Below are 57,671 nucleotides of genomic sequence, written 5' to 3' on the forward strand. Positions count from 1 at the left end.
GATGTGTATAAGAGACAGGCGGCGGAACAGCGTGCCCTTGCCCACGCCGGCCGCCGTGGCGATGTCGTCGGTGGTGACCGAATCGGCACCGCGCTCGGCGATCAGGCGGCGAGCGGCATCGAGAAGTAGTGTCCGGTTGCGGGCGGCGTCGCCGCGTTCGTGTGGAGTTTCGTCGGTGACCGACAACTCGTTGATGGGGCGAGGCGCGGCCATGTCAGCAGTTTAGTTCAGGCGGAATTATTCGGACTGTAGTCCGGTTCTGCTGTGCGAGGATCTTCACCGACGACGAAGGGATGAGAACAACGATGTCGGACACCTCGAACGTCAACGTGCTGGTGCTGCTGGGCAGCCTCCGGGCGGCGTCGATCAACCGGCAGCTGGTCGAGCTCGCGCTCGAATCCGCACCGGACGGCGCGCATCTGGAGTTCTTCGACCGGCTGGGTGAGCTGCCGTTCTACAACGAGGACATCGACAACGAGGACGTCGCCGAACCGGTGGTGGCGTTGCGCCAGGCCGCGGCCGATGCGGATGCCGCGCTGGTCGTCACGCCCGAGTACAACGGCAGCATCCCGGGTGTGCTCAAGAACGCGATCGACTGGCTGTCGCGGCCCTACGGCAACAGCGCGCTCAAGGACAAGCCGTTTGCCGTCGTCGGCGCGGCGCTCGGGCGGTATGGCGGCCAGTGGGCGCATGACGACACGCGCAAGAGCTTCGGCATCGCGGGGCCGCGAGTCGTCGAGGACCTCACGTTGTCGGTGCCGAGCAAGACGTTCGACGGAAAGCACCCGCGGGAGAACGCCGAGGTCGCCGCGAACCTGCGCGATGTCATCGGCAAGTTGGCGGCCGAGGTCGGCTGAGGACTTCATATTCGCAGGCCGTCGGCTCGGTCGAACGACCCGCCGGCGGCTTTGCTGTCCGATCCGGGTGTCCCGGCCCGTTGTCGGTGCGGACTGCTATATCTAGTGCCCCTCGCGCGACACGACGCGAATGTGACGTGCGACACGCCGACGGGAGGCGCGGTGAAAAGCTTACGACCTGGGAATTCCAAAATTGTTATTCAGAACATCTGGTATTCCTTCGCAATGTCGGACACTAGGTGTAGTGTTTCGAACACCGACAGGCCCCACGGTTCCCAAGCCTTCCGAGGGCCGGCCGGAGCCCCCGATCCCGGTTGTCTGGGCGTCACAGACACACCGCCGGTGGCCCCGGACGGCAGGAATTTCCAGGGTCTCCGGGCTGCTGATATTCGATGAATCTCGGCGAGATGAAGTGTTCGACCAGTTGCCAGTCCCCTCGTTCGCATAGGAGCCGTACCCCGATGACTCAGCACTCGATCACCGTGTACACCAAGCCCGCTTGCGTGCAGTGCAACGCCACCTACAAGGCGTTGGACAAGCAGGGCCTCGCCTACGAGACCGTCGACATCAGCCTCGACAGCGAAGCCCGCGATTACGTGATGGCACTCGGTTACCTGCAGGCCCCGGTCGTCGTGGTCGGCAACGAGCACTGGTCGGGCTTCCGGCCCGACCGCATCAAGGCGCTCGGAGCCGGAGCGGTCGCGGCGACGGCTTAGGGGTACTCGGACGGGCAGAAAGGGGGTAGTCGTGAGCAACCTCGTCTACTTCTCCAGCGTCTCGGAGAACACCCATCGTTTCGTCCAGAAGCTGGGACTGCCCGCGATCCGGATTCCACTGCACGGGCGAATCGAGGTCGACGAGCCCTACGTGCTGGTGCTGCCCACCTACGGCGGTGGGCGGGCCACACCGGACATCAACGACGGTGGCTATGTGCCCAAGCAGGTCATCGCGTTTCTCAACAATGAACACAACCGGTCGTTGATCCGCGGCGTCATCGCCGCGGGCAACAACAACTTCGGCGCCGAGTTCGCCTACGCGGGCAATGTCGTGTCCCGCAAGTGCGGCGTTCCGTACCTGTATCGCTTCGAACTGATGGGAACCCCGGACGACGTCGACGCCGTCCGATCGGGTCTGGAAGAGTTTTGGAAGGACCAGACGTGTCACCAACCGTCACAGCTGCAGAGCCTGTAACGGCCGCGCCGGCCACGCTGCCGGGCGAGACGGATTACCACGCGCTCAACGCGATGCTGAATCTGTACGACGCCGACGGCAAGATTCAGTTCGACAAGGATGTGCTGGCCGCGCGCGAGTACTTCCTGCAGCACGTCAACCAGAACACGGTTTTCTTCCACAATCAGGACGAGAAGCTCGACTACCTGATCCAGAAGGAGTACTACGAGCGCGAGGTGCTCGACCAGTACTCGCGCAACTTCGTCAAGACGCTGCTGGATCGCGCGTACGCCAAGAAGTTCCGGTTTCCGACGTTCCTCGGCGCGTTCAAGTACTACACCTCCTACACGCTGAAGACGTTCGACGGTAAGCGGTACCTGGAGCGCTTCGAGGACCGCGTGGTGATGGTGGCCCTCACGCTCGCCGCCGGTGACACCACGCTGGCCGAGAAGCTGGTCGACGAGATCATCGACGGCCGGTTCCAGCCGGCCACCCCGACGTTCCTCAACTCGGGCAAGAAGCAGCGCGGCGAGCCGGTGTCCTGCTTCCTGCTGCGCATCGAGGACAACATGGAGTCGATCGGCCGCTCCATCAACTCCGCTCTGCAGCTGTCCAAGCGCGGCGGCGGAGTCGCCTTGCTGCTGAGCAACATTCGTGAGCACGGCGCCCCGATCAAGAACATCGAGAACCAGAGCTCGGGCGTAATTCCCATCATGAAACTGCTCGAGGACTCGTTCTCGTACGCCAACCAGCTCGGTGCCCGTCAAGGTGCCGGTGCGGTGTACCTGCACGCGCACCATCCCGACATCTACCGGTTCCTCGACACCAAGCGCGAGAACGCCGACGAGAAGATCCGGATCAAGACGCTGAGCCTGGGCGTGGTGATTCCGGACATCACGTTCGAGCTGGCCAAGAAGAACGAGGACATGTACCTGTTCTCGCCGTACGACGTCGAGCGCGTCTACGGCCTGCCGTTCGCCGACATGTCGGTGACCGAGAAGTACTACGAGATGGTCGACGACAGCCGGATCCGCAAGACGAAGATCAAGGCCCGCGAGTTCTTCCAGACGTTGGCCGAGTTGCAGTTCGAGTCGGGCTACCCGTACATCATGTTCGAGGACACGGTGAATCGGGCCAACCCGATCGACGGAAAGATCACCCACTCCAACCTGTGCTCGGAGATCCTCCAGGTCTCCACGCCGTCGGAGTTCAACGACGACCTGTCCTACAAGAAGGTCGGCAAGGACATCTCCTGCAACCTGGGTTCGCTCAACATCGCCAAGGCGATGGACTCGCCGGACTTCGCCCAGACGGTCGAGGTGGCCATCCGGGCGCTGACCGCGGTGAGCGATCAGACGAGCATCACCTCGGTGCCGTCGATCGAGCAGGGCAACAACGACTCTCACGCGATCGGCCTCGGGCAGATGAACCTGCACGGGTATCTGGCGCGTGAGCGGATCTTCTACGGGTCCGAAGAGGGCGTCGACTTCACCAACATCTACTTCTACACGGTGCTCTATCACGCGCTACGGGCATCGAATCGCATTGCGATCGAGCGGGGTACGGCGTTCAAGGGCTTCGAGAAGTCCAAGTACGCCACCGGCGAGTTCTTCGACAAGTACACCGAGCAGGTGTGGGAGCCCAAAACCGACAAGGTCCGTCAGCTCTTCGCCGATGCCGACATCCGGATCCCCGACCAGGAGGACTGGAAGCGGCTGAAGGAGTCGGTGCAGCAGCACGGCATCTACAACCAGAACCTGCAGGCGGTGCCGCCGACGGGCTCGATCAGCTACATCAACCACTCGACCAGCTCGATCCACCCGATCGCCAGCAAGGTCGAGATCCGCAAGGAAGGCAAGATCGGTCGCGTCTACTATCCGGCGCCCTACATGACTAACGACAACCTGGAGTACTTCCAGGACGCGTACGAGATCGGGTACGAGAAGGTCATCGACACCTACGCCGCGGCCACCCAGCACGTGGACCAGGGCCTGAGCCTGACGTTGTTCTTCAAGGACACGGCCACCACGCGCGATGTGAACAAGGCGCAGATCTACGCCTGGCGCAAGGGCATCAAGACGCTCTACTACATCCGGTTGCGCCAAATGGCTTTGGAGGGAACCGAAGTCGAGGGCTGCGTCAGCTGCATGCTGTAGCGCCGCCCCGCCGAGTGTCGGCTGAGCCGACACTCGGCGGGCGCCACTAGCCCGCCGCGAAGACGGGCAGGCGGTCCACCCGCGTCAGCACCGGGTGCTTCGGCGGAACGCCGGGGCCGGGTTGGGCCTCCTCTGGCTTCGCCTCGTGGTCGATCCAGCATTCGCCGGTTTTCTCGTCGTAGTCGCCGCCGTAGAAGACGCAGCAGACGCCAAGACCGTCGGTGTCCTGGTGGTCGGCTGCGCACTCCCAGAAGTCGTCGCTGACCGGGACGGCGCCGGCGGCCGCGGCCAGCCCGATCGCCACGCCGACCGTCGCCGCGGTGGTTGCCAGAAGTCGTGTGAGGTTCATGGCGTAGAGCGTGCTGCCGCGAAGTTCCTTGCGGAACGGGGCGCGCACCGCGACCCGACGCGTCCCGATGAGGGATGGCGCCGCGGCGGGGTTAGGGGTGTAGGGGGCCGATCGCCGAGCGGACAGTTCTGAACGCAAAACACCACGTCGAGGTGCAAACAACCGCGCGCTCGGCGCGAGGATGGCCGGGCGATAGCAGGTAAGGCTTGCCTCAGTTTTTATTGACGTCTACATTAACCGGAAACATTTCCTCTAAATAGGAGAGCGGTTGATGCTCAGGCGCCTGTGCTTTCTCGCGGCGACGATGGTCGCCGCCGCCTCGTTCGCTCCAGCGGCGCAAGCCCAGCCCGGCCCGGAGCACGAGTTGCCGGCTGCGGACCACGAGTTCGCGATCACCTCCGAGGTGCCGTCGCTGGAGGAACTCGACCAGCAGATCCGGTTGCTGGTCGCCACTCCCGCACCGGACGCGGTCAAGGCCGCGCAACTCGAGGGCGGCAGCCGCGCGGTCGTCGTGCCGAAGATGGTCTATCGGGTCGGCTTCTTCCGCCCGCCGCGCGGATCGAGCGTGGTGACCGGTCCCGAGACCCATGACGGTGATCGCCACACCGCGATCATCAACGCCACCAGGCAGGGGTCGCCGACCGTGCGCGTCGAGGCCGAATGGCGTCGGATCGACGGCCGCTGGAAGCTCGCGAGCAAGTCGCTGTGCAACGGCATCAAGACTCTCGGCCTGCCGATCCCGTGCAACTTCGAATGATGACCGCGTGATCGAAATCGTCAAATTGACCAAGTCGTTCGGTTCTCACCGCGCCGTCGACTCGGTCACCGTCACCTTTCCCGCCGGTTCCGTCACCGCACTCCTCGGGCTCAACGGTGCGGGCAAGACCACGCTGCTGCGGTTGCTCGCGGGGTTGACCCGTCCCGACAGCGGAACGATCGCGGTGTGTGGTCATCCTCCCGGTCACGACCCGGGCGTGCTCGGGTTTCATCTGGGTCCGGCGGCCATGAACCCCCGCCACACCGTGGACCGCCACTTGTCTTGGCTCGCAGCGCTTTCCGGGATCGACGAGGCGCGGCTCGACGCGGTACTGGTCGAGACCGACCTGCACGCGTTCCGCTCCAAGCGCATCGACCGGCTGTCGCTGGGCATGCGTCAGCGGGTCGCCATCGCGGGGGCACTGCTGGCCGACCCGCAGACGCTGCTGTTCGACGAACCGCTCAACGGGCTCGACGTTCCCGGCATCGTCTGGTTCCGCTCGCTGGTTCGTCGGCTCGCCGAACACGGTCGCACGGTCGTCGTCGCCACCCACCTGCTCGGCGAGGTGGCCCTGACGGCCGACCACGTCGCGCTGCTCAGTCAGGGCAAGATACAGGCAGCGGGTGAACTGGCGCAGTTGGCGCCCACCGGTGCCGACACCCGGGAGTGGCTCGAGGCGACGCTGCTGGAGTGCGCATGACCGCCGCGACGCTGCGCAGCGCGCGCGCCGAGATCGTCCGCACGGGCGGGCCCAGTCGGCTGTGGACCGTCGTGATCCCCGCGGCGGTGCTGGTTCCGGTGGCGATCACGTTCGGCATCGCATGGGTCGCCGAGTCCTTCGCGCGCATCCCCGGGCAGATTTCGGTTCTGCAGGTCACCACGTCGAATGCCGCCTACTGGGTCATCACGATCACCGTCGCACTGGTGGCCGTGGCAGGGGCCGACGGTCAGGCCGCCGAAACGCGTTACGGCGCCGGTGAATACGTGCGGCTGGCCATACCGCGTGGGTGGTCGGTGATGCTCGGCCGGTGGTTGTTCTACGGCGCGTTGGGCGCCCTGGTGGCCGTCGTCACGCTTGTCGTGGTGCTCGCGGGGTTGCCGCTCATCGCGCCGATGGTTTACGGACCGGTGTCGCTGACCGACGAAATCGGTGTGCGACTCCTGTGGACGGTGCCGCTGCTGGCGCTGTTCGCGGCGGGGGCGGGTGTGGGAGTCGGGGCCCTCACCCGCTCGCCGCTGGCGGCGGTGGGTGGGATCCTGCTGTGGGCGTTCGTGGCCGAGACCGCGGCGGGCTACCTGCCCAGCGGAGCGACGCTGCAGCGTTTCATGCCGTTGCTGAACGCGGTGTACGCCACCGGACAGGATGCCGTGCTCATCCCGCCGTGGGGCCAGAACGGCGCCCTGCTCTACGCATGCTCGGTTTTCACGGCGATCTTCGTGATCGCCGCTATGGGAAGGACAATTCGAAGATGACTGGTAGAGAATCACTTCCGCTCGCGCAGCGGTCCGACGCGGACTTGCCGGGCCACTGGCTGCTGGCCCGGCTGGGCAAGCGGGTGCTGCGGCCCGGCGGTCTCGAGCTGACCAGCCGGCTGCTGGCGGCCGCCGAGATCGGCGGCGCCGACGTCGTCGAACTCGGACCGGGCCTGGGCCGCACTGCGACCGACATCGTCGCCCAGCGGCCCCGTTCCTACGTCGGCGTCGACGACACCGACGCCACCAGCGAGACCGTGCGCGCGGTCGTCGCACCGGTCGACGGTCAGGTCGTGGTGGCCAATGCCGCCGACACCGGATTGCCCTCGGGCAGCGCCGATGTGGTGATCGGCGAGGCCATGCTGACGATGCAGGGCGACCGCGACAAGCGCGCGATCGTCGCCGAGGCGTTCCGCGTTCTGCGACCGGGCGGCCGCTATGCGATCCACGAACTCGGGCTGCAGCCCGACGATCTCGCGCAGGACACCAAGGACGAGATCCGCCGGGACATGGCGCGCGCGATCAAGGTCAACGCGCGCCCGCTGACGACCGCCGAATGGGTGGCGCTGCTGACCGAGTCCGGTTTCGAGGTCGTGACCGTCGATCACGCCAAGATGGCGCTGCTGAATCCGGCGCGGGTGTTGGCCGACGAGGGCTTCACCCGCGCCCTGCGGATCGTCGGCAATCTGATCGTGCGGCCCGCGGCCCGTAAGCGGGTCATCGGTATGCGCAAGACATTCCACCGGTATCGGCGCGCGCTGACCGCGGTTGCGGTCGTCGGCGTCGTGCCCACGTCGTGACAGACTCGAACCATGTCTGTGTCGCGCCACGATCTCGATGCACCGCCCGACCGGGCGGCGGGCCAACAGCGCCAGAAAGTGCTGGGCCTGCTGAAGAACGCGGCGGAGCCCGTCGACGCTCAGCAGGTCGCAGAGGCTCTGCAGATCCACATCACCACAGCGCGCTTCCATCTGACGACGCTGGAGGAGCAGGGCGTCATCCGACGGGGCAGCGCGACCAAGGCCGGTCGCGCCGGGCGGCCGCGATTCACCTACGAGTTGGCCCCCCGGTTCGACTACGCCGACATCGTGTCGTTGTTCGCCGAACACCTGGGCGGGACGGCGCAGGAACGCGAACAGCGGGCCCTGCGGATCGGCGCGGACCTGGCGCATCGGGTTCGGTTGGCCCGCGAGCGGCCCGAGGCCACGATCGCCGACGTGGTGGTCGCCACCCTCAACGAGCTTGGCTTTCAGGTTCGTTCGGTGCTGAATTCGTTCGGCGAGGTGACGGTTCAGATCTGCACCTGCCCGCTGGCCGAGGTTGCCTCGTCGGCCCCGGAGGTAGTGCGCGGCATCCAGCAGGGCCTCATTCAAGAGGTGGTCAACCACAACGCCGACGCCGTCGGCGCCCGCTATCAGGCGTCGGTGACGCCGGACCCGCACGGCGGTTCGTGCGAAGTCAGTTTGGTATTGCGCCCCGAACGTTGAGTGTCGGGACGAGAAGGGAAAACTCATGACCGCGTCAACCGCGTTGCCGTTGCAACGCCTCGCCGACGAGCAGATCGACGCCGCCAAGGCCGCTACGGCCGGCCGGTCGGGCCACACCGTGTACGGCGGCCGCGAGCACACGCTTCGCCAGACGGTGTTGGCGCTGGCTGCCGGCCACGGCCTGGATGACCACGAAAGCCCCGGCGAGGCAACGCTGTTGGTGTTGCGCGGACGGGTACAGCTCAACGGCGTGAGCACCTCGGTGGAAGGCAGGGAAGGGGACTACCTGCCGATACCCAACGAACGTCACAGCCTCGCCGCCCTCGAGGACTCGGCGGTGCTGCTGACGGTCGTTGCCAAGTAGCGCGCCGAACCCGCGGCGTTACTTGACGGTGTGCTGCGGGCCCTGGGCCTTCTTGTAGAGCGCCTTGAGCATCCGGTCACGGAACGCCGCGTTGTCGATGAGCTTCACCCCGGCGTTGGCCAGTTTCGGCTGTCCGATCAGCTTGTGCATGTAGCGGCCGCGTCGGTATTCCCGGCCCCACGCCGCCTCCATACGCTGCGCGTAGTTCGTGAAGTCGTCGGGCCCGCCGTTCAGCAGCGCCGCGATCGCGCATTCGCCTGCAGCCAAGCCGGATTCGAGCGCCTTGGAGATGCCGGCGCCCGACGCGGGCTTACCGGCACCCAGCGAGTCGCCGGCGAAGAGGACACCCGGCCGCCACGGCGGCCACGCGGTGAAGCCCATCGGCAGGCGCCAGGCACGGACGCTCTTGTTCTTCTTGAGTTCCTCGATCGGCGGCAGGTCCCACTCTCGAGGCAGCGTGCGCAGGAACTCGCCGAGGAACTGCGTCGCGTTGATCGACTGCCAGTTCTTGTAGCTGTTGACGTAGCCCAACCCGATGTTGAACACGCCGTTGCCCATCGGGAAGACCCAGCCGTAGCCCGGCAGCTGATCACCCTCGAAGACCAGCTTCAAGTAGATGTCGAGGCTGTCGGAGTCGGGGCGGTTGGCCGGCATCTCCGAGCGGATCGCGATCGCCGAGTAGCCGTTGTACTCCGAATCGATCTTCAGCGCGCGCTTGATGGGGGAGTAGGCGCCGTCGGCGGCGATGACCGCGTCGCCGTGCACCTTCTCACCGCTCTTGAGCGTCACGCCGATCACCCGGCCGTTCTCGATGATCGGCCCGGACACCTCCGCGCCCTGGCGAACCTCGGCGCCCGCGGATTCGGCGTGCTTGAGCAGAACGGTGTCCAGGTGCGTTCGGCTGACGGTGTGGCCGTGGTCGGGCATGCCGGGGCGGCGTGGGAACGACAGCTCCCACTGGCTGGGGCTGAACACCGTGACCCGGTTGACGCGGTGGAACGTGGCGACCTCGTCGGAGAGCCCCATCTTCTGCAGATAGCTCACCGCGCGGGCGGTCAGGCCGTCGCCGCACGGTTTGTCGCGCGGGAATTCGGCCTTGTCGAGGACGACCACCTTGGCGCCGGTCTGAGCTGCCTGCCATGCGGCGGCCGAGCCGGAGGGCCCACCACCTGCGATGACCAGGTCGTAATGCTGCGTCATGAAACTCGTCTCGTCGATCGGCTGTCGCAGCGATATTACCCGCGCCGCGACCGCCGCTCTTGTCGGACGGAGTTGCCCGCGCAGGCCGCCGGAAAACGCATGCGGCCTGGTCTGAGCTGGTCAGCAGGCCCGGAGCGGTAGAGTGACCGGGTGCGACGAGGGTCCAGGCCACGGCCGAGTGGCGAGCCGGGTGTCAAGGTCGACGCCCGCAGCGAGCGCTGGCGTGAGCACCGCAAGAAGGTGCGCGCCGAGATCGTCGACGCCGCCTTCCGCGCCATCGACCGGCTAGGCCCCAACGTCAGCGTCCGTGAGATCGCCGAAGAGGCCGGTACCGCCAAACCCAAGATCTACCGCCACTTCACCGACAAGTCCGACATGTTCGGTGAGATCGGTCAGCGGATGCGGGATATGTTGTGGGCCGCGATCATTCCGTCGATCGACGTGGAACACGACTCGGCACGCCGGATCGTCGGCCGCGGCGTCGCGCACTACGTCGACCTCGTCGAGCAGCACCCGAACGTGGTGCGGTTCCTGTTGCAGGGCCGATTCGCCGACAAGTCGGCCGCCGCGATGACGACCGTCAACCGGGGCAGCGAGATCACGCTGGCGGTGGCCGACATGTTCAGCGAGGAGCTCAAGGACCTGGCGCCGAATCCCGCCGCCTTCGAGCTGGCGGCGTACGCCATCTTCGGCACCGCGGCGTCGGCGACGGACTGGTGGTTGGGCGACGACGGGGACGGCGCGCGCCGCATGCCCGCCGACCAGTTCATCGCGCACATGACCACGATCATGGTGGGCGCGATCAACGGCACCGCCGAGCTGTTGGGCATCCAGATCGACCCTGACCAGCCGATTCACACCGCGGTTCGCAAACAGCAGCCCGTCGCTTGAAGGGGGCGTTGACACCTCCTCGCGTGGTCCGGAGACTTGCAAGTACCCGGTACCGGCGTTCCCAGGATGTGCTCCACGATGGAGGGGCCACGCGCCGGCCGAGGAGTAGGGGAGACCGATGACGGTTGCCGAGCAGACGGCCGATCACACCACCGATCAGCAACCGGTGCACACCAGGGCGCTGATCATCGGCACCGGGTTCTCCGGCCTCGGCATGGCCATCGCGCTGCAGCGCCAGAACGTCGAGTTCCTGATGCTGGAGAAGGCGGACGAGATCGGCGGCACGTGGCGGGACAACACTTATCCGGGTTGCGCGTGCGACATCCCGTCGCACATGTACTCGTTCTCGTTCGAGCCCAAGCCCGACTGGCGGCACATGTGGTCGTTCCAGCCCGAGATCTTCGACTACCTCAAGGGCGTCACCGACAAATACGGTCTGCGCCGCTATATCCGGTTCGGCGCGCACGTCGACCGCGCACATTGGGATGACAACGAGCACCGCTGGCACGTGTTCACCAAGGACGGCCGCGAATTCGTCGCGCAGTTCGTGATCTCCGGAGCGGGCGGCCTGCACATCCCGTTCATCCCGGAGTTCCCGGGCCTGGACGAATTCACCGGTGCCGCTTTCCATTCCGCGGAGTGGGACCACAGCGTCGACCTGACGGGTAAACGCGTCGCGGTCATCGGCACAGGAGCCAGTGCGATCCAGATCGTTCCCGAGATCGTCAAGGACGTCGGCGCCCTGCATCTGTACCAGCGCACACCGGCATGGGTGATGCCGCGGCCCAACAACCCGATTCCGCGCTGGATGCGCGATCTGTTCACCAACGTGCCGGGCACCCGGGAGTTGATGCGGGCGGGCATCTACTGGATCCACGAAGGTGTTGGATTCGCGATGACCCGTGAACCTCGGCTGCTGAAAATCGGTGAGCTGCTGGGCAAGTGGAACATCCGCAAGTCGATCAAGGATCGCGAACTGCGTCGCAAGCTGACGCCGAACTACCGCGCCGGGTGTAAGCGAATCCTCAACTCCGACACCTACTATCGCGGCATCGCCGATCCGAGGACCGAGGTTGTCACCGATGCGATCGCGCGGTTCACGCCGACCGGCATCGTCACCGCCGACGGCACCGAACGCGAGGTCGACGTGGTGGTGTTCGCCACCGGCTTCCACGTCACGGATTCGTACACCTATGTCCACATCAAGGGCCCGCGGGGCGAGGATCTGGTGGACCGGTGGAACCGCGAGGGCATCGCGGCGCTTCGCGGCATCACGGTCGCGGACATGCCGAACCTGTTCTTCCTGCTCGGCCCGAACACGGCGCTGGGGCACAACTCGGTGGTGTTCATGATCGAGTCGCAGATCCGCTACGCCGCGCAGGCCATTGCGGCGGTCGACCGGGCCGGCGCCGAGGCGCTGGCTCCCACCCGCGAGGCCCAGGACCGCTACAACGAGGAGTTGCAGGGCGAACTCGCCGGAACGGTGTGGAGCACCGGCGGGTGCCAGAGTTGGTATCTCGACGAGCACGGCGTGAACCGGACGCTGTGGAGCGGCATGACGTGGCAGTACTGGTTGGCGACCCGCAGGTTCGACAAGTCGGAGTACCGGTTCTTCGGCGGGCGGCGCGCGGACGTTGCGGCCTAGTGTGCGTCCAGATCGCGATTCCGTGCCCGTCGGCCGGAAAAGGCGATCAGAATGCACACTGGCGGCACCGGTAACTCGTTGGTGGGCGACACGCCAGACACACGATGTTGTGTTGCGGGTGGTTGTCGTCCCCCAGGGGTAGTGTCGGTGGCGGGCGGAAAAGCGCTTCGGGTGGACCAAAGACCAGGTGAAATGGGGTTCTCGTGAGTGATGGCATGAAGCTGATTGACCGTGTCTCGGCGATCAACTGGAACCGTCTCCAGGACGAGAAGGACGCCGAGGTGTGGGACCGGCTGACGGGCAACTTCTGGTTGCCGGAGAAGGTGCCGGTCTCGAACGACATCCCGTCGTGGAACACGCTCAACGACCACGAGAAGCAGCTGACGATGCGGGTGTTCACCGGCCTCACGCTGCTCGACACGATCCAGGGCACCGTCGGCGCGGTCAGCCTGATCCCGGACGCCCTGACGCCGCATGAGGAAGCGGTCTACACCAACATCGCGTTCATGGAGTCGGTGCACGCGCGCAGCTACAGCAACATCTTCTCGACGCTGTGCTCGACCGCCGAGATCGACGACGCCTTCCGCTGGTCGGAGGAGAACCCCAACCTCCAGCGCAAGGCCGAAATCGTCATGCAGTACTACAAGGGCGACGAGCCGCTCAAGCGCAAGGTGGCCTCGACGCTGCTGGAGAGCTTCCTGTTCTACTCCGGCTTCTATCTGCCGATGTACTGGAGCAGCCGGGCCAAGCTGACCAACACCGCCGACATGATCCGGCTGATCATCCGCGACGAGGCCGTGCACGGCTACTACATCGGCTACAAGTTCCAGCGCGGGTTGGCGCTCGAGGACGCGGCCAAGCAGGCCGAGCTCAAGGACTACACCTATGAGTTGCTCTTCGAGCTGTACGACAACGAGGTGGAGTACACCCAGGACCTGTACGACGGCGTCGGGTTGACCGAGGACGTCAAGAAGTTCCTGCGGTACAACGCCAACAAGGCGCTGATGAACCTCGGCTACGAGGCGCTTTTCCCGCGCGACGAGACCGACGTCAACCCGGCGATCCTGTCGGCGCTGTCGCCCAACGCCGACGAGAACCACGACTTCTTCTCCGGATCGGGGTCCAGCTACGTGATCGGCAAGGCCGTCGTGACCGAAGACGAGGACTGGGACTTCTAATTCCGGTTCCCAGGCCGAGGTCCTCGAAAGCCGCGAGCTCGGGTTGATATCGCACAGGCGCGCGCGAAACGCCATCACGAAATCCTCCATCACCAGGACGTGGCCGGGCATCCACACGCGCGGCCGGGTGTCCCAGGCGACGAGCGTGCGATGGTGTGGCTGGCGGGTTTCTACGCCGCACGCGGCATCCTCCGGGGCGTCCGAAGCGTGGATACGTGTACGTCAATCGAATAGGCACGGGCGGAGCCCAAGACGCGGCTTCGGTCACTAGGTGTGGCAGGCGGCCAGCGACACTGCCGCGAAGATCGCCGCGCCGTCTGTGCACATTCGGATTCGCAGTTGGTCGAGCGTCGCCCTGAGCAACCGTGAAACGTGGACTTGGGAGACGCCGAGCGACGCGGCAATGTCGCGCTGCTTGCGACACTCATAGAACCTCATTCGCAGAACGGCGCGCTCCCGATCCGGGAGTTCTCGCACCAGCTCGGCCAGAACGGTGAGGTCTTCGACACGAGCGAAGCCGGCATCCTCGACACCTCCGATCGAGCTGCGCAGTCGGGGTCCGCCGTCCTCGGTCCGCCTATCTTCGTCCAAAGAAAGCGGTCGATACGCCTGCCGGGCCTCCTCACTCTCCCTGATCTCCTCGGGAGTGACGTCGAGTTCGGATGCCAGTTCCTGCACTGTCGGCATCCGGCCGGTGCGCTGTGACAGGGCATCGACTGCAGCACGGATGGCCAGGGTCGACTCTTGATAGCGGCGCGGCACGTGCACCCCCCAGGTGTTGTCCCGGAAATGACGGCGGATCTCCCCGAGGACGGTCGGTACGACGAACGATACGAATCGGCCCTTGTCGCGGTCGTACCGGTGGACGGCCTTCACCAGCGCCAGGCGAGCGACCTGAAGCAGGTCCTCCCGGGATTCGCCGCGGTTGATGAACCGGTAGGCGATGTGATCGGCCAACGGCAGGGACTTCTCGACGATCCGTCGCCGCCAGTAGCGTCGGGCCTCCTCCGTCTTCGCTTCCTCCAAATGTGCGTACAACGCGTCGACGTCGATGTAGTCGTCGGTCTCATCCTCCGGAGCGGGAGAGGCGCCTGACGGAGATTCGATCGTGGTCATGAATCGGCCATCCTGCCGATCGGTGGTCACAGTGCTCTTCACTTCGTCCTCACGTCGCTCTAGTCGGGGCCAGGTCCGCCAGCTGAACAGACCGGTCTGTACCGGGATTAGCCGGGCGTGGGCGGTCCAAACTGAGAGATATCGAAGAACTTGCTAATGCTTTCCAGCCCAGACGCAACGCGCATCGCCAAGGCGGACGGATTAGACCTGTCGGCGGGGCTATCGGCTAACGCAGCCCGCCGCCAGCGCCTGCACGGTGTGGATGGCTTCGCGGCCCGACAAGTGGGCGATTTGCGTGCGGCAACTGAACCCGTCCGCCAGGACGAGGGTTTCCGCGCCGGCCGTCCGGACCGCGGGCATCAGCTTGTCCTCCGCGCAGGCGACCGATACGTCGTAGTGGCCCCTTTCGAACCCGAAGTTTCCCGCAAGGCCGCAACAGCCGGCGTCGAGCACCTGAGCCGAGACTCCGGCCGACTCCAACAGGTCCTTCTCGTCGGTGTAGTGCAGAACCGCGTGCTGGTGGCAATGTGGCTGCACGATGGCTTCTGCCGGACGCTGCGACGGGTGCCAGTCCGGAGCGAACTTGGCGAGGACCTCACCGATCGTGTACGTCTGGCCGGCCAGCCGGTGGGCATCCTCGTCGCCGTACAACAGGTTGGTCAGATCCGAGCGGAACACCGCGGCGCAACTGGGCTCCAGCACGACGACCGGAGTGCCGGATTGCAGCGCGGGCCGCAGAAGGCGCAGCGTCCGCCGCAGCACCTGCTTGGCGACGCCGAGTTGGCCCGTTGAAATCCACGTCAGGCCGCAGCACACCGCGCGCTCGGGCACCTCGACCTCGAATCCGGCAGCCTCCAGAACGGTGACCGCGTCACGGGCGATGTGCGTGTCGAAGTTGTTGGTGAACGTGTCGGGCCACAGCACGACCTTTCCGCGCGTCGGAGGCGTCGACTCCGGTCGTCGGCTGTGGAACCAGCGCGAGAAGCGCTGGGGGGCGAACTTCGGGATGTCGCGCTGCTCGGCGATCCCGCCCGCCTTCTTCAGCAGTGTGGACACCCCTGCGGCGTGGGCCGCGGCGTTGAGCGGACCCGGCATCACCGCGGCCATACGCGCCAACAACGGCAGCCAACCCATCGAATAGTGGGCCATCGGCCGCACGCGGCGGCGATAGTGATGGTGCAGGAACTCGGCTTTGTACGTGGCCATGTCCACGTTGACGGGACAGTCGCTCAGGCAACCCTTGCAGGCCAGGCACAGGTCCAGCGCGTCACGTACGTCCGTGGATCGCCAACCGTCGGTGATGACATCACCCTGCAGCATCTCGAACAACAGCCGGGATCGGCCGCGCGTGGAGTGTTCCTCTTCCTGGGTCGCCCGATAGCTCGGACACATCACACCGGACTCCTCGCCCCGGCACTTCCCGACGCCGACACAGCGATTGGCCGCCTCGCTGAAGCGATGATCCTCCTCGGGGTAAGAGAAGGCGGTCTTTGGCTCCAAGGGCAGGTATGACGTGCCCATCCGGAGGTTGTCCGTCATGCGGAACGGCTTGACCACCTTGCCCGGGTTCATCCGGTTCCGGGGGTCGAACAACGTCTTGGTTTCCTCGAAAGCAGAGACGACCCGTTCCCCGAACATCGTGGACAGGAGCTCTCCGCGGGCCTGGCCGTCCCCGTGCTCGCCCGACAGCGATCCGTTGTAGTCGGCGACCAGGTGTGCCGATTCCTCGACGAACGAACGGAAGCGATCGACACCCTCGGCGGTGCGCAATTCGAAAGGGATCCGGGTGTGCACGCAGCCTTGGCCGAAGTGTCCGTACAGGGCAGCCGACCCGTAGTCGTAGCGGTCGAGGAGCTTGCGGAAGTCGCGAAGGTAGTCGCCCAGCCGGTCGGGCGGGACGGCGGCATCTTCCCAGCCGGGATGTGTCTTGTCCCCCTGCGGTGGATAGGCCGTCGCGCCCAGCCCGGCCTCTCGCGCCGCCCAGACCTCTTCTTTTCGCGCCGGGTCGTCGTAGACGGCGGCACGAGCACCCGCGGCCTTGTCGAGCGCATCGGCCATCGCCTTGGACTTGTGGTCGGCCTCCTCTTGGGTGTCGCCGTTGAGCTGCACCATCAGCCAGGCACCGCCCTCGGGCAGATCGTGCAGCGCCCGTTCGGCCATCCGCCTGCTGTGTTCGAGCGAGACCAGCCGCCGGTCGATTCCCTCCAACGCCGCCGGGTGGTGCTCGAGCACCGAGGGAACCGCGTCCGCGGCGGCCACCACATCCTCGAAGCCAAGGATCGTCAGGGTGCTCGCCGCGGGCCGCTTGACCAGCTCGATCTCGGCGCGAAGCACCGTCACCAATGTGCTTTCGCTGCCGACCAGGGCCTTGGCGAGGTGAAAACCGTTCTCGGGCAACAGCGAATCCAGGTTGTAACCGGACACCCGCCGCGGGATTTGCGGATAACGCGCGCGGATGTCGTCGGCGTAACGACCGACGATGTCGCAAAGCCCTTGGTAGATGGCGGCTTCCCGGCCCGTTGCCGCGGCCGCGCGTGCACCCGGGTCTTCATCGGGACCGACCCACATGCGCAGGCCGTCATAGGTCAGGATCTCAAGGCGGCGAACGGAGTCCACCATCTTGCCGTATGCCTGTGCCGTCGCGCCGCAGGAGTTGTTGCCGATCATCCCGCCGATCGTGCAATCGAAGTGGGTGGACGGCTTGGGGCCCACCATCAGCCCGAACGGCTCGAGGTGACGGTTGAGCAGGTCGAGCTTGATGCCCGGCTCGACGATCGCGGTCGCGGCCTCGGGGTCGACCGACACCACGTTGGTGCAGTACTTGCTCCAGTCCAGAACGACGGCGGCATTGCAGCACTGGCCGGCAAGACTAGTTCCTCCGCCTCGGGACAGGACGGGAACGTCGTACCCGCGACACACCGCGACGGCTTCCTCGGCGCCTTCCGGTGTCGCGGGTACCACCACGCCGATCGGGATCTGGCGGTAGTTGGACGCATCGGTCGAATAGGTGGCGCGTGAACCGGCGTCGAATCGGACCTCTCCGCACACGCGCTTCGTCAGGTCGTTCGACAACGACTCGAACAACGTGGGCGTGCGGCCTTTGATCCGTTGCAGTGAAGTCACCTGACCTCCTCGGGTAGTCAGTGGGTTCGGAACCGCTCGATGTCGTCGGGACGAAGTTCGAGTCCGTGACCCGGGGCATGGGTGTCGGGCCGCAGCGCGCCGCCGACAGGGTCGCGCGCCCCGTCGAAACACATCTGTTCGATCCGGACATGGTCGTGAAACCACTCCAGGTGGCGGAAATTCGGCGTGGCGGCGGCGACGTGCAGATGCAGATACGGCGCGCAGTGGCCGGACACCTCGAGGCCGTGCGCCGCGGCGACGGCAGCGGCGCGGAGCCACTCGCTCAGTCCACCGCACCGGGTCGCGTCGATCTGCAGGCAGTCCACCGCGCGGGCCTGGCACATCCGCTGGAAGTAGTACAGGTCATAGCCGTACTCCCCGGCGGCCACGTCCGCATCGACGGCGTCGCGCACTGAGCGCAAACCGTCCAGGTCATCGGAGGAGACCGGTTCCTCGAACCAGCGCACGTCGAATGCCTTGGCCGCCTGCATCACCCGCACCGCCTGTTTGCGCTCGTAACCGCCGTTGGCGTCGACGTAGAGTTCGACATCGTCACCCACCGCCTCCCGGGTGAGCGACATGCGGGCCAGATCCCGGTCGACCCGCGTGCCCCACGACTCGCCGATTTTGATCTTCACCCGGGGGATGCAGAGACCCATCCAGTGCGCGAGTTGGCCGCGCAGTTCGCTGTCGTCGTAACTGGTGAAACCCCCGCTGCCGTAGACGGCTACGTCGTCGCGCACCGCACCCAACAGGCGGTGCAAAGGCATCTGCAGCAGCCGCGCCTTGAGATCCCACAAAGCGACATCGATCGCCGAGATGGCCTGTCCGGCAACGCCTCGCCGGCCGACGTTGCGGACTGCGGCGATCATCTCCTGGAGGCGGCCGGCGATGTCGAATGCCGGTGCGCCGACCACGATGTCGGCCAGCTTGCGGTTCACCAGGTCGGCCACCACGCTCGCGCCGTACGTCCACCCGGTGCCACATCGGTCACCGGCCCGGATCTGGACCAGGATCATCGTCGTGGAGTCCCAGCTCAACGTGCCGTCTGCCTCCGGTGCGTCGGTGGGAATCGCGTAGGCCGCAGCCGTCACCGACTCCACCACCACACCGTCAACCCCGCTCCGGGGCTTGGTCATCGGACTCGCTCTCAACTGTTCTTGTGCGGCATGAACTCCTGGGCCTTGGTCTTGAGACCCTCCACGATGAATCCCCAGCGGTTCTCGTCGCCCTTCAATACGGCCGCGGCGGCCGCCTTCGCCTGATCCCATTCGGCGTGCGGCGGGATCGGCGGCATGTCCGGATCGGTGAAGACATCCAACACGGTGGGACGATTGGCCGACAAAGCCTCACGCCACGCGTCGTGCAACTCGTCGGGATCCTTGATCACCATCGCGTTCAACCCCAGGCTGGCTGCGAATGCCGCATAGTCAACATCCGGAAGCGATTGGGATTCAACGAACTTCGGCGCTCCGGCCATGGCACGCATCTCCCACGTCACCTGATTCAGGTCGTTGTTGTGCAGGATCGCGATGATCAATCGAGGATCGCTCCACTGCTGCCAGAAGCGCTTGATCGTGATCAGTTCGGCCATCCCGTTCATCTGCATGGCGCCGTCGCCCTCGAAGACGATCACCGGCCGGTCGGGCGCGGCGAACTTGGCGCCGATGCCGTAGGGCACCCCCGGCCCCATCGTCGCCAGCGTGCCCGACAACGATCCCCGGATGTCGTCGCGGAACCGCAACAGCCGGGCATACCAGTTTGCGGCCGACCCGGAATCCGCCGCGACGATCGCGTTGCCGGGGAGCTGCGGCGACAACTCCGAGAAGAGCCGCAGCGGGTTGATCGGGTGGGCCCCGACCATCGCCTCCTTCTGCATGGTTTCCCACCAGCGGGCCACATTGGACTCGATGGTGTCGCGCCAGGACCGGTCCTGCTTGCGTTTCAGATGCGGAATAAGCGCTCGCAGCGCGACTTTCGCGTCCGCGACCACGTTGACCTCATAGGGGTAGCGCATGCCGATCATCTTCGGGTTGATGTCGATCTGCACGGCGCGGGCCTGGTCGAGTTCGGGCAGGAACTGCGTATAGGGGAAGCTCGAGCCGACGGTCAGCAGGGTGTCGCAGTCGCGCATCAGCTCATAGGACGGGCGAGTGCCCAACAGCCCGATCGAGCCGGTGACCCAGGGTAGTTCGTCGGAGAGCACATCCTTGCCGAGCAACGCCTTCGCCGCGCCGGCGCCCAGCAGTTCGGCGACCTCGGCGACCTCCTCATGTGCTCCGCGTGCCCCGGCGCCGACCAGTATCGCCACCTTCTCACCCGCGTTGAGCACCTCGGCGGCGCGCGCGATCGCGGCGTCGTCCGGCGCGGGGGTGGGCCAGTCGATGCCCAGGCTCGACGGCACCATCTTGAACGCGTGCTTGGGTGGCGAGTACTCGAGTTCCTGGACGTCGGACGGGATGATCACGGCGGTGGGCGCGTGCTCGCTCAGCGCGACGCGGATGGCCCGGTCGATGACGTTGGGCAACTGTTCGGGCACCGTCACCATCTGCACGTACTCGCTGGCGACATCCTTGTAGAGGCTGAGCAGGTCGACCTCCTGCTGATAAGAGCCCCCCATCGCGCTGCGATTGGTCTGCCCGACGATCGCCACCACCGGGACATGGTCGAGCTTGGCGTCGTACAACCCGTTGAGCAGGTGGATGGCGCCGGGACCCGACGTCGCCATGCACACGCCGACCTTGTCGCCGAACTTCGCGTACCCGACCGCTTCGAACGCGCTCATCTCCTCATGCCTGGATTGGATGAATTGCGGTTTGTTGTCGGCGCGTCCGAATGCGGCCAAGATTCCGTTGATCCCGTCGCCCGGGTACCCGAAGACATGCTCGACGTTCCATGCGCGCAGCCGTTCGAGCAGGAAATCGGCGACATTCTGGCTGGACATAACGTCTCCTTTCACGGTCCCGGCGTCTCGGCCAACCTCGTGCCCACGGCCACCTCGCGGACGGGGCTGCGGCGAACGAAGCGCGATGGGTCGGTCGGCTACGTGAGGCGTCATACCCCGCCGTTCGCCGTCCATACGCCCCGATTCCTGTGCATCGGATGAGAACGGCATCCACCGCTTTGTCGTCGATCTTGTTTGGGCGTCGGCGCAGGTGGAATGACTTGGTCGGTGAGCGATGATTCGAACGTCTCGGATGTTGCGGTGGTCGGCAGCGGCCCCAACGGGTTGGCGGCTGCCGTGCTCTTCGCCGCGGCGGGCTTGTCGGTGACGGTCGTCGAGGCTCAGTCCGAGCCCGGGGGTGGGGTGCGCACCGAAGAGCTCGATCTGGGAGTGCCGCTTCGGCACGATCTGTGCTCGGCCGTGCACCCGATGGCGGCGGCGTCGCCGTTCTTCCGCAGCTTCGGGCTGGCCGAACGCGGCGTCGAGTTCGGGTTTCCGGATGTGTCGTTCGCCCATCCACTCGACGGCACGCCCGCCGGGATCGCGTACCGCAGCCTCGACCGCACGATCGAAGAACTGGGCGGGAGCAACAGTAGCGATGGTCGGATCTGGCGGCGCGTGATGGGCCCGCTCGTCGAGGCCGTGGAGAGCGTACGCGACATCGGGCTGTCCGACATGCGGCATCCGCCGGCGTCGGCGCTGACTCCCAAGGGTCTGGTGGCGGCGCTCACGATGGCGGGCCGAGCGCTGGAGCTCGGCACCTCGGTGTGGGACCGGGTGACCGATGCGCACCGGTGCGGCGCCATGCTGACCGGCGTCGGTGCGCACGCCAACACCGCATTGCCGTCGCTTGCGGGAGCCGGAACGGCGCTGCTGCTCGGTTCGCTCGCGCATGCGCCGGGATGGCCGTTGCCGATCGGAGGAAGCCAGGTGATCACCGATGCGCTGGTCGCCGACCTGCGCGCCCGAGGAGCCACGGTCGTCTGCGATCGGCCGATCGAGTCGGCCGCGGCACTGCCACCGGCACGCGTCTACCTCTTCGACACCTCGGCGTGGACATTGGCCAAGGTGCTCGGCGACCTTCTCGCACCGCGGTACCGCCGGGCACTGCGGAGTTTTCGGCCCGGAAACGGGGTCGCCAAGGTCGACTTCGCGCTGTCCGAACCGGTTCCGTGGGCCGATCCGCGAATCTCGGCCGCCGGCACTGTCCACCTCTGCGGGGACCGGGCCCAGATGAAGCGGTCCGAGGCGGACACCACGGCGGGTAGACACAGCGAAAGGCCGATGGCACTGCTGAGCCAGCCGACCGTGGTGGATGCGACACGTATCGGCGCGGGCGGTGCGCTTCCGCTGTGGACCTATGCCCACGTGCCCAACGGGTCCACCCGCGACATGACCGCGACGATGACCGCACAGATCGAGCGCTTCGCTCCCGGCTTCCGGGACGTGATCATCGGGTCGCGGTGCATTCCTGCCGCCGACATGCACGATCACAATGCGAACTACCGCGGCGGTGACATCGCCGTCGGACAGGTGTCGTTGTTCCGGATGGCCGCTCGACCCGTTGCCAAATGGGATCCGTACCGGACGTCGCTGCCCAACGTCTACCTCTGTTCGGGCGCGACCCCGCCCGGTCCCGGTGTGCACGGAATGTCTGGGGTGCACGCCGCGACGCGCGTGCTTCGGCAGCACTTCGGGATTCACTCGATGCCGGACATCGGACCACACCGTCCCGAATCGCCAACCGACCGCAATTGTCTGCCGGGGGTTTGAGCGGGCGGCGCCGGGGTAACGCCCGGTGGTCTCGGCGCAGCCCCGACATCTATCGGCCTGCGCACCGAAGCGGACGAAGGGGCTGCGATGGGCGTGCGTCAGTGGATCACAGACTGGCCGGTTTATCGGCAGTTGACCGGCTCGGATCCGCTCGGGAAAGCCGCTGCGGTGCAGTCGGTTCACAGTCGGTCGCTGCAACCCCGGACGTCGACCGCCGACAAGGTGGTGACGTCGGTGTGCCCGTACTGCGGCGTCGGCTGCTCGCAGAAGGTCTACGTCAAGGACGACAAGGTCGTCCAGATCGAGGGCAATCCCGACTCGCCGGTGAGCCGGGGCCGGCTGTGCCCCAAGGGGGCGGCCAGCCTCCAGCTGACCACCGGATCGGCGCGGATGCACCAGGTGCTCTACCGGCCGCCGCGCGGCACCGACTGGCAACCCATCTCCCTCGAGCAGGCGATGCACATGGTCGCAGACCGGGTCATCGAGACGCGTGCGAACACGTGGCAGCAAGACGTTGAAGGGAAGCTCGCCGCACGCACCATGGGGATCGCCAGCCTGGGCGGCGCGACGCTGGACAACGAAGAGAACTACCTGATCAAGAAGCTGTTCACCGCGATGGGCGTGGTGCAGATCGAGAACCAGGCTCGGGTGTGTCACAGCTCCACGGTCGTGGGCCTCGGCACCTCGTTCGGACGCGGCGGCGCCACCACCTTCATGCAGGACCTGCAACACGCCGACTGCATCGTCATCCAGGGATCCAACTTCGCCGAATGTCATCCGGTCGGGTTCCAGTGGGTGATGGAGGGGAAAGCTCGTGGCGCGGTGGTGATCCACGTCGACCCCAGGTTCACGCGCACGAGCGCGCTGGCCGACCTGCACGTGCCCATCCGCGCCGGCACCGACGTCGCGTTTCTCGGCGGCATCGTCAATCATGTGCTCTCCGAAGAGAAGTACTTCCGGGAGTTCGTCCTGAACTACACCAATGCCGCGATGATCGTCGACGACGAATTCGAAGATGCCGAGGACCTCGACGGGCTGTTCTCCGGTTTCGAACCCGAGGCGCGCGACTACAAGACCGCCGAGTGGCAGTACGAGGGCATGGAGGTTGCGTCGGCGTCGGGCAAGCGCGGCCGCGGTTCGGGGGAAGCGCTCAAGGAAGACGACGTGCGGGCGGCCGGTCGTGGTGAGCAACACGGCATGGGCGGTGCGGCTATGGAGGGCAAGCTCGACCGGGACGAGACGCTTCAGCACCCGAGGTCCGTGTTCCAGATCCTCAAACGCCACTACGCCCGCTACACGCCGGAGATGGTGCACCGCATCTGCGGTATCCCGCCGGAGACCTTCGCGGAGGTCTGCCGTCACCTGACCGACAATTCCGGCCCCGATCGCACGAGCGAATTCGTCTACGCCGTGGGATGGACCCAGCACAGCATCGGCAGCCAGTTCATCAGGGCCGCTTGCGTTCTGCAGCTGCTGCTGGGCAACATGGGCCGTCCCGGTGGCGGGATCCAGGCGTTACGGGGACACGCCAGCATCCAGGGTTCCAGCGACATCCCGACCCTGTCCAACCTGCTACCCGGCTACATCCCGATGCCGTACGCGATGCCCGAGCAGAGCCGGGTCGGCTTCGTCGAGTCGCATGCGGCGCGCATAGGGTTTTGGGCGAACATGGACGACTACCTGGTCAGCCTGCTCAAAGCGTGGTGGGGCGATGCCGCGACCGCCGACAACGACTACTGCTTCGATTACCTACCCCGGCTGACCGGCTCACACAGCACCTACGACACCGTCTTCGAGCAACTCGAGGGCCGATGCAAGGGCTACTTCCTGCTGGGCGAGAATCCGGCTGTCGGATCCGCCAACGCCAAACTCCAGCGGGTCGGCATGGCCAACCTGGATTGGCTTGTGGTGCGCGACTTCTCGCTGATCGAAAGCGCCACCTGGTGGAAGGACGGGCCGGAAGTGCAGACCGGGGAGATCCGCCCGGAAGAGAACGACACCGAGGTGTTCTTCTTTCCCGCCGCCGCCCACACGGAGAAGTCCGGCAGTTTCACCAACACCAACCGGCTGCTACAGTGGCATGACCAGGCGGTGGAGCCGGGGGGCGATGCGCGCAGCGATCTGTGGTTCATGTACCACCTGGGTCGAATCATCCGTGAGAAGCTCTCGCACTCAACGGATCCCAAGGACCGACCGATCCTCGACCTGACATGGGAGTATCCGACGCTCGGGCGGACCGCGGAGCCGGACGCCGACGCGGTGCTCGCCGAGATCAACGGATACGACGGCCAGGGCAAACCGCTGTCGTCGTACACGGAGCTACGCAACGACGGGTCGACCACATGCGGCTGCTGGATCTACTGCGGCGTGCGCAAGGACGGCGTCAACCAGGCGGCGCGCCGCAAACCGCAGACCGAACAGGACTGGGTGGCGCTGGAGTGGGCCTGGGCGTGGCCGGACAACCGACGCATCCTCTACAACCGGTGTTCGGCCAGGCCCGATGGCTCGCCGTGGAGCGAGCGCAAGAAGCTGGTCTGGTGGGACGCCGAGCAAGAGCGGTGGACGGGCCTGGACGTGCCCGACTTTCAGGCCACGAAGTCGCCCGACTATCGGCCGGGCGACGACGCCGCCGGGGTGGACGCGTTGTCGGGCATCGACCCGTTCATCATGCAAGCCGACGGCAAAGGCTGGCTGTATGTGCCGTCCGGGCTGGCCGACGGTCCGCTGCCGACACACTACGAACCGCAGGACTCGCCGGTGCGCAACGCGCTCTACGGACAGCAGCGCAATCCGGCCCGAATGGTGTTCTCCGAACCGCACAACCGCTACGCGCCCGAGCCCGGCGATGCGGGCTCGCGGGTGTATCCCTATGTGGCAACCACGTATCGGCTCACCGAGCAGTTCACCGCCGGCGGCATGTCCCGCTGGACGCCCTACCTGTCGGAGTTGCAACCCGAGATGTTCTGTGAAGTGTCTCCCGAACTGGCCGAGGAGCGCGGGCTGACCAACGGCGAGTGGGCGACCATCGTGAGCCCCCGCGCGGTGATCGAGGCGCGGGTTCTGGTCACCGACAGGATGACTCCGCTGAGGGTGGCCGACCGCATGGTGCACCACGTGGGCCTGCCGTACCACTGGGGACCCAACGGGTTGAGCACCGGCGACGCGGCCAACGAGTTGTCATCGGTTGTGCTGGACCCGAATTCGCACATCCAGGAGGTCAAGGCGTTCACCGTCGACATTCGGGCGGGGCGGCGGCCGCGCGGCGCCGCGGCCAACGCCATGGTGGCCGAGTATCAGCAGCGGGCGGGGATAGGCGACAAGACCGGCACGGAGGTATGAGGATGGACATCGAATTTGGTTTGGGAGCCGACGACCCCCCGCACGGCGGCGGCTACCCCGACCGACAACCGCGGATGGGGTTCTTCACCGACACCACGGTCTGCATCGGGTGCAAGGCGTGCGAGGTGGCCTGTAAGGAATGGAACCACGTCCCCGACGACGGGTTGAACTTCACCGGGATGTCCTACGACAACACCGGTGGACTCGGCGCCGACACCTGGCGCCACGTCGCCTTCGTCGAACAGCGCAAACCCCTTGCGGCGCAGGCGGGTACCGCAGAGGTGGTGGACATCGGCATGCCGTCGACCGCCAAGCCCGGCGACGGCGACGGCCAGCGCAGAGAGTTCCGCTGGTTGATGTCGTCGGACGTGTGCAAACACTGCACCCACGCGGCTTGCCTGGATGTGTGCCCGACCGGCGCACTGTTTCGAACCGAGTTCGGCACCGTCGTGGTGCAGGAGGGCATCTGCAACGGCTGCGGATACTGCGTTCCCGCCTGCCCGTACGGGGTGATCGACCAGCGCAAGGACGACGGTCGGGTGTGGAAGTGCACGCTGTGCTACGACCGTCTCGGCGACGGTTTGGAGCCGGCGTGCGCCAAGGCCTGCCCGACCGACTCGATCCAATTCGGGGAACTGTCGCAGTTGCGCGACCGCGCCGAGCAGCGCGTCGAACAACTCCATGACGCGGGCATCACCGATGCCCGCCTGTACGGCGACGATCCCGATGACGGTGTCGGCGGCGCCGGCGCGTTCTTTCTGCTGCTGGACAAACCGGAGGTGTACGGCCTGCCGCCGGATCCGGTGGTGACCACCAGGGATCTGCCGCAGATGTGGCGCAATGTCGGCGTCGCCGCGGCCGGGATGCTGGCCGGGATGGCCGCCGTGTTCCTGGGGGGACGGCGATGACCGAGCGCGACCGCATGACCGGAATCCCGAAAGATCCTCTCGCCCCGCCGGGTCGGACCGCTCTCACCGGCGACATACACCGCCTGCCGCAACGCAAGCGGGGCCGGGGACACGGTGAGAGGAAGATGGTGCCCGACGCTGCGTTCGAGTCCTACTACGGCAAGCCGATTCTGAACAAGCCGACATGGGACTCCCGGGACATCGCGGGCTATTTGTTTCTCGGCGGATTGGCAGGCGGCTCATCGGTACTGGCTGCGGGCGCCGAGCTGACGGGCCGTCGCCGACTGGCGCGCTCGACGAAAGTCGGGGGACTGGCGGCGATCCTGGGCTCCCTGGCGGCGTTGATCCACGACCTCGGCCGACCGGCACGGTTCGCCAACATGCTTCGGGTCTTCAAGCCGAGCTCGCCGATGAGCGTGGGCTCATGGATCCTCGCGGCGTACGGTCCGCAGGCCGGGGTCGCCGCGCTCACGGACGTGACCGGCCGATTCCCGCGGCTCGGACGGGCCACCACGATCGGAGCGAGCCTGGTGGGTCCCGCCGTTGCGTCCTACACCGCCGCGTTGATCTCCGACACCGCCGTGCCGACATGGCACGACGGCCACCGCCAGATGCCGTTCGTCTTCGTGGGCTCGGCAGCCGCCGCCGCCGGGGGGCTGGGCGTGCTGACCGCCCCGACCGCCGAGGCGGGGCCCGCCCGGCGGGCGTTGCTCCTCGGCGCCACCACCGAGTTGGCGGCGACAGAGCTGATGAGCCGACGCATGGGCTTGTCGGCCGAACCGCTGCACCATGGCCGAGCGGGCCGGCTGATGAACGCCGCCAAGGGATTGACCGCGGCCGGTGCGGTGCTCGGGGGACTGCTCGGCCATCGATACGGCGCGGCGGCGGTGGCCGGAGGGGCCGCGGCGTTGGCCGGCTCGGCATGCACCCGATTCGGAATCTTTTATGCCGGCGTCGCATCTGCCGAGGACCCGAAGTACACCGTCATCCCGCAGCGCGAGCGTGCCGACCGGCAGCGGGTGTACTGAGGATCAGCGCCGACTGCGGATCACACCGACCGCCGCGGCGACGACCACCACCGCCCCCGCCGCCAGCGTGAGCCGGTGGTCGCCGTCGCGAGGTTGCTGCTCCACCACGCGGCCGGCGTTGACCGCCGGGGGCGCCGCGAGCCGATCCTTGAGCACTGGATAGGCCTCGACCGCGGCGGAGCGGGCCGCGGCGTCGCTCGCGTAGGAGTTGGTGCTGTCCAGGGAAAAACCCTCCTGGGTATCGTCGGATTCTGAGTAACGCCAACGCCATTGCGAATCCGCCGATTGTTCGACCTCGATTCGCCCCCGCGGTGCAGAGGCGCCGGCGCCCTTCGACGGACGACGTTGTCGGAACGCGGCCTTCACGTCGCCTGTGGTCAGGTCGGTGAACCCACCCTGCACCCCGCCCAGTGCCCGGGCCAACACGTAGGCGACCGCAGCCGCCAGCAGTGGCAACACCAGAACCGCGATCCGCAGGAACCACAGCACCGCCGCGATCGAGATACCGAGCCAGTCGGCGAACACGTCGTCGCCGGCCGCGACGACAAGGAGGAAGAAGAACGTCAGAGCGTAAACGCCGACCGCGATTCGAACGGGGTGATCGCGCGGCCGATCGAGTAACTGGTGGCTGAGATCGTCTTTGGTCGCCCAGCGCTCCAGGAAAGGCCATGCGTACAACAACACGAACGTGACGCCGCCGAGCACCACCGTCGGCCAAAAGACCGTCGGGATGAGGTGACCGAAGAGGTGAAGATCCAGGCGGGGGAACAAGCGCAGCGAGCCGTCACCCCAGGCCACATACCAGTCCGGCTCGGCGGGGATCGTCGCCTGCGCCGGTTTGAACGGACCATAGATCCAGATCGGGTTGATCTGGGCCAGGCCGCCCAGGCCGAACATCACGGTCAGCGTCGCGCAGAACAGCCCGAGGGTACGCACGGTGTAACTCGGCCAGAGCCGGGAGCCCACCACGTTGTGCTCGGTGCGGCCCCGCCCGGGAAACTGACTGTGCTTCTGGCGCACCAGGATCAGCAGATGTGTGGCGATCAGAACAGCCAGTAGCGCGGGCACGATGAACACGTGTGCAGTGAACATGCGGGGAATGGTGTGATCGGCGGGGAACTCGCCGCCGAAGACCAGGAACGCCATCCATACCCCCACGACGGGGATCGACTGCACCGACGAGTAGATGATGCGCAGGCCGGTGCCCGACAACAGATCATCGGGCATCGAATACCCGGTGAATCCGTTCAGCAGTGCGAGCATCAGCATCGTCACACCGACAATCCAGTTGATCTCCCGCGGACGGCGATAGGCGCCCGTGAAGAAGACTCGGCACAGGTGCATCACGATGGCTCCGACGAAGATCAGCGCCGCCCAGTGGTGGGTCTGCCGCATCAGCAGACCTGCCCGCACGTCGAAACTCATCTCCAGCGCCGAAGCGAAGGCCGCCGACGTGCGCACGCCGTTCATCGGTGCGAAGTCGCCGACGTAGGTGGTTTCGGCCCGGCTGGGGTCGAAGAACAGGGCCAGGAAAATGCCGGTGAGAACCAGTACGACGAAGCTGTAGAGCGCCAACTCGCCGAACATGAAGGTCCAGTGGTCGGGAAACACCTTCTTGAGTGCCTTGCGCAGCGGAGAGGCGACGCGCAATCGACTGTCGACGCTGCGGACGATGGCTCGAGTGATCATGGTCGACTCCAGTAGCCGGGCCCCGGAGGAGAAGTGAAATCTCCGGTGGCATAGAGGAATCCCGCTTCATCGACGGCGATCGGCAGGCCCGGTAGCGATCGGGCTGCCGGTCCTTGAACCGGCTTACCCGCCGCCAGCAGGTCGAAGATCGACTGGTGGCACGGGCACAACATCTGGGCGGTGCTCTGCTCGTAGAGCGATACCGGACAGCCCGCGTGCGTGCACACCAGTGAGTAGGCCACGACACCGTCGATCATTCCGCCGGGAGGAGGCACAGTGAACCGCGACGGCGTTATCCGCACCAGGAACGCCGGAACGTCACCGCCTTCCGTGTGCCCCGCTGGAAAAACCTTGAGCACGGTTTCCTCGGTGACGTCGCTGAGCCGGACCGGCCGGTTGTCCGCATCGACGAGACGCGGGTTGTCAAGCCGCCAAGCGGTCTGTGAGAGCTGGCGAAGTGGGTGCTCGCCGCGCGGCTGAAGCAGGGAACGAAGCGGGAACAGCAAGGCTGCGCCCACCGCGGTGACCGCCAGCATCAGCATGGCGAGCAGACCGCGGCGGTGTGGGTGGGCGATGGTCGCGAGTTCTGTTGCGGCCGCGATGGTCTCGCTTTCCGGTGAGGCGAATCCCTCATGCTCTTCGACATAACCGCCCTGACGGGTCAACCGGCGCGCCCACACGGTCAGGCCGACGCTGAGCCCACCGAACGCGATGACCAGCGCCGCGCCCATGACTTGGGTGGACCAGGCGAGCGCGTAAGCCGTCGCGAAGAGCGCGGCCCCGGCGATGGCTACGCCGAAGGAGGCGACGATCGCGATCTGGGGGCGGTCGGCGTCTTCTCGCGTTCGCGTCATTTGGTCCTGCTCCCCAACCTTCGCGACACCAGCAGCAACAGCGGTAGGCCGACCAGCATCGCTAGCAGGCCTTCGGTGAGTGGGCCGATGCGACCGAGGCTGAGCCCGCCCCTGTCCAGATCGCCGTGTGCGCCCTCGAGCGTGCCGACATACGCGGCGATGTCGTCGACGTCGTCGTTGCTCAGCACGCTCGGAGGGAACCTTGGCATGACCCCGGGCCCGACCCGGATGGCCTCGCCGACCTGCGTCGGTGTCGCCGTGCGCAGATCGGGTGCACTTCGACCACCGGTGAGCGCGCCGCCGGTGCCGCCCAGCGAGTGGCAGGCCGCGCAGCTCTGCGCATACAACTCGCGGCCACGTTGGACGTCGGCCGGCCGAACGTCGGGAATTCGGGGGCCACCCGGATGAAGGCGGGCCAAATAACTTACGACAGCATCGATTTCCGCTGGGCTCAGCTTCGCCTCCTGGTGCTTTGCTTGATATTGCTCTTCGGGGCCGAGCGGCATACGTCCCGTGCTCAGTTGGAAGTCGACCGCTGCGCTGCCGACGTCGGCCAGGGAGGGTCCGCGGTCGGTGCCCTCGGCGTTGGGACCATGACATCCCGCGCACGTCTGGGAGTAGATGCTCTTACCCGGATCCGCAGTCCCCGGCGGGACCTGAGGTTTCGGCATCGGTGGTGGCTGATATGCGGAGCAGGCCGCGGTCACCGCGGCGGCGGCCAGGCCAGGCGTGATCCGCGCCCACGCTTTCACGAAGACACCTCCTGTACGGCGACGTGTGGTGACATCTGCAGGTCCTCGGGGTGGTCCGCGTCCAGCCCGGTCAGCCAGCGTCCGAACGCGCTCAGTGCGATACCGAGGAGCACGACGTCCATCGGTATCCACATCACCAGACCGGCGAGTTGCTGATCGGCCAGGGCATCGGCGTCGGAGTACACCTCCGACGGGTACAACGGCGCCGGTGCGAACGTGAGCACCGCGCCCAGCGCCGCGGCCGTCATGCCCACTGCGAACAGCAGCAGGAAGCCGAGCGGTCCGGCCAGACGGTGCCGGTCTGGACTCAGTACCCCCGCGAACAACAGCCATCCGATCATGACGAACGAGAAGTGTTCCAGCACATGCGCACCGGGATTGCGCTCAGCCCAGACGAACAGCGCGGGGAGATGCCAGAGCCACAACACACACGTGAAGAGCAAACAGCCACCGATGACGCGGTTCGCCGGACGCCGAACCCAGCGCAGGGCGGGATGAGCGCGGGTCCTGTTGAACGAGCGTCGGAGTCGATGCGGCAATGCCAGCGACAGTGGAAGCGCAGCACCCCCGGCGCCGAGCAGGGGACCGGCCAATGCCAGCAGCAGCATGTGCTGCGTCATGTGGCCGGCGAACGAGTCGGCGGAGAACGCACGTACCGGGGCGCTGTCGGCCAGCGCGATGACGGTCAGGCCGAGACCAAAGGCGATGGCATTGCGGATGCCGACGACGGCACCGATACCCCTTCGCTGCCAGAGGTTTTGCACTCCGATGCCATACAGGGCGCCTACGAAACACAGCGAGACGATCGCGAGCATCGACCACCACGGGTCGGAAGCCGTGGTGGCGGCGTGCGCCAGCACCGTCACATCAGGCATGAGGGGAACACCAGCAGCGCGATGCCGTCGAAGACGATGATGGCAAGGAACAACATGTTCGACCACAGCGCGACGCCGGCGACGAGGTAGGCGCGGCCCGCCCGATCGGTGCTGTTGTCCAGACGCCTGGTTTCGCGGCGCATCCACCAGGCGGCCAACAGCGCGGCCAGGCACACCAGGCCGGGAATTACGGTGGTCAGCGTCACGACGGACTTGAGGGTGTGACCGAGGATGGTGGAATGCCCGCTCAGACAGGATGTTTCGGTGAGTCCCCAGGACGAGGCCAGGTGCACCGCCCACGCGGCGGCGCCGCCGATGGCGGCGAACCACATCCACAGTGCGCCGATGACGGGCGGCTCGGAGGTCTGCTGTGCCATCAAAGCCGCCCGGACAGGTAGATGGTGAACAAGATGAATACCCAGACCGCATCGACGAAGTGCCAGTAGATCGCGGTGAGACGCACACGTTCGTGGCGCCGGAATCCGAAGCTGCCGCGGAGCGATGCCGCCAGCACCCAAGACACCATGAGTAAGCCGATCAGCACGTGCAGTCCGTGGAATCCGGTGATGGTGTAGAAGAACGACCCGTACACGTTGGTGGTCAGGGTGTACTCCTTGAGCTTGCTCGAGTACTCCATGCCCTGCAGCACCAGAAACGATCCACCCATCAGCAGCGTGGCCAGCAGGCCGAGGCGCAGTCGCCACCGCTGGCCCTTTCTGATGCCGCGCTCCGCCCACATCACCGGCAGGCTGCTGGGCAACAGCAGCACGGTCATGATCAGTGGCCGCATGAGTTCCGGCTCCTTGATTTCGCCGGGAGGCCAGGACGGTAGCTGGAACCGCACGTAGAAGTAGCTGCTGAGCAACACGGCGAAGACCGTGGCCTCCGTCGTGACGAACATGACCATGCCCCACCAGCCCACGGTTCGCCCGGCGGGGGCCTCGGCCAGAAACGTTCTCGGGGCGGCGATCTCGACCCGGTCGTCGACGGTCATGTCAGTCCGCCCGACACGCCCGCTTCCTGCGGGCTGCGCTCCGGGGGCCACAGCCAGCCCGCCAAGGTGACGAAGACGATCGCCGCCCCGACGCCGGCTACCCAGTACCAGCCGATCAGCAGGCCCACGAACCCGGCCAGAAGTCCGACCGCGACGAAGAATGGCCGCATCGATTCCTCGACCACCTCGATGGCCTCGTGATACTTGCCGTCGAGTTCCGTCGATGTCGACGTCATCCGCGAGCCGTCGAGGACACGCTCCGGTTCCGGTTCGGCGACCGAGGCGGCGGTGCGTTCGTCCCACATCGGGTGCAGGCTGTAGACGCGGGGAATGACCGCGAAGTTGTAGTGATCGGGAGGCGAGGCGGTGGCCCATTCCAGGGTGTCGCCGTTCCACGGATCCGGCGGGGCCGGCCGACCGTAGCGCATCGCGTGGAGCAGCACGCCCAGCAGCAGAGCCAGGCCTATCGCCAGCACTGCAGCGCCGATGCTGGACAACAGATTCCACAGGTCCCAGCCGAGGTGCGGACGATACGTGTAGATACGTCGGGGCATGCCCTCCAGCCCCGACATGTGCATGGGGAAGAAGGTCAGATTCATTCCGATGAAGACCAGCCAGAACGCGGTGACCGCGGCGCCTTCGTGGTACATCCGGCCGGCGATCTTGGGCATCCAGTGAAGCAGTCCGGCCATGATCGGAAATACGGCGCCGCCGAACAGCACGTAGTGGAAATGGGCCACCACGAAATAGGAATCGGTGATCTGCTGGTCGTAAGCGACCAGCGCGAACATCACGCCGGTCACCCCACCGACGACGAAGGTGACGATGAACCCGAGCGCGAACAGCATCGGCGCGCGCAGCCACACCCGACCCAGATACATCGTCGACAGCCAGGCGAATATCTGGATTCCGGAAGGGATGGTGATCAGCACGCTTGCGGCGCTGAAGAAGCTCAGCGAGAGTCGGGGCAACCCGGTGGCGAACATGTGGTGCACCCACACGCCGAACGACACGATCCCGATCGTGACGGTCGAGAGCACGATGAGCGGGTAGCCGACGAGAGCGCGACGGGAGAACACCGGAATGATCGCCGAGACGATGCCGAGCGCCGGCATCACGATGATGTAGACGTCGGGGTGACCGAAAAGCCAGAACAGGTGTTGCCACAGCAGCACGTCGCCGCCCGTGTCCGGATCGAAGAAGTGAGCTCCGAAGCGTCGGTCGAGGAACAACATCGCGTTGGCGAGATTCAGCGGTGGCAGTGCAAAGATGACCATCATCGAGGTGGCGACCAAGGTCCACACGAAGATCGGAACGCGGTTCATCGACATTCCCGGCGCGCGCATCTTCAGCGCGGTGACGATGAAGTTGATGGCACCGGCGGTGGTGGAGATGCCAAGGAACAACAGGCCCAGCGAGTACACGTCGATCCCAAGTCCGGGGGAGTACGGCTCGGTGGTGAGCGGCACGTAGTTGAACCAGCCGCCCGCGGGCGCATTGCCGAACATCAAACTGGAGAACATGAAGACGCCGGAGAACAGGAACACCCAGTAACCGAATGCGTTGAGCCGGGGGAAAGCCATGTCGCGCGTGCCCAACATGAGCGGAACGAGCAGGTTCCCGAACCCGAACAACATGGGGGTGGCGAAGAAGAAGATCATCGTCGTGCCGTGCAGGCTGAAGAACTGGTTGAACCATTGCGGTGGCACCAGTTCTTCTTCCGGGCGGGTCAGCTGGGCGCGCATCGTGAATGCGAGCGAGCCCGAGATCAGGAAGAACGCCGACGCGGTCACCAGGTAGCGGCGACCAATCCGCTTGTGATCGACCGTGGTGAACCAGGTTCGAAACGTCGGCTCCTCCGACCAGTACTTCTCGAGGCGCTCGTCGAGCGAATCGCGCCCACGGGTGCGCTCAGTGAGCGGGGTCGCCGTCACGACGCTCCTCCCTTCTCCGGTTGCCGAAGTGAGCGCAGGTACGCGATCAGATCGTCCATGCGTGTCGCGGGTACCGACTGCGGTGGCATGGCGTTACCGGGTTTCGACCGCTGCGGGTCGGCGATCCACTCGCGCATGTGTTCAGGGTCGTTGGGCAGCGTTCCCGCCCCGAGGCTCCATCGATCGCCGACCGTGGTGAGATCCGGAGCGACGGTACCGCCGGCGTCTGTGCCGCGGATGGTATGGCAAGAGGCACAACCCATTTGGGCGAAGACCTGTTGCCCGCGCTGCTGTGCCGGCGTCTGGGTACGAGCAGGGGAGCCCGCCCACTTCAACCAGGCCTCGAACTGGGCGCGAGGTTCGGCGACCACCATGAACGCCATGTGGGCGTGCTGCATGCCGCAGTACTCGGCGCACTGGCCGCGGTAGTCGCCGGGCTGGTCCGCGCGCAGCCACATCGTGTTGGTCTGCCCGGCGATCAGATCCGTCTTCGGCATCAGCTGCGGAACCCAGAAGCTGTGCAGGACATCGTCGGTGCGCAGGATCAGTTTCACATCCGTGCTCGCCGGGATGTGGAGTTCGTTGGCGGTCACCACCCCGGTGCCGGGCGGGTAGCGGAACTCCCACCACCACTGGTGACCGATCACCTCCACGGTGAGCGGTGTCTGGGATTCCGCGGCGTTCTCCGGTCGGCTCAGCGCCAGCATGTCGCGCAGGTTGAGACCGTAGACGGCCGCGAGCACGACGAAGGGGACGACCGCGCCGGCGACTACCACGAAAGTCAGTGGATTGCGCTGGCTGACGTCACCGCGGCGCTTGCGGCGCGCAAGCACCAATGCCACACCCACGAACACGATGACGCACACCGCCACCGAGCACCACAACAGCACCCACCACAGGCCTTCGATCCGTCGCGCTCCCGGTCCACCGGGGCGCAGCGTCGACGGCGATTGCTCTGAGCATGCCGCCACAAGCGTCAGCACGGCGAGCGTGACCCCGTTGATCACGCGACGACATCTTCGGGACCTGCGCGCAGCGCCCAACCGTCACCTCCTCCATGCGACCGCTGCGAACTACCCAGGCGGAAGTCGGATAAACAAGCGACTTTTGTGCGATTTCGGAAAGCCATGTTTCGGCGGGCTCGCTTGGGGTAGCACGTCTGGCGATCTTGGGCGGTGTGCCGCCGCCGAAGTCATCCGGTCACGCCCGAAACCGAGTGCCGCAGGAGAATTCACATGACCTTCGAAGTTCCGTTGCAGGCGCCGAGGCCGTCAACGCTTCGGGCCCTCGGTTGGGCGGCGTTGGGCTGCGGATTGGCGGCGCTGTTGATCGCCGTGTCGGTCGCGCCGCCGGACAGCATGCAGGGGGAGGCGGCACGGCTGATCTATGTGCACGTTCCCGCGGCGTGGACGGCATACCTCGGCTATCTCACCGTCGTCGTCTCGTCGGTGCAGTACCTGCGCACTCGCGACGAGAAGTGGGATCGGTACGCCAGGGCGGCCGGCGAGATCGGGGTGGCCATGACGGTGCTGACCATCGCGGTCGGCAGCGTGTGGGGGCGCGCGGTCTGGGGAGTGTGGTGGGCCTGGGACCCGCGATTGGTCAGCACTTTGCTCCTACTGCTGGCCTACGCCGGATACCTTGCGGTGCGCCATGTCGGCGACGTTCGCCGTCGCAGCCCCCGTGCCGCGTGGTGGGGGATCTTTGCCTCGTTGATCATTCCGGTGGTGCACTTCTCGGTCGTTTGGTGGCGCTCGCTGCATCAGCCGGCGACGCTGCTGGCCCCGAGCTCGAATCCGCCGATCGACTCGATCATGGCCGCCGCGCTGGCGTTGTCCGTGGCGGCCTTCACCACGGCCTCGGTTTGGTTGCTCCTGCGGCGGCAGTCCGCACTGCGGCCGGGGTTCCGGTACACCGACGACCCATCGATGAGCACCCCGTGACCGGCTGGGCGGCCGTCTGCACCGGCCTGCTCCTGACCGCGGTCACCTTCGCGGCGTTGGTTGTGCTGACCCGGGAACCACGATGAGGCGGCGTCGCCCCCGGAGACCGGCCGTTGTGCTGGGCCTGCTGGTCGTCGCCGCCGTCGCGGTCCTGGTGACGGCGAGCCTGCAGGACACCGTGGTCTACTACCGCACGCCGACGGAGGTGCAGCAGACCTCCGATTCGGTCGGCCGGACCGTGCGGCTCGGTGGCCAGGTCGTGCCCGGGTCGCTGCGTAACACCGGGCGGCGCACCGAGTTCAGGCTCGGCGACGGGCACACCTCGATGGTCGTCGTCACGACCGGCACGCTGCCGGACACGTTCCGCGAAGGACAGGGAGCTGTGGTGGAAGGCGTCGTGCAGCCCGGCGGCACCCTTCAGGCGGGCGAGGTCGCCGTCAAGCACTCCAACGAGTATCGCCGTCCCGCACCGGTCGGCGACGCGGACCGCCGGTGATCTCGGCGCTCGGCACGCTCACGTTGGCGGTGGGACTGGCCGCCACATTGGCGTGGACCCTGCTCTGGGTCGTGGTTGCGCTGACGGGCACCAGGTTGCGGATCGCGAGAATCGCCACTGTCACAACCCTGTTGGCGGCCCTCGCGGCCTGCGCCGTCCTGGAGTGGGCACTCATCTCACACGACTTCAGCGTCCGGTACGTCGCCGAGAACGGCGGTCGCGACGTACCGGTGTACTTCACCGTCACCAGCCTGTGGTCGGCGCTCGACGGGTCGCTGTTGCTGTGGCTGGTGTTGCTGGCCACCGCAGGCGTCGTGCTGGCGTGCGCATCGGCGACGGCCGCCCCGGACCATCGCGCGTGGGCGATGGTGGTGACGGGCTTCGTCGGCGTCTTCTTCTTCGCGCTCGCCTATTTCGCGGCCAACCCCTTCGAACCCACCACGGTGATTCCGGTCGACGGGCCAGGTCCCAACCCGCTTCTGCGCGAACACCCCGCGATGGGGGTCCACCCGCCTCTTCTCTACGCGGGATACGTCGGGATGGTGGTGCCATTCGGTTATGCGCTGTCGGCGCTTGTTCTCGGTCGCGACGACGAGCGGTGGCTGAGGCCCGCCCGGCGTTGGGCGCTGGCGGCGTGGTCGGTGCTGACCCTCGGCATCGTGCTTGGTGCCTGGTGGTCCTACGCCGTATTGGGCTGGGGCGGTTACTGGGCGTGGGACCCGGTGGAGAACGCCGCGCTGCTTCCGTGGCTGACCGCAACCGCGGCCTTGCACGTCTCCATGGGCCGACCGCGGTCGGCGGTGACCGAATGGGCGGTCGGCCTGTTCAGCACGACCTTCGTCCTGGTGTTGATCGGCACGTTCCTCACCCGGTCGGGGGCGGTGGCCAGTGTGCACAGCTTCACCGAATCGCCGTTGGGCCCCATGCTGTTGGCGTTCGTCGTGCTGACGGTGGCGGTGGTCGCCGGCCTTCTCCTCTTCAGTGCACGTGCGTCGCGCGCGGTCGTCGAAGCCCCCGACTGGCGATCCCGCGACACCGGCTTCCTCTGCAACGCGGTCCTTCTCGTCGCGGTCGCGGCGGTGGTCCTTGTCGGCACGCTGTATCCACTGATCACCGAGTTGCTTTCAGGTACCCGTTCCGCAGTGGGGGCCGGTTACTACAACCGAGCGACCGCACCGCTGCTGCTGGCGCTCATGCTCGTGATGGGCCTCGTTCAGCTGCAGCCTGTCCCCGGCGACGCCCGACGGCGCCTGCCCGCACGCGCGGCGCTTCCGACCGCCGCCGGCTTGGTCACCGTCATCGTTGTCGGACTGTGGCCCGGCGCAGACACCTTGTCTCTGTTGGCCTTCGGCTTGGCCGCGTTCGTGTTGACCGGTGCCATCGCCGTGTGGTTCTCGCCCCGTCATCGGCAGACCCGCCCGGGACTTCTGGCGCACGCAGGAATCGCCGTCGTCGCCGTCGGGATCGCCGCATCGGCGTCGGGCTCGGGTGCGGCATTGGCGCAACTGGAAATCGGCGACGCGGTCAGTGTCAACGGCGTCTCTGCGCGGCTGACGGGAATCGACCGACAACCCGGTGCCGACCGGATGACAGTGGCCGCCCATCTGACCCTCGACCGGAACGGTCGAGCGCTCGGCGACGTATCCCCTGTCCTGCATTACTATCCACGCCGCGACACCACCGTCGGTGCCCCGGCGATCAGGTCCCGACCGTGGGGTGACGTCTACACGACCGTCACCGCCGTCGACCAAGACGGAATGCGCGCGACGATCCGGCTCGCCGTCAATCCGTTCGTTCCACTCATCTGGCTAGGTGGCGTGATCATCGCTGCGGCCGGCGCGTTCGCGCTCATCCGACGCAAAGCCACCGCCGTCGCGAACCGCGATCGCGACGCGGCCCACGATTCCACCCGTGCGATGGGCAGTGTGCCATGAGCCCGCACAAAGTGCGCTTGAGCCTGCGGATCGTGCTCGCCGCCGCGGTCGTCGCTGCCGTCGGTGCGGTGTTGGCCGCCGGGCTGCGGACGCAGTCATCGAGCGGCGGGGCGGGGATGGCAGCGCTGCCGGTCACCCAGCAGCTGAACAAGCCTGTGCCCACACTGACCGGAAAGACGTTGCAGGGCCAGCCTTTCGACATCGACGCGTTGCGGGGCCGCGTCGTGGTCATAAATGTGATGGCGTCGTGGTGTGCCCCGTGCCGGGCCGAGCTGCCCACCCTCGCGGCCGCGGCCCAGCGCTTCGCTGCCGACGATGTGCGAATCGTCGGATTGGCGATGCGAGACGACACCGAAGATGCGCTGGCTCTGTTGCGGGAGACCGACGCGGAGCGACTGACCGTGATCGCCGACCCGGACGGCACCCGAGCCGTCGAACTCGGGGTGCGCGGCGTGCCCGAGACATTCGTCGTCGACCGCTCCGGAAACCTACGGCTGCATGCGTTCGGCCCGATCACCGGGGAGTGGTTGGACAAGCACCTACGGCGACTGGACTCCACGTGACGGGGCGCGCGCCAAAGATGCTGACTGCGCTCTTGTTCGCGTTGTTAGCTTTCGGTGCGGTGCTGATACTCGCCGGATCCGTCGGCCGGGGATCGGGTGATCCGGCACAGGAGATCGCCGCGGGACTGTCCTGCCCTTCGTGCGCGGGACAGTCGGTGGCAGAATCCGATTCGCCGGTGGCGGTGAGCATGCGGCACACGATTGCGCAGCAGTTGGGCCAGGGACGGACACCCGACCAGGTCAGAGACTGGTTCGTCGGTCGGTACGGGCCCGACGTGTTGCGTACCGGTTCGGGTCCCGGACCGTCGGCGCTGTGGCTGGTCCCCGTGGTCGCGGTGGCCGGCGTCACGGCGGTCGCTCTCGTGGCGCGCCGGATGCAGCTTGCCTCGATCACCGGCGCGCGCCGGCCCGGTATCGCCGTGCACCGGCGGGCCGTGCTCCTTTCGGTCGGCGCCCTCGCCACAGTGGTGGTGGCCGGTGTCGCGCTCAGCGGACGGTGGATCGACCCGCCACCGGACGCCGCTGAACCGGTCGCGGCATCCACTCCCGGTTCAATAGCCGGTCTCATCGCCACCGCGCAGGATGCGGAATCCAGAGGGGATTTCGTTTCGGCCGCCGAAGCGTACCGAAGCGCGGGTCAGCAGTCGCAGGACCCCGCAATCCGGTTACGCCAAGCCTTCAGTCTGTTGCGGGCGCAACAGCCCGAATCGGCAATCGAGGTCGCCGATGCGGTCGCCCGGGCCAATCCGGGGGATCCCGACGCCACGCTCATCCTCGGCCTTGCCCAGCGGGCGTCGGGAGACCCGGCCGCCGATGAGACTCTGCGACGCTTTCTTGCGTTGAGGCCGACACATCCGGCCGCCGGGGAAGTCCGCCGCTTACTCGCCGTCGCGGGTTCGTCAGGAGATTGACGTATCGACACACCATCGCTGGGTAGTCAAGGAGCGCACGGAAATAGAGTGAGATCGGGAGTGTCGAAATGACGAACGTCTTGTCGCAGATCGCCGGCCGAGTCGGCGGAGCCGATGTCGACCTCCGCCTGCGCCGTACGGCTATCACCGTGGCGGTGACCGGCGCGAGCGCCGGCATCGGTCGCGCGGTCGCCAGGGAGTTCGGGGCCGAGGGAGCACGCGTCGCACTGATCGCGCGGGGGCGTGCCGGGCTGGAGGCGGCGGCCGCCGAGGTCGAAAAGGCCGGAGGGACCGCGCTGGTCGTGCCGGCCGATGTGGCCAACCCCGATGAAGTGGATGCCGCCGCCGACCAAATCGAGGACACGTTCGGTCCTATCGACGTGTGGGTGAACGGCGCGTTCGCCACGATCTTCGCGCCGTTCGATCAGACCACCCCCGAGGAATTCCGGCGGGCCACCGAGGTGACCTATCTCGGATTCGTCTACGGCACGATGGCCGCGCTCAAGCGCATGAAGCCGAGGAACCGGGGCACCATCATCCAGATCGGCTCGGCGCTCGGAATGCGCTCGATTCCCTTACAGTCGGCGTACTGCGGCGCCAAGCATGCCATCAACGGATTCACCGAATCACTGCGTACCGAATTGATGCACGACCACAGCAACGTGAACGTCACCGTCGTGCAGATGCCGGGAGTCAACACCCCGCAGTTCTCCTGGGTGCGGTCGAAACTGTCGGGACACCCCCAGCCGGTCGCACCGGTGTACCAGCCCGAGATTCCCGCCAAGGCGGTGGTGTACGCAGCCAAACATCCCAAGCACAAGCAGTATTGGGTGGGCGCCAGCACGGTGCTGACCTTGATTGGACAGCGGATGGTGCCTGCGCTTCTCGACCGGTACCTGGCGCGCACGGGATTCTCGTCGCAGCAGACCGACGAGACCATCGACGGTCGCGCGGGAAACCTGTTCGAACCACTCGACGCGGACGCCGGCACCGATCACGGCGCCCACGGCGTATTCGACGAGAAAGCGCACGCGCACAGCCCGGCGTGGTGGCTGCGAAGCCACGCGCGCCCACTCGCGGCGGCGGCGGTCGCGGGTTCCGTCGGGGCCGCCGCGGGCCGCACGGTGCTGGACCGGCGGGGAGCGCGCGAGCGATGAGCGCGTTGGCGATCGTGCGCGCCGCCTACGGCGTGGCACTGCTCGCCGCTCCGGACGCGTTCCACGGGCGTCCCAGGACCGAGCGGCTGACCACCGCGACCCGGCGGTCGATGCGCATTCTTGCGGCACGCCAACTCTTGGAGGCCTCGATGTGCGGCGTCGATCCCTCCAAGTGCCTGCTCAGGATGGAGGCGGTGGTCGACGTGATCCACGCGGGGACGATGGTGGTCGTGGCGGCTGCGACGAATCACGCGAGCACCCGTCGCGCCGCAGCGGTGAACGTGGCGACCGCGGCGCTCTTCGTCGGTGCGGATACCGTGGCGGCGCGACGAGCGCGACCGGACCACGCGTCTCCTTCGAAGGCGAACACCCTGCTGCAAGTGCGCGACCGGATCGCCGGATGGTGCTGTCGCACGCTGCCGTATCCGGTCGGCTCGAAATGAGCGGATTCATCACCGAAGTGCGTCGGACCGGAAACGGTCTGCTACTGCGCGTCTGCATCATCGCCGCCATCGGCGGGTTGTTGTTCGGATACGACACCGGGGTGATCTCGGGTGCCCTTCTATACATCAAAACCGATTTGCACGCCAACGATTTCGAGCAGGAGGCCATCGTCGCGGCGGTATTGCTGGGCGCTATGTGCGGTGCCGCGGCGTCGGGCTACCTCGCGGACCGGATCAGCCGTCGATGGACCAAGGTGTTGTCCGGGACCGTCTATCTCGTCGGCGCGCTTGGCTGTGCCTTCGCGATCAGCGCACCGATGCTGATCGGGTTTCGGTTCCTGCTCGGCCTGGCGGTCGGCACCGCGTCCTTCGTCAGCCCGCTCTACATCTCCGAGATGGCACCGCCGCGTATCCGCGGCGGGCTGGTCTCGTTCAACCAATTGGCCATCACCTCGGGCATTCTCGTGGCCTACCTGGTGAACTTCGGGTTCAAGGATCTCGACGCGAACTGGCGGTGGATGCTCGGGGTGGCGGCGCTGCCCGGTGCGGTTCTCGCGGTCGGGATGCTGTCGGTACCGCAGACCCCGCGCTGGCTCGTGGAGGCCGGCCGCAAGGACAAGGCACGAGAGGTGTTGCGGCGGTTACGGTCGGGCGATCGGGACGCCGACGTCGACGACGAGCTCGCCGACATCGAGCAAGCCAGTGAACAGGAGGGTAAGGCGTCGATACGCGACCTCATCCGGCCGGGTTTGCGGCCGATGTTGATCGTCGGCCTGGTGCTCGCGCTGGCCCAGCAGTTCGTCGGCGTCAACACGGTGATCTACTACGCGCCCACCATCCTGTCCGACACCGGTATGTCGGCTGGTGGGGCACTCGCGCGTACCGTCTTCGTCGGCGTGACGAACGTGGTCTTCACGATCGTCGCGGTACTCCTGCTCGATCGCGTCGGCCGGCGAAAGTTGCTCATTACCGGCACGATCGGCATGATCATCGGGTTGTTGACGCTTGCCGTCTACTTCGCTTCGGGGACTCTGCAGCAAAACGCCGGCTACCTGGCCCTGGTCGCCTTGATGGTCTTCATCGCGTCGTTCGCGATCGGGCTGGGCCCGGTGTTCTGGCTGATGATCTCGGAGATCTTCCCCATCGGCGTGCGCAGCAAAGCCATGGCAGTCTGCACGATCGTGAACTGGGGGGCGAATTTCATTGTGGCGCAGACCTTCCTGACGCTCGGAAACCTCATCACGCGACAGGGTGTGTTTTTCCTGTATGCGGCGCTGGCCGGACTCGCATTGCTGGTCTTCGCCCGTTGGGTTCCGGAAACTCGGGGCCGATCGCTCGAGGACATCCAGGCTGAACTCGCATCGGACAACTCGAAGTGATGGCGGACACGTGGCTCGACCGGGTGGCGTGGGTCGCCCTCGGCATCGCGGCGCTCTGCGCGATAGCCATCATCGCCGACATCTACGTGGGCGGGTACCGGCAGCGCATGAGGGTGATGGAAGCCGTATGGCCTGTCACCGCACTGTATTTCGGTCCGGTCGCGGTGTGGATGTACTTGCGATTCGGCAGACCGAACAGTAAACGCTGGTTGAAACGAGCCGGTGCCGAACAGCCTCCGGACAAGCCCAAATGGGCGACCACCGCGATCGGTGTCAGCCATTGCGGTGCGGGTTGCACGCTTGGCGACATCATCGCCGCCACCGCCGTCTTCTTGTTGGGCCTCGAACTATGGGGCCGTGCTTTATGGCCGGAGATGATCGGTGACTACGTTGCGGCCCTCGCCCTCGGAATCTTGTTCCAGTACTTCGCCATCGCACCTATGCGGGGCCTTGGACCGCGGAAGGGACTTGTTGCTGCGGCGAAGGCCGATGTGTTGTCGCTGACCACATTCGAGGTCGGACTGTTCGGGTGGATGGCGCTGATGTCGTTCGTGTTCTTTCGGTCGGCTCCGGTGCACCCTGACAGCCCGGTGTACTGGTTCATGATGCAGATCGGAATGATCGTCGGCTTTGTAACGGCTTGGCCGGCCAACGTCTGGCTCATCCGGCGCGGTATCAAGGAGGCCATGTGACGTGGCGCTGGTGCTGGCCTTTGGTGTGGTGCTGCTGCTCAGCGTGTCCTTGTCGGGGCTCGCCGCCCGAACGGTGCTGTCCACGGCACTGATGTTCCTGATCGCCGGAGCGCTCGTGGGATCCGGTGGTCTCGGGTTGGCCGCGATCGAGCCGGGGGACCCGATCGTGACGACGCTCGCCGACATCGCGTTGTTCACGGTGCTGTTCAGCGACGGCCAACGAGCATGCTTGCCAGCGTTGCGGGAGAACTGGCGGCTTTCTGGCCGCGCGCTCGGCCTCGGAATGCCCCTGACCATGGTGGGCATCGCGCTTCCGGCCCACTTCTTGATCGGATTCGATTGGCCCACTTCGTTCCTGATCGGTGCGATCCTATCGCCGACCGATCCGGTGTTCGCCTCAGCCTTGGTCGGCCGCTCCGACATTCCGCTTCGGCTTCGCCGCCTGCTCAACGTCGAATCCGGGTTGAACGACGGATTGGCACTACCTTTCGTGCTCATCTTCCTCGCCACCGCTCAGCACACCGAGTCGCACCCCGGACAGGTGGGGATCGAGCTTGCGCTCGGGCTGGTGATCGGGATCGTCGCAGCCGCATGTGTCGCCTGGGCGTGGCGGATCGAAGTGCTCACCGCGGAACCGCGGTTGCAGCCGCTCGGCCCGGCAGCGCTCGCCGTCGTTGTGTACGCCACGTGCCATCTGACCCACGCGAATCCGTATCTGGCCGCATTCGCCGCCGGGTCCACCCTGGCGACAATGGACGGGGTGGCCGCCGACAATTTCCGCCCCTTCGGGGAGCTGCTCTCGGAGAGCACCAAGTTCGCGGCGCTGCTGGTCTTCGGCGCGCTCATCACCCCGGAGAGGCTCTCGCATCTGAGTTGGCGGGAGTGGTTCATACCCGTGATCGCGATCGTGCTGGTGCGCCCGGCCTCACTGCTGCTGTCGATGCTGCGAACACGGTTGCCGGCCCGCGAACGGTGGACGGCGGCGTGGTTCGGACCTAAGGGATTCGCCTCGGTCGTTTATGGTCTGCATGCCTTGCAAGCCGATTTGCCCCAGAGCCAAGCGATGTTCGACGTTGTCGCCGCCACCATAGTGCTGTCTATCGTGCTGCACTCCACGACCGACGTGCCGGTGGCCAAGCTCTTGCGGGTCGAGCCGCCTGACGATCTTCCGGGCGCCTCCGCGGAGACCGCCGCCGCGCCGCGGACCCAGGACGCAGCAACTAGTTGACGTCCTGTTCCTCACCGCCGGCCGAGGTGATCGTTTTCGAGCCCGCGAGGTGACGGGCCGTGTTGATGAGACCGACAAGGCTGAATGCCTGCGGCGTGTTGCCGACCTGTCGGCAAGCACCTGTGTCGAACTCCTCGCTGAGCATCCCGACGTCGTTGCGAAGATCGAGGAGACGTTCGAACAGTTCGACGGCCTCGGCCGTGCGGCCGGTGCCGTGGAGTGCGTCGGCGAGCCAGAAGCTGCAGGCGAGGAACGCCCCTTCCTGGCCGGGCAGGCCATCGGTGGTGTCGTCGTTGTGGTATCTCAGCAGCAGTCCGTCACGGGACAGCTCGGTGCGCACCGTGTCGATTGTTCCTCGGACCCGAGGGTCGGACCACGGCAGGAAGCCGACCCGCGGGATGAGCAACAATGCGGCATCGACATTGGTCGACCCATAGGACTGGGTGAAGGTGTTGCGCTCGGAATCGAAACCGTTGGCGCACACGTCGTCGTGGATCTGGTCGCGCAGTTTGCTCCAATGTTCGGCCGGCCCGTCTAGACCGTGATGCTCGACGCTTCGCACGGCGCGGTCGAGACCGGCCCACGCCATGACCTTGGAATGCACGAATTGGCGTGGTTCGCCGCGGATCTCCCACAGGCTGCTGTCGGCATCCTGCCAATGGCCTTCCAGGTAGTCCAGCAACGCTCGCTGCACGTCCCATGCCGAGTCGTCGGTGTGCAACCCGGCCTCTCGCGCCAGATGCAGGCCGTCGAGCACTTCACCGTAGACGTCGAGCTGGAACTGGCGGCCCGCGCTGTTGCCGATTCGCACGGGCGAGGAGTCCCGGTAGCCGGAGAGCCATGGCAGCTCTTCTTCGCGGACGCGGCGGGCCCCGTCGAGCGCGTACATGATCTGCAATCGAGCCGGGTCACCGGCGACCGCGCGGACCAACCACTCGCGCCATGCGGACGCCTCCTCGTGGTATCCCGCTCCGAGCAGCGCCTGCAGGGTGAAGGTGGCGTCGCGGAGCCAGCAGTACCGGTAATCCCAGTTGCGGCTTCCGCCAACTATTTCGGGTAGTGATGTCGTCGCCGCCGCGACGATTCCACCGGTCGGAGCGTAGGTGAGTGCCTTGAGGAAAAGCAACGAGCGGCGCACTTCCTCGGCGTACCGGCCCGTGTAACGGCAGCGCGAGAGCCATTGTGTCCAAAACCGTTCGGTGTCGCGGAGCGCCACTTCGGCGTCCACGATCTCCGGCGGCGGCAGATGCGAAGGGCGGTGGGTCAGAACGAACGGTACCCGTTCGCCTTTGGACACGGTGAACTCGGCCGTGGTCTCCAAATGATCGCCGTGACAGGCGATCGGAGTGCGCAGATACACCGAGTCCGGTCCCGCGATGGCAACCAAGTCCCCGTCTTTTCGCCGAACCCGAGGCACGATATGGCCGTAGTCGAAGCGCGGTTGCAATGACATCTGCATCACGACATCGCCGTCGAGACCCTCGACTATGCGCACGACATCGGGATTCTTTCCGCGCGGCGGCATGAAGTCGAGCACCCGTACCGCCCCGCTCGTCGTCTCCCACTCGCTTTGCAATACCAGGGAATCGCCGCGATATGCGCGTCGCGTCACCCGGTCCACGCCGGCGGGAGCGATACTCCATCGACCGGATTCCCGATCGCCGACGAGCGCGGAGAAGCACGCGGGCGAATCGAAACGCGGCAGGCACAGCCAGTCGATCGAGCCATCGCGACCGACGAGCGCCACCGACTGCAGGTCACCCAGCAGCGCGTAGTCCTCGATGGCCGATGCGGTCACTTGGGGCGTGGTACCCGGAAATGAGGGTCGTATACCCGATGCCTTCGTTTTGGTTGGCCGTCGTGGGGTCACCCTCTGCCACAGACGCGCGCGAAAGGGGTACGGCCGTGAATGGATTCGGACAGATCTTCATCGACGGTTGGCAACCGCCAGTGCACGCCGCGGTGAAAGTCCTGGCGTTGTTCTTGACGGCAATGGTGGCGTTTCGGTTTACGCAGCGCCGAACGATCGGGGAATTCACCCCGTACGACTGGGTGGCCGCAGTCGCCGCTGGTGCGATCGTCGGCCGTGTCGCGACGGCGTCGGACACTTCCTGGCTCACGGGGGCGGCCGCGCTGCTCACTTTGATCGCCGCACATGACCTGGTGAGCAGATTACGGTTCGTCGACGCAGTGCAGCGCCTCGTCGATCCGCCTGTGCGCGTGCTTATTCGCAACGGCGAGATCGACGAACGCAATCTCAAGCGCTCCGGCATCACCCGGGCAGACCTCGACGCGATACTTCGTCGGCATGGGCACACCGAACCCGACGACGTTCGGCTGGCCCTGTTCGAGGCGAAGGGCACGGTTTCTGTGTTCGCCGCGGACGGGAACGCCGGACCCGTCGTCGAGAAGCTGTGACCGCCACGGCCGCAGCGGACCGATCAGGCGCCGATCGTGGATTCTGGACGGAATGCGACGATCGGGAGCTGCCGGACCAAACGCGCCCTCGCCGAGTCGCTGCCGTCGTATCGCCAGCCGACGAGCTTACTGATGAGTCTGCGAACCACCGGTGCTGCGAACCGGTTTCGACGTTCGTAGTCCTCGAGTACAGCCATCGCTTCGTCCTGCTGGAGGATGCGCTGCTCCGGGATGAACTGATGGCGGCCCACCACAATCTCCTCCGCGCCTCCCTCTTCGATGTTGCGGAACCAATCGGACGACGGCCCGTTTCCCGCAATCACCATCACCTCGTCGCAGAGATCGTTCTTTCCGATCACCTCCAGAACCGTGTGATACCTCTTCCCAGATCTCCGACCGCGGTGGGTGAGGCGCAGGAACCGTGAACCGAGCATCCAGCCGAGGCTACGGCCGTAAAGCCCGAGTAACGCACGCGAAAGAGCCGGCGGCACACGAATCGACATGTCGACATCACCCTCCTCGTCTTGAGCGCCCAATGCCGAAGGGAGCCACGCGGCAACCGAGCGTTCGATATCTATGCTCAGGTGATTCCCCGCCGGCTGGACTACAACGTGCTGACAGTCCGTATCGCTCTCAATAGAGGTAGACAGACCTGTCTTCACTCAAACCTGGGACGTCGATCGTCCTAGCCGCCGCGTGCCCGGTGGTCAGCGGTGTGTTCCTCGATGAGACGGGCCGCGATGGGTTTCGCGCGCCGGGCGGACTCGACGTCGCCTTCGGCGGCGCACACGATGCTTCCCTTCAACAGGATGTTCAGGCTCCAGGCGAACTCCTTGGCGTCGCGAAGGCCGGCTCGTTCGGCACGCTCCCGGAGGATGTCACGAATGTTGTCCAGGTGGGTGATACACGCCTTGCCGACACGGCCCTGGGCACCCACCTCGAAAAGGACCTTGACGAATGAGCAGGCTTCGTAATCGGAGCGGCGGTGAAACCACTCATCGAGGACATCGAACATCGCCAAGAGCTGCTCTTTGGGATCCTTGGTGCGCTCGGTGGGCTGCCGGTCGATCACCTCGGTTGTCCACATCTCGGCGCGCCTGTCCATGAACGCGAGCACGAGGTCGTCTTTGGAGGGAAAATGCCGGTACAGAGTTGCTTTTGCGACTCCGGCCCTCGCGACGACTTCGTCGACGCCGACGTCGCCGATCCCCCGGTGGGTGAAGAGTTCGTAGCTGGTACTGATGAGCCGCTCGCGGGCACTCGGCGTCTCGGACGTCATTCGAAACTCACCTTCTCATCTCGGCCCTGAGTTGCTCGTTTAGAGACAGATCGGTCTGTCTATAGATGATGCATGGGGACCGCCGGACCGAACAAGGGAACCGGAGCGCCGGCATGCGCGACCGCGACGGTAACCCTGAGATCGACGGACACGCAACGCGGAAGGCGGGAGGGCGCTGATGCCTGAGGTGGAGTTGCATCACGACGGGCACCCGGCGTTTCGGCGCCAGGTTCGTTTCGATTGGTCGAATCTGCCGGTGCACTGGGTGCCGGGCGACCCGTTTGCCACACACATGATCAACGTCCTGCACCTCCTGCTGCCCGAGGGGGAGCGCCACTTCATCAAAGCCGTTCTCGAGGCGTCATCACTCGTCGACGACCCGGAACTGGAGGCGGCCATCAAGCCGTTCATCCAGCAGGAATCCTGGCATGCATGGGCGCACCAGGTGGTCTTGGACCGGTTGGCCGAGCAGGGCATCGAAACCGACCAGTACACCAGACGCCTGGGCCGGACGCTGTCGGTGATGCTCGGGGATCCGCCGCGATTCTTTCCGCCGGCTTTGAAGCGATGGTGGTTGTATCGCCGCCTGGCCGACGTGGCCTCGCTCGAACATTTCACCGCCGTGCTGGGCCAGTGGATACTGCGGAACAAAGGTTTGGAGAACGCCGGGGCGGACCGCGAGATGCTCGATCTGTTGCGCTGGCACGGCGCCGAGGAGGTCGAGCACCGCTCACTGGTGTTCGACGTCTACCAGAACGTGTGCGGAAGCTATTGGATTCGGGCGTTTTCGATGCTGATGACCGCGCCGCTGTTCGTCGGCTGGTGGATCGCGGGCGCACGCTATCTGATGTCCAATGATCGATCGATCGACATGAAGTGGCGCTGGCGAGATTGGCAGCGAGCTGCCCGCAAGGACCTGTTGCCCAGTCCGTGGAATTTCCTCGTGACCGTTCCGCTGCGGTATATGCGCCGCGGTCACCATCCCGGCGCCGAGGCGGACACCCAGATGGCGCTCGACTACCTCGAGTACTCTCCCGCGGCCCGGGATGCCCGTCAGCGTGCCGAGGCACACCAACGGTCGGCCGCAGCACAGGCGGCCCACAACTGATTGCGGTTCGACAAAGGGACTCGGCAAGAGGAGCGGATATGAAAGTTCTGGTGGACCTCGACACCTGCGACGGCAACGGTGTGTGCATGAGCATCTGCCGAGAGGTTTTCGACGTACGGGAAGACGGTCTTCACGTCCTGCAGGAGCAGCCCGGAGACGAGTTCCGCACGCAGTTGGTGGGCGCCGAAGTGTCATGCCCAACCGGGGCGATCACGGTCGAGGACTGACCCGTGTCGTCGGCGCAGCAGCTGAGAAGGGTGATCGTCGTCGGTGCCGGGGTGGCGGGCGCCATGGCGGTGCAGACGTTGCGGGCCGAGGGATACGACGGCGAGCTGACGCTGGTCGGCGCCGAACGGTATGGCCCCTATCACCGCCCGGCACTATCAAAGAAGCTGCTGACGGGCGAGATCTACCGAGCCGGCATCGACATGGCGCCTCAGGACGCTTTCGCTGCGCGAGTGCTGCGAGGCGCGAGCGTGGTGGGCGTCGACATGTCGTCGCGCACGGTCGGGGTGCGTGACGGCGATCGCGATCACCGCCTCGAGTTCGATGGTCTCGTGATCGCCAGCGGAGCCGTGGCGCGGCACTGGCCCGGGGGTCCGGTGCCACCCGGCGTCGTGCCGCTCCGCTCGGTCGACGACTGCCTGGCAATTCGCTCCAAACTGGGCAAGCGCACTCGCGTCGTGGTGATCGGAGGTGGATTCATCGGCACCGAAGTTGCCGCCAGTCTGCGGTCGATGGGAATCGAGGTGACCCTGCTCTCGAGGGCCGGCGCGCTGCTACAGGCGGCCCTCGGTGAGGAGATGGGAAGCTTCTGGACCGATCTGCACCGTCGGCACGGTGTTGATGTGCGGGTGGGTGTCGAAGTCGAAGGATTCGTCGGCGATGGTCACGTGAAGGCGGTCCGGCTGAGCGGGGGCGCAAAGGTGAAGGCCGATCTGGTTCTCATCGGGCTCGGAGTCGATCCGGTGACCGACTGGCTGCAGGGCTCCGGGATAAAGGTGGACAACGGCGTGGTGTGCGACGCCACCGGAGCGGCGGAAGGTACGACGGGTGTTGTGGCCGCCGGTGATGTCGCGCGCTGGTGGCATCCGCTCTACGGCGAACATCTGCGGATCGAGCACTGGGATCACGCCTCCCGTCAGGGCGTCACGGCGGCGCGAAATTTATTGGCCGGTCCCGATGGTGCGGAGGAGTATGACGCGGTGCCGTACTTTTGGTCCGACCAATACGATGTCAAGCTCCAAATGGTCGGCTTACCAACCGGATACGACACCGTGGACGTCATTGAGAGAGATCTGCGCGAGGGTGCTTTCGTTGCTGCATACGGGAGGAGCGGACGGACCATCGCAGTGCTCAGCACCATCCCGGGCCGCGTGGACGACTACCGCGGCGCCATCGCCGCGGGCGCTGCGTTTCCGCCCCGCCTTCAGGAGCAGTTCGCCTAGCAGGTCCTTCGCAAGCCACGACGAGCGCCTGGACTGCGAGACCGGCCGACTTTGCGGGAAAGCGGCCTGGCATCATCGGCGCCGTGAGACCATTCCCGGTCGAAGGCGATGGCGTAACGCGACGTTGGAGACGGTCATGATTCGGCAGGCAGTGATGGCGTTGGGTGCCTCCATTCTCGGCGCGGTGGTCCTGGCCCCGCCGGCGGCGGCCGGCACGGGGGAGCAGGTGCTCCTGCAGTCCGGCACGGTGAGGTGCCTGCTCAGCGCGGATGAGACGACGTTCGGCGGCGGACCGATGGCGATATGCGCGTTGACGAACGGCCAGCCCTGGGGCGCAGCGCCGTTCGAGAGCTCCAAGTGGAATCAGCGGCCGAACCTCGCCGTCGTGCGTGGCACCGGTGAGTTCTACTGGGACCGCGGCCTGATCGCCGAACCGGCCACCGCACCCGTGGCGGTCGACAGCGGCAGTTTCCGGTCCAACGGGTGGACCGTTGAGGCGGAAGGGCTTCGCACGCGCATCACCAACGACGCCAGCCGCCACGGCTTCTTCGTCAACGACGCCACTGTGCGCGGATTCTGAAAGCGCGCAACTGGACTGTCATACCGAGCTGCGCGGCCTTCGCGAAATCGATGACTACGAGCGCAGCGACTCGGTGTCGATCACGAAGCGGTAGCGCACATCGCTGGCGAGCACCCGCTCATAGGCCTCGTTGATGTAATCGGGTGCAATGACCTCGATTTCGGGCCGTACGCCGTGCTCGGCGCAGAAGTCGAGCATCTCCTGGGTCTCGGCGATACCGCCGATCAGCGAGCCCGCGATACGGCGCCGCCCGGCGATGAGCGCGCCGGCGGGCACCGCCATGGGATGCTCCGGCATACCCAGTTCGACCAATGTTCCGTCGAGTGCGAGCAATCCGAGATAGCTGCCCAGATCGAGGTTGGCCGAGACGGTGTTGAGGATCAGGTCGAAGGAGCCCCTCAGTTTCGCGAACGTCTCCGGGTCGGAAGTCGCGTAGTACTCGTCGGCGCCCAGTCGCAGGCCGTCCTCCATCTTCTTCAGCGACTGGCTCAGCACGGTGACGTGCGCGCCCATCGCGTGGGCGAGCTTGACGCCCATGTGGCCCAGGCCGCCAAGGCCGACGACCGCGACACGGGTTCCGGGACCCGCATTCCAGTGGCGCAGAGGCGAATACAGCGTGATCCCGGCACAGAGCAACGGCGCCGCGGCGTCCAGCGGAAGGCTGTCAGGGATGTGAAGCGCATAGTTCTCATCCACGACGATCGCGCCGCTGTAGCCGCCCTGCGTCGGCTCGCCGTCACGGCCCACGGCGTTGTAGGTGCCGACCATGCCCTTGGCGCAGTACTGTTCCTCGCCCGCGCGGCACTGTGCGCATTCGCGGCAGGAATCGACGAAACAGCCGACGCCGACGCGATCGCCGACCTTGAACCCGGTGACCTCCGAACCGACCTCGGTGACGATGCCCGCGATCTCGTGGCCGGGCACGATCGGATACTTCGCGCGGCCCCATTCGTCGCGGACGGTGTGGATGTCGGAGTGACAAATGCCCGCGAAGTGGATGTCGAACGCCACGTCGTGCGGCCCGACGTCGCGGCGGGTGATGGTGGTTCTGGTCAATGGTTCGGACGCCGACGGCGCGGCATATGCGGCAACAGTGCTCATTACGACCTTTTTCTGTTCAAGCGGCTATCGAGTAGAAGCCATCGCTGACGGTGCGACTGGCCCCACAAACTCAACGAGGCGGTCGGCTCCCATGATTCCGCGGCGAGCTGTGAGCTTGCTCCTAGAGACCTGCGGCCCGGAATGCGCCGTTGAACGACGTTCGTTCGTAGCGGGCGACACCGGCCGAGGTGTACGGGTCGCGGTCGACGATGTCCTGCGCCTGCTCGGCGTCCATGTCGCCGGTGATCAGGATGGCGCCGGACTCGTCCTCCAGTCGGCCCGCCAGCACGATCCGGCCCTCGCTGACCTCGTCCTTGAGCCATTCGAGGTGGGCGGGTCGGGTCTCGTTGACGACCTCGGGCGGTTGCAGGTAGGTCGATTTCAAGACGTGGAACACGGCGTCAACGCTAATTGATCGGGGCGTTGAGCCATCGCAGGTCGTCGAGTATGCCGCGCGCGGCGACGATGCCCTCCCCGGTCTGCCACACCTCGTTGTTGACCGCGAACACCCGATCGTCGCGCGTGGCGCCCAGCTTCTTCCACGCGTCGCTCTCGAGCACCTCGGGTGCGCGGTCGCGTGCGGCGGGCGAATCGAAGGACAGGTAGACGATGTCGCCGTCGGCGATGGACAGGTCGGGATTGTCGGCGAGGTCGGTGTCGCTGATCCCCACCTCGACGTAGGGCTTGTCGGTAAAGCGTTGTGTCACAGGGCGATCGACACCGACATCGGAGAGCACGCTGCCGGGGAAGGTGTCGGCGCCGTAGACGCGCATCGTGGTGTCGGTGAACTGCACGACCGACGCCTGAAAATGTGCGGCGTCGTTGTCGGCCCCGGTCTTGTCGGCCGCTCGGTGGAACCCGTCGACCAGACCGTTCGCGGCGTCTTGGCGTCCGGTCGCGGCGCCCACCGTGCGCAGGTTGTCCTGCCACGCCGCACCCGGCGCCCCGGTGAACACCGTCGGCGCGATATCGGAGAGCGCGCCGAACGCTTCGGGCGTCAGCGCCTCTGAACCGAGGATCACGTCGGGGTTGGCGGCGCGGATGGCGTCGAGGTCAGGTTCGCTGCGGGTGCCGACGCCCGGTACGTCGTGGATGACCCGCCCCAGGTACGACGGCTGGCTGTCCGAGCCGTCGGGCAACGCGGCCCCCACCACCCGCGACTGCAGGCCCAGCGCGCACAGTGCGTCGAGCTGGTCGCCGGAGAGCACCACGATGCGCTGCGGGTCCGCGGGGACCTGCGTTTCGCCGGCGGCGTGACGCACCATGCGCTCGGGTGGGCCCGGGTCCACCGGCGTCGGTTCGGCCGCGCACGATTCGTCGGGCCGACGCTGATTGCCCAGCACACCTGCGTTCGCGATTCTCGTCGTGCTGGTGACGATCGTCTCGGCGGGCGCGGTGTCGGACGCCTCGTCGCCGGGGGATCCGCACCCGCTGACCAGGGTCAGGCCGACGGCGGTCGCCAGCGCGGCCAGGCCCATCGTCCTGGTGGCCACGAGCGCCCTCCGCGAACCGCCGCTCAACACGTCGCCGACGGTAACATCCGGCCAGCTCCGGGGCGGAAAGCCGCGTGGCGGGCGATTACGACACTTTGTAGGACCGGCGAGCATCGCCGATGGAGCGGCAGTTAGGATTCATCGAGACAACCGCTGGATGTATGGAGGACCTGTTGGTAGCCGAAGCGCCCCCTATAGGAGAACTCGAGGCACGGCGTCCGTTCCCGGAGCGACTCGGCCCCAAGGGCAACCTCATCTACAAGCTCATCACCACGACCGATCACAAGATGATCGGCATCATGTACTGCGTCGCCTGCTTCATCTTCTTCTTCATCGGTGGGCTGATGGCGCTGTTCATGCGCACCGAGCTGGCGATGCCGGGCCTGCAGTTCCTGTCCAACGAGCAGTTCAACCAGCTGTTCACCATGCACGGCACGGTGATGCTGCTGTTCTATGCGACGCCGATCGTGTTCGGGTTCGCCAACCTCGTGCTGCCGCTGCAGATCGGCGCGCCGGACGTGGCCTTCCCGCGCCTGAACGCCCTGTCGTTCTGGCTGTTCCTGTTCGGCGCCCTGATCGCCATGGGTGGCTTCATCACCCCGGGCGGGGCCGCCGACTTCGGCTGGACCGCGTATGCGCCGCTGAGCAACGCCATTCACTCGCCGGGCGCCGGCGGTGACCTGTGGATTCTGGGCCTGGCCGTCGGTGGTCTGGGCACGATCCTCGGTGGCGTCAACATGATCACCACCGTGGTCTGCATGCGCGCCCCCGGTATGACGATGTTCCGGATGCCGATCTTCACCTGGAACATCCTGGTGACGTCGATCCTGGTGCTGCTGGCGTTCCCGATCCTGACCGCCGCGCTGTTCGGTCTGGCGGCCGACCGCCATCTCGGCGCGCACATCTACGACCCGGCCAACGGCGGCGTGTTGTTGTATCAGCACCTGTTCTGGTACTTCGGCCACCCCGAGGTGTACATCATCGCGCTGCCCTTCTTCGGCATCGTGTCGGAGATCTTCCCGGTCTTCGCGCGCAAGCCGATCTTCGGCTACACCACGCTGATCTACGCCACGCTGGCGATCGCGGCGCTCTCGGTCGCGGTGTGGGCGCACCACATGTACGCCACCGGCGCGGTCCTGCTGCCGTTCTTCTCCTTCATGACGTTCCTCATCGCCGTGCCGACCGGCATCAAGTTCTTCAACTGGATCGGCACGATGTGGAAAGGCCAGTTGACGTTCGAAACACCGATGCTGTTCTCGGTGGGCTTCCTGCTGACATTCCTGCTCGGGCGGTTGACCGGTGTGCTGCTGGCCAGCCCGCCGCTGGACTTCCACGTGACGGACTCCTACTTCGTCATCGCGCACTTCCATTACGTGCTGTTCGGCACGATCGTGTTCGCGACGTATGCCGGTATCTACTTCTGGTTCCCGAAGATGACGGGCCGACTGCTCGACGAGCGGCTGGGCAAGTTGCACTTCTGGCTGACGTTCATCGGGTTCCACACCACGTTCCTGGTGCAGCACTGGCTGGGTGACGAGGGTATGCCGCGCCGCTACGCGGACTACCTGCCGACGGACGGGTTCACCACGCTGAACGTCGTCTCGACCATCGGCGCGTTCATCCTCGGACTCTCGACGCTGCCGTTCGTGTGGAATGTGTTCAAGAGCTGGCGCTACGGCGAGCCGGTCACGGTCGACGATCCGTGGGGCTACGGCAACTCGCTGGAGTGGGCGACGTCGTGCCCGCCGCCGCGGCACAACTTCACCGAGCTGCCCCGAATCCGTTCGGAGCGGCCCGCGTTCGAGCTGCACTACCCGCACATGGTGGAGCGGATGCGCGCCGAGGCGCACGTCGGCCGCAGCCACGGCCCCGAGGACGGCGACGTGACACGGTTGGACGACGCGAACGTCCGCACCTGACGATCGCGGTATGACCGGTCAATCACGCGAGTGCGCGTCGCTGCTGATCACGGTCACGGGCCGCGACCAACCCGGCGTCACCTCGGCGTTGTTCGAGGTGCTGTCGCGCCACCAGGTCGAACTGCTCAACGTCGAACAGGTCGTGATTCGCGGCCGCCTGACGCTCGGCGTGCTCGTGTCCTGCTCGACAGAGGTCGCCGGAAGCTCGGCGCTGCGCGACGCGGTGGCGGCTGCCATCCGCGACGTGGGCCTCGACGTCACCATCGAGCGCAGTGACGGCGAACCCGTCATGCGGGAACCGTCGACCCACAGCATCGTCGTGCTGGGCCGTCCGATCACCGCCGAGGAATTCGGCGTGGTGGCTCGCGAACTCGCGCGGCTCGAGGTGAACATCGACACGATCCGCGGTGTATCCGATTACCCGGTCACGGGTTTGGAACTACGGGTGTCGGTGCCGTCGCGCGCGGTCTTCGAAGAACTGCAGCAGGCGCTGGCGCGCGTCGCAGTGGCCGAGGAGATCGACGTCGCAATCGAGGACTACAGCCTGACGCGACGGGCCAAGCGGCTCATCGTGTTCGACGTCGACTCGACCCTGATCCAGGGCGAGGTGATCGAGATGCTGGCGGCCAAGGTGGGAGCAGAAGCGGCGGTCGCCGAGGTCACCGAGGCGGCGATGCGCGGCGAACTGGACTTCGCCGAGTCGCTGCACCGTCGCGTGGCGAC

The 57,671-nt window shown here is 66.2% G+C and carries 54 protein-coding genes and 1 pseudogene (1 of these 55 running past the window's edge); 34 read left to right on the forward strand and 21 right to left on the reverse strand.

The window, feature by feature from the left end; genetic code table 11:
- Positions 1-213, reverse strand: a 213-nt coding sequence (locus A5752_RS24705) for a helix-turn-helix domain-containing protein (protein WP_156614154.1), incomplete at its 3' end; no start/stop codon positions are given.
- Positions 214-305: 92 nt separating this feature from the next.
- Here A5752_RS24705 and A5752_RS24710 point away from each other — a divergent pair.
- The 4 genes from A5752_RS24710 (at position 306) to nrdE (ending at position 4,183) form a co-directional block, all read left to right on the forward strand.
- Entirely contained in the window at positions 306-857 is a 552-nt protein-coding gene (locus A5752_RS24710) for an NAD(P)H-dependent oxidoreductase (RefSeq protein WP_067091550.1), read from the forward strand.
- 461 nt (positions 858-1,318) lie between these two features.
- Positions 1,319-1,573: a redoxin NrdH gene (locus A5752_RS24715; RefSeq protein ID WP_067091552.1), complete on the forward strand. Its 255-nt coding sequence runs from the start codon at positions 1,319-1,321 to the stop codon at positions 1,571-1,573.
- Between the two features lie 31 nt (positions 1,574-1,604).
- Positions 1,605-2,048, forward strand: a complete 444-nt coding sequence (nrdI, locus tag A5752_RS24720) for a class Ib ribonucleoside-diphosphate reductase assembly flavoprotein NrdI (protein ID WP_067091554.1) — start codon at positions 1,605-1,607, stop codon at positions 2,046-2,048.
- Positions 2,015-4,183 carry a class 1b ribonucleoside-diphosphate reductase subunit alpha gene (gene nrdE / locus A5752_RS24725; RefSeq protein ID WP_082964052.1) on the forward strand — a complete coding sequence of 723 codons (2,169 nt, stop codon included), beginning with the start codon at positions 2,015-2,017 and terminating at the stop codon, positions 4,181-4,183. Before nrdI ends, nrdE begins: the two co-directional genes overlap by 34 nt.
- Before the next feature lie 46 nt (positions 4,184-4,229).
- On the opposite strand, the gene A5752_RS24730 is transcribed toward nrdE, so the two are convergent.
- The gene (locus tag A5752_RS24730; protein WP_156614156.1) at positions 4,230-4,532 is read right to left on the reverse strand and encodes a hypothetical protein; all 303 of its coding nucleotides are present in this window, start codon (positions 4,530-4,532) and stop codon (positions 4,230-4,232) included.
- A gap of 271 nt (positions 4,533-4,803) precedes the next feature.
- Here A5752_RS24730 and A5752_RS24735 point away from each other — a divergent pair, with 271 nt between their 5' ends.
- The 6 genes from A5752_RS24735 to A5752_RS24760 are packed head-to-tail and all read left to right on the forward strand — an operon-like array spanning position 4,804 to position 8,613.
- On the forward strand, positions 4,804-5,289 hold the full coding sequence (locus A5752_RS24735; protein WP_082964053.1) for an MTB12 C-terminal domain-containing protein: 486 nt from the start codon (positions 4,804-4,806) through the stop codon (positions 5,287-5,289).
- Positions 5,290-5,296: 7 nt separating this feature from the next.
- A complete protein-coding gene (locus A5752_RS24740; RefSeq protein WP_067091563.1) occupies positions 5,297-5,989 on the forward strand; it encodes an ABC transporter ATP-binding protein in 693 nt (230 codons plus the stop codon).
- The gene (locus A5752_RS24745; protein WP_067091688.1) at positions 5,986-6,762 is read left to right on the forward strand and encodes an ABC transporter; all 777 of its coding nucleotides are present in this window, start codon (positions 5,986-5,988) and stop codon (positions 6,760-6,762) included. The genes A5752_RS24740 and A5752_RS24745 overlap by 4 nt, the downstream gene beginning before the upstream one ends.
- A complete protein-coding gene (locus tag A5752_RS24750) occupies positions 6,759-7,562 on the forward strand; it encodes a class I SAM-dependent methyltransferase (RefSeq protein ID WP_067091566.1) in 804 nt (267 codons plus the stop codon). Before A5752_RS24745 ends, A5752_RS24750 begins: the two co-directional genes overlap by 4 nt.
- A 12-nt stretch (positions 7,563-7,574) precedes the next feature.
- Positions 7,575-8,249, forward strand: coding sequence for a helix-turn-helix transcriptional regulator (locus tag A5752_RS24755; protein WP_067091568.1), 675 nt, complete (start codon positions 7,575-7,577; stop codon positions 8,247-8,249).
- A gap of 25 nt (positions 8,250-8,274) precedes the next feature.
- Complete coding sequence (locus A5752_RS24760; RefSeq protein WP_067091572.1) at positions 8,275-8,613, forward strand: cupin domain-containing protein; 339 nt, start codon at positions 8,275-8,277, stop codon at positions 8,611-8,613.
- A gap of 18 nt (positions 8,614-8,631) precedes the next feature.
- On the opposite strand, the gene A5752_RS24765 is transcribed toward A5752_RS24760, so the two are convergent.
- A complete protein-coding gene (locus tag A5752_RS24765) occupies positions 8,632-9,813 on the reverse strand; it encodes a geranylgeranyl reductase family protein (RefSeq protein ID WP_067091575.1) in 1,182 nt (393 codons plus the stop codon).
- A 150-nt stretch (positions 9,814-9,963) separates the two neighbouring features.
- Between A5752_RS24765 and A5752_RS24770 the strand changes: the two genes are divergently transcribed.
- The 3 genes from A5752_RS24770 (at position 9,964) to nrdF (ending at position 13,527) form a co-directional block, all read left to right on the forward strand.
- Positions 9,964-10,704, forward strand: a complete 741-nt coding sequence (locus A5752_RS24770; RefSeq protein ID WP_067091577.1) for a TetR/AcrR family transcriptional regulator — start codon at positions 9,964-9,966, stop codon at positions 10,702-10,704.
- A 118-nt stretch (positions 10,705-10,822) separates the two neighbouring features.
- Positions 10,823-12,349: a flavin-containing monooxygenase gene (locus A5752_RS24775; protein WP_067091579.1), complete on the forward strand. Its 1,527-nt coding sequence runs from the start codon at positions 10,823-10,825 to the stop codon at positions 12,347-12,349.
- 215 nt (positions 12,350-12,564) lie between these two features.
- Positions 12,565-13,527: a class 1b ribonucleoside-diphosphate reductase subunit beta gene (gene nrdF, locus A5752_RS24780; RefSeq protein WP_064415334.1), complete on the forward strand. Its 963-nt coding sequence runs from the start codon at positions 12,565-12,567 to the stop codon at positions 13,525-13,527.
- Positions 13,528-13,794: 267 nt separating this feature from the next.
- On the opposite strand, the gene A5752_RS24785 is transcribed toward nrdF, so the two are convergent.
- The 4 genes from A5752_RS24785 to A5752_RS24800 all read right to left on the reverse strand — a co-directional run bounded on the left by A5752_RS24785 (position 13,795) and on the right by A5752_RS24800 (position 20,710).
- A complete protein-coding gene (locus A5752_RS24785; RefSeq protein ID WP_067091691.1) occupies positions 13,795-14,643 on the reverse strand; it encodes a SigB/SigF/SigG family RNA polymerase sigma factor in 849 nt (282 codons plus the stop codon).
- A gap of 219 nt (positions 14,644-14,862) precedes the next feature.
- Entirely contained in the window at positions 14,863-17,766 is a 2,904-nt protein-coding gene (locus A5752_RS24790; RefSeq protein WP_231983507.1) for an FAD-binding and (Fe-S)-binding domain-containing protein, read from the reverse strand.
- A gap of 17 nt (positions 17,767-17,783) precedes the next feature.
- A complete protein-coding gene (locus A5752_RS24795) occupies positions 17,784-18,905 on the reverse strand; it encodes an enolase C-terminal domain-like protein (RefSeq protein WP_067091582.1) in 1,122 nt (373 codons plus the stop codon).
- A gap of 11 nt (positions 18,906-18,916) precedes the next feature.
- Positions 18,917-20,710, reverse strand: coding sequence for a thiamine pyrophosphate-requiring protein (locus A5752_RS24800; protein ID WP_067091585.1), 1,794 nt, complete (start codon positions 20,708-20,710; stop codon positions 18,917-18,919).
- A gap of 228 nt (positions 20,711-20,938) precedes the next feature.
- On the opposite strand from A5752_RS24800, the gene A5752_RS24805 reads away from it, so the two are divergent.
- The 4 genes from A5752_RS24805 to nrfD all read left to right on the forward strand — a co-directional run bounded on the left by A5752_RS24805 (position 20,939) and on the right by nrfD (position 27,758).
- Positions 20,939-22,483, forward strand: coding sequence for a phytoene desaturase family protein (locus A5752_RS24805; protein ID WP_231983508.1), 1,545 nt, complete (start codon positions 20,939-20,941; stop codon positions 22,481-22,483).
- 87 nt (positions 22,484-22,570) lie between these two features.
- Entirely contained in the window at positions 22,571-25,822 is a 3,252-nt protein-coding gene (fdh, locus tag A5752_RS24810) for a formate dehydrogenase (protein WP_067091590.1), read from the forward strand.
- 2 nt (positions 25,823-25,824) lie between these two features.
- Entirely contained in the window at positions 25,825-26,730 is a 906-nt protein-coding gene (locus A5752_RS24815; protein WP_082964055.1) for a 4Fe-4S dicluster domain-containing protein, read from the forward strand.
- Positions 26,727-27,758: an NrfD/PsrC family molybdoenzyme membrane anchor subunit gene (nrfD, locus tag A5752_RS24820; RefSeq protein WP_067091592.1), complete on the forward strand. Its 1,032-nt coding sequence runs from the start codon at positions 26,727-26,729 to the stop codon at positions 27,756-27,758. The genes A5752_RS24815 and nrfD overlap by 4 nt, the downstream gene beginning before the upstream one ends.
- Before the next feature lie 3 nt (positions 27,759-27,761).
- Here nrfD and qcrB read toward each other — a convergent pair whose 3' ends face one another.
- The 8 genes and pseudogenes from qcrB to coxB form a co-directional block, all read right to left on the reverse strand.
- Positions 27,762-29,447, reverse strand: a complete 1,686-nt coding sequence (gene qcrB / locus A5752_RS24825) for a cytochrome bc1 complex cytochrome b subunit (protein ID WP_067091595.1) — start codon at positions 29,445-29,447, stop codon at positions 27,762-27,764.
- A pseudogene (locus A5752_RS28370) lies at positions 29,444-29,686 on the reverse strand (Rieske (2Fe-2S) protein); the annotation flags it as partial. The pseudogene A5752_RS28370 and the gene qcrB, both read right to left, overlap by 4 nt.
- Before the next feature lie 611 nt (positions 29,687-30,297).
- On the reverse strand, positions 30,298-31,053 hold the full coding sequence (gene qcrC / locus A5752_RS24835) for a cytochrome bc1 complex diheme cytochrome c subunit (protein ID WP_082964056.1): 756 nt from the start codon (positions 31,051-31,053) through the stop codon (positions 30,298-30,300).
- Positions 31,050-31,928, reverse strand: coding sequence for a cytochrome c oxidase assembly protein (locus A5752_RS24840; protein ID WP_067091602.1), 879 nt, complete (start codon positions 31,926-31,928; stop codon positions 31,050-31,052). The genes qcrC and A5752_RS24840 overlap by 4 nt, the downstream gene beginning before the upstream one ends.
- Positions 31,916-32,305: a hypothetical protein gene (locus tag A5752_RS27815; RefSeq protein WP_067091605.1), complete on the reverse strand. Its 390-nt coding sequence runs from the start codon at positions 32,303-32,305 to the stop codon at positions 31,916-31,918. The genes A5752_RS24840 and A5752_RS27815 overlap by 13 nt, the downstream gene beginning before the upstream one ends.
- Positions 32,305-32,922, reverse strand: a complete 618-nt coding sequence (locus tag A5752_RS27820) for a cytochrome c oxidase subunit 3 (protein ID WP_067091608.1) — start codon at positions 32,920-32,922, stop codon at positions 32,305-32,307. Before A5752_RS27820 ends, A5752_RS27815 begins: the two co-directional genes overlap by 1 nt.
- Positions 32,919-34,856, reverse strand: coding sequence for a cytochrome c oxidase subunit I (ctaD, locus tag A5752_RS24855; RefSeq protein WP_067091610.1), 1,938 nt, complete (start codon positions 34,854-34,856; stop codon positions 32,919-32,921). Before ctaD (A5752_RS24855) ends, A5752_RS27820 begins: the two co-directional genes overlap by 4 nt.
- Positions 34,853-35,863 carry a cytochrome c oxidase subunit II gene (gene coxB, locus A5752_RS24860; RefSeq protein ID WP_197500721.1) on the reverse strand — a complete coding sequence of 337 codons (1,011 nt, stop codon included), beginning with the start codon at positions 35,861-35,863 and terminating at the stop codon, positions 34,853-34,855. Before coxB ends, ctaD (A5752_RS24855) begins: the two co-directional genes overlap by 4 nt.
- Positions 35,864-36,091: 228 nt before the next feature.
- Between coxB and ccsA the strand changes: the two genes are divergently transcribed.
- From ccsA to A5752_RS24910, 10 genes are all read left to right on the forward strand, one after another.
- Entirely contained in the window at positions 36,092-36,799 is a 708-nt protein-coding gene (ccsA, locus tag A5752_RS24865; RefSeq protein WP_067091617.1) for a cytochrome c biogenesis protein CcsA, read from the forward strand.
- A gap of 82 nt (positions 36,800-36,881) precedes the next feature.
- Entirely contained in the window at positions 36,882-37,295 is a 414-nt protein-coding gene (locus A5752_RS24870; protein ID WP_067091621.1) for a cytochrome c maturation protein CcmE, read from the forward strand.
- A complete protein-coding gene (locus A5752_RS24875) occupies positions 37,292-39,229 on the forward strand; it encodes a heme lyase CcmF/NrfE family subunit (protein WP_067091624.1) in 1,938 nt (645 codons plus the stop codon). Before A5752_RS24870 ends, A5752_RS24875 begins: the two co-directional genes overlap by 4 nt.
- A complete protein-coding gene (locus tag A5752_RS24880) occupies positions 39,226-39,792 on the forward strand; it encodes a TlpA family protein disulfide reductase (protein WP_067091628.1) in 567 nt (188 codons plus the stop codon). Before A5752_RS24875 ends, A5752_RS24880 begins: the two co-directional genes overlap by 4 nt.
- 17 nt (positions 39,793-39,809) lie before the next feature.
- Entirely contained in the window at positions 39,810-40,703 is an 894-nt protein-coding gene (locus A5752_RS24885) for a cytochrome c-type biogenesis protein CcmH (RefSeq protein ID WP_067091631.1), read from the forward strand.
- A 128-nt stretch (positions 40,704-40,831) separates the two neighbouring features.
- On the forward strand, positions 40,832-41,860 hold the full coding sequence (locus A5752_RS24890; RefSeq protein WP_231983510.1) for an SDR family oxidoreductase: 1,029 nt from the start codon (positions 40,832-40,834) through the stop codon (positions 41,858-41,860).
- Positions 41,857-42,303 carry a hypothetical protein gene (locus tag A5752_RS24895; protein WP_067091633.1) on the forward strand — a complete coding sequence of 149 codons (447 nt, stop codon included), beginning with the start codon at positions 41,857-41,859 and terminating at the stop codon, positions 42,301-42,303. The genes A5752_RS24890 and A5752_RS24895 overlap by 4 nt, the downstream gene beginning before the upstream one ends.
- A complete protein-coding gene (locus A5752_RS24900) occupies positions 42,300-43,682 on the forward strand; it encodes a sugar porter family MFS transporter (RefSeq protein WP_067091636.1) in 1,383 nt (460 codons plus the stop codon). The genes A5752_RS24895 and A5752_RS24900 overlap by 4 nt, the downstream gene beginning before the upstream one ends.
- Entirely contained in the window at positions 43,682-44,374 is a 693-nt protein-coding gene (locus tag A5752_RS24905) for a DUF4396 domain-containing protein (protein WP_067091639.1), read from the forward strand. Before A5752_RS24900 ends, A5752_RS24905 begins: the two co-directional genes overlap by 1 nt.
- Position 44,375: 1 nt before the next feature.
- Entirely contained in the window at positions 44,376-45,602 is a 1,227-nt protein-coding gene (locus tag A5752_RS24910; RefSeq protein ID WP_067091641.1) for a cation:proton antiporter, read from the forward strand.
- Here the strand turns inward: A5752_RS24910 and A5752_RS24915 are convergent.
- A complete protein-coding gene (locus tag A5752_RS24915; RefSeq protein WP_067091644.1) occupies positions 45,595-47,400 on the reverse strand; it encodes a glycoside hydrolase family 15 protein in 1,806 nt (601 codons plus the stop codon). The two genes, A5752_RS24910 and A5752_RS24915, sit on opposite strands and share 8 nt — an antisense overlap.
- Positions 47,401-47,507: 107 nt before the next feature.
- On the opposite strand from A5752_RS24915, the gene A5752_RS24920 reads away from it, so the two are divergent.
- Positions 47,508-48,020 (forward strand): DUF421 domain-containing protein, encoded by a 513-nt coding sequence (locus A5752_RS24920; RefSeq protein WP_067091646.1) that lies wholly within the window; start codon positions 47,508-47,510, stop codon positions 48,018-48,020.
- 23 nt (positions 48,021-48,043) lie between these two features.
- Here A5752_RS24920 and A5752_RS24925 read toward each other — a convergent pair whose 3' ends face one another.
- Together A5752_RS24925 and A5752_RS24930 are read right to left on the reverse strand one after the other, a co-directional pair.
- Complete coding sequence (locus A5752_RS24925; RefSeq protein WP_197500724.1) at positions 48,044-48,523, reverse strand: nitroreductase family deazaflavin-dependent oxidoreductase; 480 nt, start codon at positions 48,521-48,523, stop codon at positions 48,044-48,046.
- A gap of 182 nt (positions 48,524-48,705) precedes the next feature.
- Entirely contained in the window at positions 48,706-49,299 is a 594-nt protein-coding gene (locus tag A5752_RS24930) for a TetR/AcrR family transcriptional regulator (RefSeq protein ID WP_067091648.1), read from the reverse strand.
- Positions 49,300-49,477: 178 nt separating this feature from the next.
- Between A5752_RS24930 and A5752_RS24935 the strand changes: the two genes are divergently transcribed.
- The 4 genes from A5752_RS24935 (at position 49,478) to A5752_RS24950 (ending at position 52,435) form a co-directional block, all read left to right on the forward strand.
- Positions 49,478-50,407 (forward strand): metal-dependent hydrolase, encoded by a 930-nt coding sequence (locus tag A5752_RS24935; protein ID WP_067091650.1) that lies wholly within the window; start codon positions 49,478-49,480, stop codon positions 50,405-50,407.
- Positions 50,408-50,445: 38 nt separating this feature from the next.
- Entirely contained in the window at positions 50,446-50,634 is a 189-nt protein-coding gene (locus tag A5752_RS24940; RefSeq protein ID WP_067091652.1) for a ferredoxin, read from the forward strand.
- 3 nt (positions 50,635-50,637) lie between these two features.
- Entirely contained in the window at positions 50,638-51,855 is a 1,218-nt protein-coding gene (locus tag A5752_RS24945) for an NAD(P)/FAD-dependent oxidoreductase (RefSeq protein ID WP_082964059.1), read from the forward strand.
- A 136-nt stretch (positions 51,856-51,991) separates the two neighbouring features.
- On the forward strand, positions 51,992-52,435 hold the full coding sequence (locus tag A5752_RS24950) for a hypothetical protein (RefSeq protein WP_067091654.1): 444 nt from the start codon (positions 51,992-51,994) through the stop codon (positions 52,433-52,435).
- Between the two features lie 54 nt (positions 52,436-52,489).
- Here A5752_RS24950 and A5752_RS24955 read toward each other — a convergent pair whose 3' ends face one another.
- From A5752_RS24955 to A5752_RS24965, 3 genes are all read right to left on the reverse strand, one after another.
- The gene (locus tag A5752_RS24955) at positions 52,490-53,536 is read right to left on the reverse strand and encodes an NAD(P)-dependent alcohol dehydrogenase (RefSeq protein WP_067091656.1); all 1,047 of its coding nucleotides are present in this window, start codon (positions 53,534-53,536) and stop codon (positions 52,490-52,492) included.
- Between the two features lie 121 nt (positions 53,537-53,657).
- Positions 53,658-53,933, reverse strand: coding sequence for a YciI family protein (locus A5752_RS24960; RefSeq protein WP_067091658.1), 276 nt, complete (start codon positions 53,931-53,933; stop codon positions 53,658-53,660).
- A gap of 10 nt (positions 53,934-53,943) precedes the next feature.
- Positions 53,944-55,014 (reverse strand): ABC transporter substrate-binding protein, encoded by a 1,071-nt coding sequence (locus A5752_RS24965; RefSeq protein ID WP_067091661.1) that lies wholly within the window; start codon positions 55,012-55,014, stop codon positions 53,944-53,946.
- A 188-nt stretch (positions 55,015-55,202) separates the two neighbouring features.
- On the opposite strand from A5752_RS24965, the gene ctaD (A5752_RS24970) reads away from it, so the two are divergent.
- Both ctaD (A5752_RS24970) and serB read left to right on the forward strand, forming a co-directional pair.
- Positions 55,203-56,948, forward strand: coding sequence for an aa3-type cytochrome oxidase subunit I (ctaD, locus tag A5752_RS24970; RefSeq protein WP_067091709.1), 1,746 nt, complete (start codon positions 55,203-55,205; stop codon positions 56,946-56,948).
- Between the two features lie 10 nt (positions 56,949-56,958).
- Positions 56,959-57,671: the 5' portion of a phosphoserine phosphatase SerB gene (serB, locus tag A5752_RS24975; protein WP_067091664.1), read on the forward strand. The gene runs 529 nt beyond the window's last position; only the first 713 of its 1,242 coding nucleotides appear in the window; it begins with the start codon at positions 56,959-56,961; the stop codon falls past the right edge of the window.

Origin of the sequence: Mycobacterium sp. 852002-51961_SCH5331710, assembly GCF_001665535.1 — a bacterium.
Taxonomy (GTDB): domain Bacteria; phylum Actinomycetota; class Actinomycetes; order Mycobacteriales; family Mycobacteriaceae; genus Mycobacterium.

What these genes read in the sequence shown, in the direction of transcription:
- A5752_RS24840 (WP_067091602.1), bottom strand. Translation starts at nt 31,928, where the DNA reads ATGCCTGATGTGACGGTGCTGGCGCACGCCGCCACCACGGCTTCCGAC.
- A5752_RS24710 (WP_067091550.1), top strand. Translation starts at nt 306, where the DNA reads ATGTCGGACACCTCGAACGTCAACGTGCTGGTGCTGCTGGGCAGCCTC.
- A5752_RS24885 (WP_067091631.1), top strand. Translation starts at nt 39,810, where the DNA reads ATGCTGACTGCGCTCTTGTTCGCGTTGTTAGCTTTCGGTGCGGTGCTG.
- nrdF (WP_064415334.1), top strand. Translation starts at nt 12,565, where the DNA reads ATGAAGCTGATTGACCGTGTCTCGGCGATCAACTGGAACCGTCTCCAG.
- qcrB (WP_067091595.1), bottom strand. Translation starts at nt 29,447, where the DNA reads ATGATCACTCGAGCCATCGTCCGCAGCGTCGACAGTCGATTGCGCGTC.
- A5752_RS24815 (WP_082964055.1), top strand. Translation starts at nt 25,825, where the DNA reads ATGGACATCGAATTTGGTTTGGGAGCCGACGACCCCCCGCACGGCGGC.
- A5752_RS24750 (WP_067091566.1), top strand. Translation starts at nt 6,759, where the DNA reads ATGACTGGTAGAGAATCACTTCCGCTCGCGCAGCGGTCCGACGCGGAC.
- A5752_RS24775 (WP_067091579.1), top strand. Translation starts at nt 10,823, where the DNA reads ATGACGGTTGCCGAGCAGACGGCCGATCACACCACCGATCAGCAACCG.
- A5752_RS24965 (WP_067091661.1), bottom strand. Translation starts at nt 55,014, where the DNA reads ATGGGCCTGGCCGCGCTGGCGACCGCCGTCGGCCTGACCCTGGTCAGC.
- fdh (WP_067091590.1), top strand. Translation starts at nt 22,571, where the DNA reads ATGGGCGTGCGTCAGTGGATCACAGACTGGCCGGTTTATCGGCAGTTG.
- ccsA (WP_067091617.1), top strand. Translation starts at nt 36,092, where the DNA reads ATGACCTTCGAAGTTCCGTTGCAGGCGCCGAGGCCGTCAACGCTTCGG.
- A5752_RS24880 (WP_067091628.1), top strand. Translation starts at nt 39,226, where the DNA reads ATGAGCCCGCACAAAGTGCGCTTGAGCCTGCGGATCGTGCTCGCCGCC.
- A5752_RS24785 (WP_067091691.1), bottom strand. Translation starts at nt 14,643, where the DNA reads ATGACCACGATCGAATCTCCGTCAGGCGCCTCTCCCGCTCCGGAGGAT.
- A5752_RS24950 (WP_067091654.1), top strand. Translation starts at nt 51,992, where the DNA reads ATGATTCGGCAGGCAGTGATGGCGTTGGGTGCCTCCATTCTCGGCGCG.
- nrfD (WP_067091592.1), top strand. Translation starts at nt 26,727, where the DNA reads ATGACCGAGCGCGACCGCATGACCGGAATCCCGAAAGATCCTCTCGCC.
- A5752_RS24715 (WP_067091552.1), top strand. Translation starts at nt 1,319, where the DNA reads ATGACTCAGCACTCGATCACCGTGTACACCAAGCCCGCTTGCGTGCAG.
- A5752_RS24955 (WP_067091656.1), bottom strand. Translation starts at nt 53,536, where the DNA reads ATGAGCACTGTTGCCGCATATGCCGCGCCGTCGGCGTCCGAACCATTG.
- A5752_RS24765 (WP_067091575.1), bottom strand. Translation starts at nt 9,813, where the DNA reads ATGACGCAGCATTACGACCTGGTCATCGCAGGTGGTGGGCCCTCCGGC.
- A5752_RS24900 (WP_067091636.1), top strand. Translation starts at nt 42,300, where the DNA reads ATGAGCGGATTCATCACCGAAGTGCGTCGGACCGGAAACGGTCTGCTA.
- A5752_RS24760 (WP_067091572.1), top strand. Translation starts at nt 8,275, where the DNA reads ATGACCGCGTCAACCGCGTTGCCGTTGCAACGCCTCGCCGACGAGCAG.
- A5752_RS27815 (WP_067091605.1), bottom strand. Translation starts at nt 32,305, where the DNA reads ATGGCACAGCAGACCTCCGAGCCGCCCGTCATCGGCGCACTGTGGATG.
- A5752_RS24925 (WP_197500724.1), bottom strand. Translation starts at nt 48,523, where the DNA reads ATGTCGATTCGTGTGCCGCCGGCTCTTTCGCGTGCGTTACTCGGGCTT.
- A5752_RS24735 (WP_082964053.1), top strand. Translation starts at nt 4,804, where the DNA reads ATGCTCAGGCGCCTGTGCTTTCTCGCGGCGACGATGGTCGCCGCCGCC.
- A5752_RS24930 (WP_067091648.1), bottom strand. Translation starts at nt 49,299, where the DNA reads ATGACGTCCGAGACGCCGAGTGCCCGCGAGCGGCTCATCAGTACCAGC.
- A5752_RS24755 (WP_067091568.1), top strand. Translation starts at nt 7,575, where the DNA reads ATGTCTGTGTCGCGCCACGATCTCGATGCACCGCCCGACCGGGCGGCG.
- A5752_RS24800 (WP_067091585.1), bottom strand. Translation starts at nt 20,710, where the DNA reads ATGTCCAGCCAGAATGTCGCCGATTTCCTGCTCGAACGGCTGCGCGCA.
- A5752_RS24895 (WP_067091633.1), top strand. Translation starts at nt 41,857, where the DNA reads ATGAGCGCGTTGGCGATCGTGCGCGCCGCCTACGGCGTGGCACTGCTC.
- A5752_RS24905 (WP_067091639.1), top strand. Translation starts at nt 43,682, where the DNA reads ATGGCGGACACGTGGCTCGACCGGGTGGCGTGGGTCGCCCTCGGCATC.
- A5752_RS24730 (WP_156614156.1), bottom strand. Translation starts at nt 4,532, where the DNA reads ATGAACCTCACACGACTTCTGGCAACCACCGCGGCGACGGTCGGCGTG.
- A5752_RS24745 (WP_067091688.1), top strand. Translation starts at nt 5,986, where the DNA reads ATGACCGCCGCGACGCTGCGCAGCGCGCGCGCCGAGATCGTCCGCACG.
- A5752_RS24870 (WP_067091621.1), top strand. Translation starts at nt 36,882, where the DNA reads ATGAGGCGGCGTCGCCCCCGGAGACCGGCCGTTGTGCTGGGCCTGCTG.
- A5752_RS24935 (WP_067091650.1), top strand. Translation starts at nt 49,478, where the DNA reads ATGCCTGAGGTGGAGTTGCATCACGACGGGCACCCGGCGTTTCGGCGC.
- A5752_RS24795 (WP_067091582.1), bottom strand. Translation starts at nt 18,905, where the DNA reads ATGACCAAGCCCCGGAGCGGGGTTGACGGTGTGGTGGTGGAGTCGGTG.
- A5752_RS27820 (WP_067091608.1), bottom strand. Translation starts at nt 32,922, where the DNA reads ATGACCGTCGACGACCGGGTCGAGATCGCCGCCCCGAGAACGTTTCTG.
- A5752_RS24940 (WP_067091652.1), top strand. Translation starts at nt 50,446, where the DNA reads ATGAAAGTTCTGGTGGACCTCGACACCTGCGACGGCAACGGTGTGTGC.